This window comes from Pseudomonas kielensis, from assembly GCF_030505375.1.
GTDB classification, from domain to species: domain Bacteria; phylum Pseudomonadota; class Gammaproteobacteria; order Pseudomonadales; family Pseudomonadaceae; genus Aquipseudomonas; species Aquipseudomonas kielensis.
In genome coordinates this window covers 2,463,188-2,519,300 of record NZ_CP130043.1, presented here as the reverse complement: position 1 = coordinate 2,519,300, position 56,113 = coordinate 2,463,188, and the positions used below count along the sequence as shown (strand labels likewise).

The window sequence follows — 56,113 nt, the reverse complement described above, 5'->3', positions numbered from 1 at the left end:
CTGTGCATCAGCGTAGCCATTCAGCCCAGAAACAGCTGATAGGCCGGGTTGTCGCTTTCATCCCAATACGGGTAGCCGATTTCCGCCAGCGCCGCCGGCACCAGGTGGCGCTCGTCGTGGGGCACCTGCAAGCCGGCGACTACCCGGCCGTCGGCCGCGCCGTGGTTACGGTAGTGGAACATCGAGATGTTCCAGCGCCCGCCGAGCTTGCTGAGGAAGTTGAACAGCGCGCCGGGGCGCTCTGGAAATTCGAAACGCAGGATCACTTCGTCGACCACATGGGCCGCACGACCGCCGACCATGTGGCGAATGTGCAACTTGGCCAGTTCGTTGTCGGTCAGGTCGAGCACCGGGAAACCCTGCTCGCTCAGGCTGGCGATCAGCGCACTGCGTGGATCGTTTTCCGGATGGGTCTGCACACCGACAAAAATGTGCGCCTCGCTGCCGGTGTTGTAGCGATAGTTGAATTCGGTGATCTGGCGCTTGCCGATGGCTTCGCAGAACGCCTTGAAACTGCCCGGCTGCTCCGGAATGGTCACCGCGATAATGGCTTCGCGGCCCTCGCCCAACTCGGCGCGCTCGGCGACATGGCGCAGGCGATCGAAATTGACGTTGGCGCCGGAGTCGATGGCCACCAGGGTCTGCCCGGTGACGCCGCGCAACTCGACGTACTTCTTGATCCCGGCCACGCCCAGGGCGCCGGCCGGCTCGGTGATCGAGCGGGTGTCGTCGTAGATGTCCTTGATCGCCGCGCAGATTTCATCGGTGCTGACGGTAATCACTTCATCGACATAGTCTTTGCAGATATCGAAGGTGTGCTGGCCGATCTGGGCCACAGCCACACCGTCGGCAAAGATCCCCACGGTCGGCAACACCACTCGCTCGCCGGCAGCCATGGCCGCTTGCAGGCAATTGGAGTCATCCGGCTCGACGCCGATGATCTTGATGTCCGGACGCAGGTATTTGACGTAGGCCGCGATCCCGGCGATCAGGCCGCCACCGCCCACCGGCACGAAGATCGCGTCCAGCGGACCCGGATGCTGGCGCAGGATTTCCATGGCCACCGTGCCCTGCCCGGCAATGGTGTGCGGATCATCGTAGGGGTGAATGTAGACGTAGCCTTTTTCGTCGACCAGCTTCAGCGAATAGGCCAGGGCCTCCGGGAACGAATCCCCGTGCAGCACCACTTTGCCGCCACGCGAACGCACGCCTTCGACCTTGATCTCCGGGGTGGTCTTGGGCATCACGATAGTCGCCTTGACCCCCAGCACCTTGGCCGCCAGGGCCAGGCCCTGCGCGTGGTTGCCCGCCGAGGCAGTGACCACGCCGCGTGCGCGCTCTTCGTCGGTCAACTGAGTCAGCTTGTTGTAAGCGCCGCGTATCTTGAACGAGAACACCGGCTGCAAGTCTTCGCGCTTGAGCCAGATCGTGTTGCCCAGCCGCTCGGAGAGCTGGCGGGCAGTCTGCAAAGGGGTTTCCACGGCAACGTCATAAACGCGCGAGGTGAGGATCTTTTTGACGTACTGTTCAAGCATCGGAAAGCATCACTGAGCGGGTTGGGCGGGACCACGGAGTCTAACCCGGCTTTTGCCCGGGCGACCACACGAATACAGAGGTTTTAGCCGGCCATGGCGCTATAATGCCGGCCTTCTGTCCCCCTCATGGCACCTCGGAGCCCGCATGACCCAGGATCAACTCAAACAGGCAGTGGCGCAGGCCGCCGTCGATTTCATCCTTCCCAAACTCGACGACAAGAGCATCGTCGGGGTCGGCACCGGCTCCACCGCCAACTGCTTCATCGACGCCCTGGCCCTGCACAAGGGCGCCTTCGACGGCGCGGTCGCCAGCTCCGAAGCCACCGCCGCGCGCCTCAAGGGCCACGGGATCCCGGTGTATGAGCTCAATACGGTCAGCGACCTGGAGTTCTACGTCGACGGCGCCGACGAAAGTGACGAGCACCTGAACCTGATCAAGGGCGGCGGCGCCGCCCTGACCCGCGAGAAGATCGTCGCGGCCGTGGCCAAGACCTTCATCTGCATCGCCGACGCCAGCAAGCTGGTGCCGGTGCTGGGCAACTTCCCGCTGCCGGTCGAAGTGATCCCGATGGCCCGCAGCCACGTGGCTCGCGAGCTGGTCAAACTGGGCGGCGACCCGGTGTACCGTGAAGGCGTGTTGACCGACAACGGCAACATCATCCTCGACGTGTTCAACATGCAGATCACCAACCCGGTGGAGTTGGAGAAGCAGATCAACGCCATCGTCGGCGTGGTCACCAACGGCTTGTTCGCCGCCCGCCCGGCGGACCTGTTGCTGCTGGGCACCAGCGAAGGCGTGAAGACTCTCAAGGCCTGAGGCTGTAGCTGGTACCCGATTGCGGCACCCACTTGCACCTTGTGGCTTGCAGCTTGCCCGCGATGACGGTGTGTCTGGCACCATCGGTGTTGGCTGTGCCGGCCTCATCGCGAGCAAGCCGCAAGCGGGCGCTCGCTCCCACAGGTTTTGCATACACCCCGTGGGAGCAGGCTTGCGGCTACGGATTGGGCTTCTTGAAAACGTAGAACAGGTTCGGTTCGCTCACCAGGTACAAGGTCCCGTCGTCATCCATGGCGATCCCCTCCGCTTGCGGCACGGTCTTTTGCAGGCCCTGACGCCCCTTGCTCAACGACATGGTGCTTAACGGCCGCCCGTCGATATCCAGTTCCAGCACCAGGAAAGACTCGTCCGACAGCGCCAGCAAGTGGCCGCTGCGTTCGTCGTACTGCAGGCTCGACAGATCGCGCACAAACAGCCCGGCATCGCGCTTGGGGTTGTTGATCACGTGCACGGCGTAGGACTTTTCCGGGTTGTAATGGGGGAAACCCTTCACTTCATAGATCAGCATCGGGTCGCGCTCCTTGGCGACAAACAAGCGCTTGCCCTTGGAGTCGTAGGCCAGGCCCTCGAACCCCTTGTTGCGGGTCATGTGCACGCCCAGGGTCATCTGTTCGGCATCCGCGGCGTCGAGGAAGGTGGTGTCGTCTTCGAGATGAATCTTGATCAGCCGTTGCTGGCGCTCATCGCTGATCACGTACGTGTCGGCGCTGATGAACTCCACGGCTTCCGGGTCGCCAAAGCCGATCAGCGCGACCCGGCGCAGAATGCGCCCGTCGAGGGACATTTCGACCAGCTCTGAATTCTTGTTGGTGACGGTGAACAGGCTTTTGCGCACCGGATCATAGGTCAAGGCCGAGACGTCATCGTCCAGCCCTTCGATCGGCTTCGCCTCGATCACCACTCGATAGTCGTTGAGCGCCATCGAATGCTCACCGACCGGGTGCAACCAGGCTTGCAGGTTAAACCAGGTGCGCTCGTAGAGGCGGTAGTACTGGCCCAGCATGGCCAACGCCAGCAAGGCGGCGATCAACAGGATCAGGGCAAGGGGCTTGGGGCGGGCAAGTCGGCGCATGGGGCGAGCTCAAAAACCAATCGGGCGGATGAAATATCACGCGTTGATGAATTCAAGCTTAATGGAGTTGGGTTTGTAGCCACGCTCCATGGCATAGAGAGACCCTGTGGGAGCGAGCTTGCCCGCTCCCACAGGGTCAGTGCTGTGCCGTATCTTGATTCAGCGCACGCTGCTGGCGAAGCTGCCGGCACCCGGCAGTTCCAGGACCAGTTCATCCCCGACATTCAGCGGGCCGACACCCACCGGCGTACCGGTCAGGATCACGTCACCGGCCTGCAGCGAGAAGCAACCAGCCATGTGCTGGATCATCGGCACGATCGGGTTGAGCATGGCGCTGCTGTTGCCATCCTGGCGAACTTCGCCATTGATGGTCAGGCGAATGCCGATGTCGGTCAGGTCGGCAAAGGTGCTGCTGACCACGAACGGCGCCAGCACGCAGGCGCCGTCGAACGACTTGGCGATTTCCCACGGCAGCCCCTTGGCCTTGAGTTCGGCCTGCTTGTCGCGCAGGGTCAGGTCCAGGGCCGGGGCGAACCCGGAGATCGCATCCAGCACTTCTTCACGGCTTGGCTTGGTCGACAAGGGCTTGCCGATCAACACCGCGATCTCCGCCTCGTAATGCACCGAGCCGCGCTCGGTCGGAATCGTAAAACCACCTTCCAGCGGCACCACGCAACTGCCCGGCTTGATGAACAACAACGGCTCGGTCGGTACCGGGTTGTCCAGTTCCTTGGCGTGTTCGGCGTAGTTGCGCCCAATGCACACCACTTTCCCTACCGGGAAATGAATGCGGGTACCGTCGACATACTGGTGCTGATAGCTCATTACCGCCTCCTGCCTTAGGGATTCTTCAGGTGCCGCGCCTTCAAACAGCGAAGATTTTGCCCGGGTTCATGATGCCGTTCGGGTCGAACACCGCCTTCACGGCTTTCATGTATTCGATTTCCACCGGCGAACGGCTGTAGGTCAGGTAATCACGCTTGGTCATGCCCACGCCGTGTTCGGCCGAGATCGAGCCGTTGTACTTCTCGACGGTTTCAAACACCCACTTGTTGACCGTCGCACACTTGGCAAAGAACTCGTCCTTGCTCAGGTTTTCCGGCTTGAGGATGTTCAGGTGCAGGTTGCCGTCGCCGATGTGGCCGAACCAGACGATTTCGAAGTCGGGGTAGTGTTTGCCGACAATCGCGTCGATTTCCTTCAAGAACGCCGGGACTTTCGACACAGTGACCGAAATGTCGTTCTTGTACGGGGTCCAGTGGGAAATGGTCTCGGAGATGTACTCGCGCAGTTTCCACAGGTTTTGCAGTTGGGACTCGCTCTGGCTCATCACGCCATCAAGCACCCAGCCCTCTTCAACGCAGTGTTCGAAGGTTTCCAGGGCGTGGTTGGCCACTTCTTCAGTGGTCGCTTCGAATTCCAGCAGCGCGTAGAACGGGCATTCGGATTCGAACGGCGCTGGCACGTCGCCACGTGCAAGGACCTTGGCCAGGGCCTTGTCGGAGAAAAATTCGAAAGCGGTCAGGTCCAGCTTGCTCTGGAAGGCGTGCAGCACCGGCATGATCGAATCGAAATCGGCGGTGCCGAGGACCATCGCGGTGAGGTTTTTCGGCGCACGGTCCAGGCGCATGGTCGCTTCGACCACAAAACCCAGGGTGCCTTCGGCGCCGATGAACAGCTGGCGCATGTCGTAGCCGGTGGCGTTCTTGATCAGGTCGCGGTTCAACTCCAGCAGGTCGCCCTTGCCGGTGACGACTTTCATGCCCGCCACCCAGTTGCGGGTCATGCCGTAGCGAATGACCTTGATCCCGCCGGCATTGGTGCCGATATTGCCGCCAATCTGGCTGGAACCGGCCGAAGCGAAGTCCACCGGGTAGTACAGGCCCTTTTCTTCAGCCACGTTCTGCAGATGCTCGGTGACCACGCCCGGCTGGCACACCACTGTGCGATCCGTCAGGTTCACATCGAGAATCTGGTTCATGTAGTCGAACGAAACCACCACTTCGCCATTGGCGGCCACTGCAGCAGCCGACAGTCCGGTACGCCCGCCGGACGGCACCAGGGCGACCTTGTGCTGGTTGGCCCAGCGCACGATGGCCTGGACCTGCTCGGTGGTCTTGGGGAACACGATAGCCGTCGGGGCCGGGGCGAAATGCTTGGTCCAATCCTTACCGTAAGCATTCAGGGAGTCGGCGTCGGTCAACACCTTGCCAGGCTCAACCAGGGTCTTCAGCTCATCAATCAGGGCAGGATTGGTCATCGAAAGAACTCTCGAACAATTCATGGTCATCCTGAGAACGCTTCACGTCGCAGGAATGAGTGTTTAGCGGGGTGCGTATGCTAGCATACCGACCCCGCAGGGTAGTGCCCAAAGGCTGTTCTGCGGTGACGGCGTTCCTGCCGTTCGGGTCAGCTCTGGGCTGCTCCCCTCCCTCCCTGCCATTTTTCTCCGGGATACAGGTTTACGCAGATGAGCAAGACTTCTCTCGATAAGAGCAAGATCAAGTTCCTTCTTCTCGAAGGCGTCCACCAATCGGCTGTCGACGTTCTCAAGTCGGCTGGCTACACCAGCATCGAGTACCTCACAGGTTCTCTGCCGGAAGCCCAGTTGAAGGAAAAGATCGCTGATGCGCATTTCATCGGCATTCGCTCCCGCACTCAACTGACCGAAGAGATCTTCGATCACGCGAAGAAGCTGGTCGCCGTCGGCTGTTTCTGCATCGGCACCAACCAGGTGGATTTGAACGCAGCCCGCGAACGCGGCATCGCCGTGTTCAACGCGCCGTACTCCAACACCCGCTCCGTTGCCGAGCTGGTGTTGGCCGAAGCGATCCTGCTGCTGCGCGGCATCCCGGAGAAGAACGCCTCCTGCCACCGTGGCGGCTGGATCAAGAGCGCGGCCAACTCCTTCGAAATCCGGGGCAAGAAGCTGGGTATCGTCGGCTACGGCTCGATCGGCACTCAACTGTCGGTGCTGGCTGAAGGCCTGGGCATGCAAGTTTACTTCTACGACACCGTGACCAAGCTGCCACTGGGTAACGCCACCCAGGTCGGCAACCTGCACGAGCTGTTGGGCATGTCCGACATCGTCACCCTGCACGTTCCGGAAACCGCTGCGACCCAGTGGATGATCGGCGAGAAGGAAATCCGCGCCATCAAGAAGGGCGGCATCCTGATCAACGCCGCACGCGGCACCGTGGTTGAACTGGACCACCTGGCCGCTGCGATCAAGGACAAGCACCTGATTGGCGCTGCCATCGACGTATTCCCGGTGGAGCCACGCTCCAACGACGAAGAGTTCGAAAGCCCGCTGCGTGGCCTGGACAACGTGATCCTGACCCCGCACATCGGCGGCTCCACCGCTGAAGCGCAAGCCAACATCGGCCTGGAAGTGGCCGAGAAGCTGGTCAAGTACAGCGACAACGGTACGTCGGTGTCCTCGGTCAACTTCCCGGAAGTGGCCCTGCCGGCTCACCCTGGCAAGCACCGCCTGCTGCACATCCACGAGAACATCCCGGGTGTGATGAGCGAGATCAACAAGGTCTTCGCCGAAAACGGCATCAACATTTCCGGTCAGTTCCTGCAGACCAACGAGAAAGTCGGCTACGTCGTGATCGACGTCGACGCCGAGTACTCGGACCTGGCGCAAGAGAAGCTGCAACACATCAACGGCACCATTCGTTGCCGCGTGTTGTTCTAACGCTCAAGTGTCAATAAAAAGGGAGCCCCGCGGGGCTCCCTTTTTTATGCCTGGACGAATTACTTCACCGTCACAGTGATTTTTTCCGAAATGATCGGCGGCTCGAAGGCCATGTGGTTCTTGTCGCCCAACTCCAGCTGCAAGGTGTGCGTGCCAGGCGTCAGGGTCAGCTCGGTTTCGGTCTGGGCCTTGCCGAAATGCACGTGCTGGGCGTCAGCCGGGATCACCTGGCCCGCGGCGATCGGGCCGGTGTCGATCAGCAGGTGGTGATGGCCGGTGTTCTTGGTGGCATCGCCCGCCGGGGCCAACGCCACGCCTTCGATGCCGAACTTGACCTTGAAGGTCTTGTCCACGGTAGCGCCATTTTCCGGGGAGACAATAAACGCCTTGGCGCCAGCAGGGGCGGGGGTTGCAGCGCTGGCCATCATCGAAGCACCGAGCAGCAGGCTGGCCAAAACAGCACGTGACATAAAGGTTTTCATTCTTTTCTCCAGTTTTACGCTTAATCTTTATGAGTGTGACAACTTCGTGGCGATTCGTTGTCGAAGGACCTCAACACCATAGCAAAGCGCGCCGCAGCAGCGCGCCGCACATAACGAATTCAAGGAGTGACCATGCGCTTTTTGCCTGGCCTGATACTGTTGCTGCCCCTTGTGAGCCCATTGGCTCATGCTGAACTGATTGACGATGTAAACGACCGTGGCGAACTGCGCATTGCGCTGGAAGCCAACAGCCCGCCGTTCAACTTCAAGGATGACGGCCGGCTTACCGGCTTTGAAGTCGAGCTTGGCCAACTGCTGGCCAGTGAACTGGATGTACGCGCCGACTTCGTGGTGACCGACTCCACCGACCTGCTGCCAGGCGTCGAGAGTGGCAAATACGACATCGCCATCAATCACATAGCACTGACCCCGGAACTCAAGGATCGTTTCGATTTCAGCGAACCTTACAGCTATTCCAGCGCACAACTGATCGTGCGCCAGGAGGAACAACGTCCACTGAGCTCTCTGCTGGCCCTCAACGGCAAGGCCCTGGGCGTGGCGCAAGGCAGTCAGTTCGTCGACCAGGCCCGCAGCGTCGAAGGCATCAACCTGCACAGCTACCCCGACGCGCAGCAGCCCCTCAAGGACGTGGCCGACAAACAACTCGACGCCGCCATCAGCGATCGCCTGCTGATCCCCTATGCCATCCGCGACAGCCGCCTGCCGGTGAAAGAAGGCGCCAAGGTCGGTCCGACCCTGAGCCTGGCGATTCCGTTCCAGAAGGGCAACCCGGCCTTCCAGGCCAGCCTCGACCAGGCCCTGCAACGGATCAAGAAAGATGGACGCCTGATGGCGCTGTCGGAAAAGTGGTTCGGCATGGACGCGAGCCAGCCGCCAAAACCGTAGTCGTCGAGGGGCCCTTGTGGGAGCGAGCAGACGGAGCGCCGCCCGGCGCGCTCCCACAGCGGATCTGCACAGCCCGTCAGATAAGGCTAGCCAGTGCCGCCGCGGCTTCAGCCAGTTGCAGTTCGCTGAACACCTGCACCCCATGTCGGGTCAGCAGGGCTGCGGTGACGCCTTCGCCGCTGACCTTGACCCCGCTGAAGGTCCCGTCATACGTCAGCAGATTGCCGCAGGACGGGCTGTTCGCCTTGAGCACAGCGATCCGGATGGCGTGCTGCTGCACCAGCGCCAGGGCCTGCTGTGCACCTGACAGAAATTCGGCGCTGACATCCTCGCCCTCGGTGGTAATCACCCGGGCGTGACCGTCCAGTACCTGCGTCCCCTGCCCACCGGGAATCTCCGCTGCCGCCCGGGGCGTGGGCAGGCCGCCGGCCACTTCCGGACACAGGGCGACCACCCGCCCTTCGGCAATCCACTGCTGCAATTGATCGAACGGCCCGCTGGCACCACCGTCGTAACGTACGCGGTGGCCGAGCAGGCAACGGCTGACCAGGATTTTCTGCATCATCAGAACAACTCGTTACCGCGCCGACGAAACCAGCCCGTCAATGACAGGCGCTCGCGGGTCGCGGGTAGGACTTCGTGGGGCACTTCGCCCGACAGGAATACCACCAGGCAACCGCCGATGGGTACCACATCGTGCTCCACGTCTTCCGCAAGGTACATGCGCAACTGACCGCCATGCTCCGGCAGCCAGTCGTCGTTGAGGTAGATCACCGCCGAGACCATGCGCCGGTCGTCGTCGCGAAAGCGGTCGACATGCTTGAGGTAGAACGCCCCGGGCGGGTACAGCGCAAAATGGCTTTCGAAATCCTCAAGACCCAGGTACAGGCCCCGGTTCATGGCTTCGCGCAGGCTGTCCATCAAGCCAAGGTACAGGTCGCACGCCTCGACCTGGCCCGGCTCCAGCCACTGGATGTGATCGCCGCGAATGCCCTCGCGGATCTCTGAAAACGGCCCGCGCCCGACGGCCGCAGGTGCCAATTCACCCTCGGCCGCACGTTTACGGCACTCAGCCGCCAGTGCTCGGGTCAGAACCTGAGGCAGGAAAATCGGCTGTTGCGACCAGCCGCGCACAGCGAGATCGTCCACGATACGTAACAGCAGCGGGTCATCGGAGGGTATTTGCATGGCGCGCATAGTATTCCTGCGCCAGCAAATCCGACAGCACCACATAGCGGAGGATCGTCGGATAAGCTGATGAACATGATACGAATTCTCGACAACCTGTGTCTGGCCCCGGAGAATAGTCGCCTGCCGACAGGAGTCCTTATGCGCCGTTTGCTTTTTTCACTGTTGATGCTCTGCACTTTTCCCTCCTGGGCAGACGGCCACGACCAGTTGTACAAGGTCGCCGGCTGGCCCGACCAGCGCGCGCATTTTAGCGATGCCCTCAACGCCGCCCAGCAACGCTACCAAAGCAGCTTGCCGCCGGCGGTGTTCCAGGCGCTGGTCAATAACAGCAATCAGCGATTTGCGCCGCAGGCCATGGATCGCCGGGCCGAAGCGCAATTGCGCAAGAACCTCGCCGACCCCAAGCCGGCACTGGGGTTTTTCCAGTCGCCGCTGGGCCGCAAGATCATTGCCGCCGAACTGCTGGCGACCCGGCGCGACCAGTTGGCGAAGAACGCCAAGGGCCTGCCGAAAATCGAAGCCAGCGACACCCGTCAGTTGATCATTGGCCATCTGGCCCAGGCACTGCCGGCCCGTGAAGCCGGTGCCGAAGTCAGCCTGGCGATCGCCGGTGTGGCGGCGGACAGCCTGAGTCAGATGATTCCCGGCCTGCTCGGCGGTGGTCAGGCCCAGAGCATGTTGAACGGCCAGCGCCAGCGGCTGATGGAACAGATTGGCAGCGACCTGAACAACACCCTGCTGTATGTCTATCGCGACCTGTCGGACGCGGAACTGGAAGAGTTCGCCAACTTTGCCGAATCGGCCGAAGGCCAGGCGTACTACCAGGCAGCACTGGCCGCGATCCGCGCGGGCCTGGCCGTAGGCCAAAGCACTTCGAACCTGAATCAGTAACAGTCAGCGCTGCCAGGGGGTGTTACGGATTACGCCCCTTGATCCGCTTGGTCAAAAAGCCGAAATACTCCTGGCGCAATGCCTGGGTTTCATTGGCCAGATGATGCCGAGCCTCGGGCAGCTTCAACACCTGGGGCCGGTCGAACTTGCCCGCCAGCACTTCAAGGTTGTGCTGCCAATCCACCGTCATGTCCGCCTGGCCCTGAATGATCAGCGGTCGCCGGTCGCTGCGCGGGGCCGCTTCGATACGCTTGATCCAGCGGGCCAGCGCGCCCACCCAGGCGGTCGGCAGACGCAGCGGTTGCAACGGGTCGGCTTGCAGGAACGGCAGGAACGCCGGGTCGTTGGAGTTTTCACTGAAGCGCCGGGCGATGCCTTTGACGAAAGGCTTGAGCAGGTAGTAACTCAGGTGTGACCAGCCCCAGGCACGCGGCCGCACCAGCGGCGACAGCAGCACCACCTGGCCCTGCGCCGGGCTGTTTTGCCCCTGGTTGAGCACATGATCAATCACGATCGCCCCGCCGGTACTCTGGCCGCACAGGTGCCACGGCTGCGGCAAATCGATGGATTGCGCCTCGACGAACAGCCCCTGCAGGGTGTCCTGGTACTCGGCAAAATCGCGAATGCTCGCGCGCTCACCGCTGGACAGGCCGTGCCCCGGCAGGTCGCAGGCAATCACCGCAAACCCCTGGTCCAGCGCCCACTCGATCACATGCCGATAGAGCCCGGTGTGATCGTAGAAGCCGTGAAACAGAAAGAGCGTCGCCTTGGCCCGCTCGGGCCACCAGAACTGGCTGACCAGCTCATAACCATCGACCTCGAACCGCCCCAGCCCGGTACGCAGGGCACGACCCGCAAAGTCCAGGCCGTAGAACCGCTGATAGGCCCGGCCTTCCTCCGACAACGGCTGCGCGCAGGCCAGGGCTTGCAGGCTGGCGCGCAAATGATCGGCATTGAAGGTGGCAGGCATATCGGGATTCCAGCGCGAAACAGACTTTATGGGCCTGCGATATTCTTCTGTCGCGGCAAGCATGGCAAGCTACGCGACCTTCGAGGAAGCTTTCCCATGCGCCCGCACGCCCGCACGACATTGCTTGCCACCCTGCTCGCCCTGCTATGCGCCGGCGTCCTGTGGGCGGCGTATGACTGGTTCCAGGGACGCTACCTGCGAGCGTTCAGCTCGCACACGGCGGTGTTTTCCGGCGACCCCTTGCGCCTTCCGGAACACCTGGCCGGCCCCGGGGCGATTCGCGTGGTGCACTTCTGGGACCCGGCCTGCCCGTGCAACGTCGGCAATCAGCAGCACCTGGCCGAACTGCTCGAGCACTACGGGCCGCAAGGCGTGCAGTTCTACGCCGTGCAAAAGCCCGGCAGCCAGGGCCAACTGCCCAGCACCTTGAGCAACCTCAAACCCCTCGAACGCCTCCCAGGCTCCGAGCACGTCCCCGCCAGCCCCGCCGTGGCGATCTGGGACCGCGGCGGCAAACTGGCCTACTTCGGCCCCTACAGCGAAGGCCTGACCTGCAACTCCAGTAACAGCTTTATCGAGCCGATCCTCCAGGCCCTGAGCGACGACCGTCCGGTGAATGCCATCAATACCCTGGCGGTGGGCTGCTACTGTCCTTGGGCCAATGAAGCACCCTAGGGCATTCCGGACTTTTCAGGGTACTGGCTGCCCGGTGCATCAGCTCTGTGCTACATGTTGACCGCCCCGACAGGCGGTACCCTGACAAGAACAAGGAGTCACCATGAAACGCGCCCTGAGCTTACTGGCCCTGTTACTCGTGCTGCTGGCCGCCGCAGCCGGCTGGTATGTGTACAGCAAACAACCATCGCGTCAGGGCCAGGTGCAGTTGCAGCACCTGGAGGGTTCAGTGACCGTGCGCTACGACGAACGTGGCATTCCTCACGTGCGTGCCGGCAATGAGATCGACCTGTATCGCGCCCTCGGTTATGTCCAGGCCCAGGACCGGCTGTTCCAGATGGAAATCATGCGGCGCCTGTCCCGGGGTGAACTGGCCGAGGTGCTCGGGCCAAAACTGTTGGATACCGACAAACTGTTCCGCAGCCTGCGCATTCGCGAGCGCGCCGAGAGTTATGTGGCCGCACTGGATAAGGAGTCGGCGGCGTGGAAGGCCCTACAGGCCTATCTGGACGGGATCAACCAGTATCAGGACACACACGCTGCGCCCATTGAGTTCGACGTGCTGGGCATCGCCAAGCGGCCGTTCACCGCCCAGGACACCGTCAGTGTCGCCGGCTACATGGCCTACAGCTTTGCCGCGGCCTTTCGCACCGAGCCCCTGCTGACCTACGTGCGCGATCAGTTGGGCAATGACTACCTGAACATCTTCGACCTCGACTGGCAGCCCAAAGGCGTGCTGGCCCAGCAACACAGCAGCGCGCCGGTCCTGAGCAAAGCCGACTGGCAAGACCTCAACGCCATTGCCCGTCTCAGCCAGCAGGCGCTGGCCGAGCACGGCCTGCCGCAATTGGAGGGCAGCAATGCCTGGGTGGTTGCCGGCAGTCGCACCAAGAGCGGCAAGCCCTTGTTGGCCGGCGACCCGCACATTCGGTTCTCGACGCCTTCGGTGTGGTACGAGGCGCAACTGTCGGCCCCCGGCTTCGAACTCTACGGACACTATCAGGCGCTGGTGCCGTTTGCCTTCCTTGGCCACAACCTGGACTTCGGCTGGAGCCTGACGATGTTCCAGAACGACGACCTCGACCTGATCGCCGAGAAGGTCAACCCGGACAACGCCAACCAGGTCTGGTACCACGGCAAGTGGGTCGATCTGATCAACAGCGAGCACCAGATTGCCGTCAAGGGCCAGGCCCCCGTGACCCTGACACTGCGCCAATCGCCCCACGGCCCGATCATCAACGATGTCCTGGGCGCCAGCGCCGGCAAGACCCCCATCGCGATGTGGTGGGCGTTCCTCGATACCCAGAACCCGATCCTCGAAGGTTTTTACCAACTCAACCGCGCCGACACCCTGGCCAAGGCCCGGGCCGCATCCGCCAAGGTCCAGGCCCCGGGGTTGAACATCGTCTGGGCCAACGCCAAGGGGGATATCGGCTGGTGGGCGGCCGCGCAATTGCCCAAGCGTCCGGCGGGGGTCAAGCCGGGCTTCATCCTCGACGGCAGCAGCAATCAGGCGGACAAGGACGGCTTCTACCCCTTCAGCGCCAACCCGCAGGAAGAGAACCCGGCCCGCGGCTACATCGTCTCCGCCAACTTCCAGCCGCTGTCACCGACCGGCCTGGAGATTCCCGGTTACTACAACCTGGCCGACCGCGGTCAGCAGCTCAACCTGCAATTGAGCGACAAGAACTTCAAGTGGGACCTGGACAACACCCAGGCACTGCAACTGGGCACCACGACCGGGTACGGTCAACGCCTGCTGGCACCGCTGCTGCCGGTATTGCGCGAGGTGGTCAGCGACCCGCAGGAACGGCAATGGCTGGATCAACTGAGCGCCTGGAAAGGCGATTACCCGCTGGAATCCACCAGCGCCACGCTGTTCAACCAGTTCCTGTTCAACCTGGCCGATGGGGCCCTGCACGATGAGCTGGGCGACAGCTTTTTCGACACCCTGCTCTCGACCCGGGTGATCGATGCCGCCCTGCCCCGACTGGCTGCCAACCCCGACTCAGTGTGGTGGGACAACCGCGACACCCTGGGCAAGGAATCCCGCGCCGACGTGGTCAAGGCCGCGTGGCACGCCAGCATCGCCCACCTGAAAACCACCCTCGGCGCAGACGCCACGCAATGGCAGTGGGGCAAGGCCCACACCCTCACCCACGGCCATCCGCTGGGCACGCAAAAACCCTTGGAGCGCATTTTTAACGTCGGTCCGTTCGAAGCCCCGGGCAGTCACGAAGTGCCGAACAACCTGTCGGCGAAAATCGGCCCGGCACCCTGGCCCGTGACCTATGGCCCGTCGACCCGGCGCATCATCGACTTCGCCGACCCGGCCCACGGCCTGACCATCAACCCGATCGGCCAGAGCGGCGTGCCTTTCGATGCGCACTATCAAGACCAGGCCGAGGCGTACATCGAGGGTGTCTACCACCAGGCGCATTTCAGCGAGGAAGAAGTGAGCGCCAATACGCGCAGCACCTTGAAGTTGCTGCCGGCCCACTGACGGCAACGGCGACACAGGTCGCGGTGATTTGCGTTATTCGCGAGCGCACCGCAAGCGGGCGCTTGCGGTGACAGGGGGTAGCGTTGAGGGTTGACCGCAGGAATGCGGTCAACCCGTTCGACTTACGTCGCTCCCGGCGCCTGGGCCCGGCGTACGTCGGGCTGTTTCCAGGAGTCGGCAGCACTTTCCTCGATGGCCTGCTGGATCGCCCGCTTGCGGTTTTCTTCGGCGCGTCGGCTGAAGAACCAGACCATGAAGGTAACGATCGACACGGCCAACAGGATCAAGCTGGCCACGGCGTTGATCTCGGGTTTGACCCCCAGGCGCACCGCCGAGAACACTTCCATCGGCAGGGTGGTGGAGCCCGGGCCCGAGACGAAGCTGGCCAGTACCAGGTCATCCAGCGACAGGGCGAACGACATCATGCCGCCCGCTGCCAGCGAAGGCGCAATCATCGGGATAGTGATCAGGAAGAACACCTTCCACGGCCGCGCACCCAGGTCCATGGCCGCCTCTTCGATGGACAGGTCCAGCTCACGCAAGCGTGCCGATACCACCACCGCCACATAGGCGGCACAGAAGGTGGTGTGGGCGATCCAGATGGTGACGATGCCCCGCTCCTGCGGCCAGCCGATCATCTGCGCCATAGCCACGAACAGCAGCAACAGCGACAGACCGGTGATCACTTCCGGCATCACCAACGGCGCGGTGACCAGGCCGCCGAACAGCGTGCGGCCCTTGAAGTGGGTGATCCGGGTCAGCACGAACGCGGCCAGTGTGCCCAGGGCAACGGCTGCGACCGCGGTGTAGCAAGCGATTTCCAGCGAGCGCACCACCGAGCCCATCAGTTGGCTGTTGTCCAGCAGGCCGACGTACCACTTGATCGACCAGCCGCCCCACACCGTCACCAGTTTCGAGGCGTTGAACGAGTAGATCACCAGGATCAGCATCGGCAGGTAGATGAACAACAGACCCACTACCAGCATCAGGCTGGAGAAACGGAAGCGCTTCATTCTTTACCCTCCATTTCCTTGGCCTGACTGCGGTTGAACAGGATGATCGGCACAATCAGGATCGCCAGCATCACCACCGCCAGGGCGGAAGCCACCGGCCAGTCACGGTTGTTGAAGAACTCTTGCCACAGCACTTTACCGATCATCAGGGTTTCCGGACCGCCCAGCAGTTCCGGGATCACGAACTCACCCACCACCGGGATGAACACCAGCATGCAGCCGGCGATGATGCCGTTCTTGGACAGCGGGATGGTGATCTTCCAGAAGCTGTTGAAGGTGCTCGAACCCAGGTCGGACGCGGCCTCCAGCAGGCTGGTGTCGTGTTTGACCAGGTTGGCGTAGAGCGGCAGGATCATGAACGGCAGGTAGGAATAGACCACGCCGATGTACACCGCCAGGTTGGTGTTGAGGATCTGCAGCGGCTCATCGATGAAGCCCATGCTCATCAGGAAACCGTTGAGCAGGCCGTTGTTGCTGAGGATGCCCATCCACGCATACACGCGGATCAGGATTGCGGTCCAGGTCGGCATCATGATCAGCAGTACCAGTACGGTCTGCATTTCCTTGCGCGCACTGGCGATGGCGTAGGCCATCGGGTAGCCGATCAACAGGCACAAAATGGTGCTGATCAGCGCCATCTTCAACGAGCCGAGGTAAGCGGCAATGTACAGCTCGTCCTCGCTGAGCATCACGTAGTTGCCCAGGTTGAGCAGCAACTGCAGCTTCTGCTCGACGAAGCTGTAGATCTCGGTGTACGGCGGAATGGCCACGTCTGCTTCGGCGAAGCTGATCTTCAATACGATGAAGAACGGCAGCATGAAGAACAGGAACAGCCACAGGAAAGGAACGCCGATGACCAACTGGCGGCCACCGGGAATTATTCGACTGAGTCGACGCTTGAGTTTTCGCATGTTCATGAGCGCAGTACCACGCCGCTGTCGTCTTCCCACCAGACGTAGACCTGGTCACCCCAGGTCGGACGCTGGCCCCGGCGCTCGGCGTTGGCCACGAACGATTGCACCAGCTTGCCGCTCGGCAATTCGACGTAGAACACCGAGTGGCCGCCCAGGTAGGCAATGTCATGGACCTTGCCGCTCGACCAGTTGTGCTCGCAGGTCGGCATATCGGCGGTGACCAGCAGTTTTTCCGGGCGAATCGCGTAGGTCACCGACTTGTCTTGCACCGAGGTGCTGATGCCGTGGCCGACGTAGATGTTGCGGTCCAGGTCCTTGCAGGTGATCAGTGCATGGCCCTCGGCGTCGTCCACCACTTCACCTTCGAAGATGTTGACGTTGCCGATGAATTCGCAGACCAGGCGGCTGGTCGGGGTTTCGTAGATGTCGATCGGACTGCCGATCTGGGCAATCCAGCCCAGGTGCATGATCGCGATGCGCTCGGCCATGGTCATGGCCTCTTCCTGGTCGTGGGTCACCATGACGCAGGTCACCCCGACGCGCTCGATGATTTCCACCAGCTCCAGCTGCATCTGTGAACGCAGTTTTTTGTCGAGGGCGCCCATCGGTTCGTCGAGCAGCAACAGCTTCGGCCGCTTGGCCAGGGAGCGGGCCAGGGCGACACGCTGGCGCTGGCCACCGGAGAGCTGGTGCGGCTTGCGCTTGGCATACTGGCTCATCTGCACCAGCTTGAGCATCTCGGCCACCCGGGCGTCGACTTCAGCCGCCGGGATCTTGTCCTGCTTGAGGCCGAAGGCGATGTTCTGCGCCACGGTCATGTGCGGGAACAGCGCGTAGGACTGGAACATCATGTTGATCGGCCGCTCGTACGGCGGCATGTCGGTGATGTCCACGCCGTCGAGGAAAATCCGCCCCTCGGTCGGTCGCTCGAAACCGGCGAGCATACGCAACAAGGTCGATTTGCCCGAACCCGAACCGCCGAGCAAGGCGAAGATTTCGCCCTTCTTGATTTCCAGGGACACATCGTCCACGGCAATCGTCTCGTCGAACTTCTTCGTGACCCGGTCGATTTTGACCAGCACCTGTTTAGGTGTCTGATCGCCCTCGAGGGCTTTCTTATAGGCGCCGGAGGCAACTGCCATTTACGAAACTCCCAACAAAAAGAGTGCAGTTCGCCCAACACGGGCGAAACCTTGGATAGGTTGAGCCTTTGTCACTATTTACCCGACTTGACCTTGGTCCAGCTGCGGGTCATCAAACGTTGAATGTTCGGTGGTAGCTCGATCGACACGTAGGTCTTGTCGAGGACCGCCTGGGGTGGATACACCGACTCGTCTTCGCGGATCGACTGTTCCATCAACGTGTCCGACCCCGGGTTCGGGTTGGCGTAGCCCACGTAATCGCTGACCTGGGCGATCACCTCAGGCTTGAGCAGGTAGTTGATGAAGGCATGGGCCTCTTTGGCATTGGACGAATCCTTGGGAATCGCCAGCATGTCGAACCACAGGGCGCCGCCCTCTTTCGGGATCGAGTAGGCAATGTTCACGCCTTTGCCGGCTTCCGCTGCCCGGGCCTTGGCCTGGAACATATCGCCGGAGAACCCGATGGCCACGCAGATGTCGCCGTTGGCCAGGTCCGCGATGTATTTGGAGGAGTGGAAGTACGTCACGAAAGGCCGCACCGCGAGCAACTTGGCTTCGGCTTTCTTGTAATCGGCAGGGTTGGTGCTGTTGGCATCCAGGCCCATGTAGTTGAGGACGGTGGGCATCATTTCATCGGCGGAATCAAGGAACGCGACGCCGCAGCTCTGCAGTTTCTTGATGTTTTCCGGCTCGAACACCGCCGCCCAGGAATCGATCTTGTCGACCCCCAGTACCGCCTTGACCTTGTCGACGTTGTAACCAATGCCGTTGGTGCCCCACAGGTACGGCACGGCGTACAGGTTGCCCGGGTCGTTCTGTTCCAGGCGCTTGAGCAGCACCGGGTCGAGGTTGGCGTAGTTGGGCAGTTGCGACTTGTCGAGCTTCTGGAAGGCCCCAGCCTTGATCTGCTTGCCCAGGAAGTGGTTCGACGGCACGACCACGTCATAACCGGTGCGCCCGGCCAGCAACTTGCCTTCCAGGGTTTCGTTGGAATCAAACACGTCATACACCGGCTTGATGCCCGTGGCTTTTTCGAAATCCGCCAGGGTTGATTCGCCGATGTAGTCCGACCAGTTATAAATATGCACGGTGGAGGCGGCTTGCACACTGACCGCAAGTGTCAGGCCGGCGCCAACTAGCATGGCTTTACGAAACAAAGAAATAGGCAATTGGAGGTCCTCTGAAATAGTTGGGCCCAAGTTGCCCAGCGTTACATGACAGCCATGGCTGCCTGGCAACAAAACCGGCGCGCAACTTACCCTCGATAAACCGATCCAGCAAACTTTAAAAAGATCCTGGTAGGAGCGAGCTTGCTCGCGATGGTCGACAACGATAACGCGGGGTGCCTGGCACTGCGCGGCGTTGCGATTTTTTTCGCGAGCAGACCGCAAGCGGGCACCCGCTCCTACAAGGGTTCTACTTGTTATTTACCCGATTTGATCTTGGTCCAGCTGCGGGTCATGATCCGCTGGGTCGCGGCCGGCAAATCGGCAATCGCGTACAGCTTGGCCAGCACGTCCGCCGGTGGGTAAACACCCGGGTCACTGGTGATGTCTTTATCGACCAGAGGGGTTGCAGCGGCGTTACCGTTCGGGAAGCGTACGGCGTTGGTAATCTCGGCCATGATTTCCGGCTTCTGCAGGAAGGTCATGAACTTGTAGGCGCCTTCGACGTTCTCGGCATCTTTAGGGATGGCGACCATGTCGTAGAAGCTGCCCGCACCTTCTTTGGGAATGTTGTAGCTGACCTTGACCTTGTCACCGGCTTCACTGGCGCGGGTCTTGGCCTGGTAGATGTCGCCCGAGTAACCGATAGCCACGCAGATGTTGCCGTTGGCCAGGTCGGAGATGTACTTGGAGGAGTGGAAGTAGCCGATCGAAGGACGCACTTTCAGGAACAGCGCTTCAGCTTCGGCCAGTTGTTTTTTATCCTGGCTGTCGGTTGGATAGCCCAGGTAGTGCAGTGCCACCGGAATCATCTCGGTTGGCGAATCCAGGACGCTGATTCCGCATGCCTTGAGCTTGGCGGCGTTTTCCGGCTTGAAGATCAAGTCCCAGGAGTTGGTCGGTGCGTCGTCACCCAGTGCGGCCTTGACCTTCTCGGCGTTAAAACCGATACCGATCGAGCCCCACATGTAAGGGAAGGCGTGCTCGTTACCCGGGTCGCTGACCGAAACGGCCTTGAGCAGGTCGGTATTGAGGTTTTTCCAGTTCGGCAGCTTGGACTTGTCCAGCTTCTGGTAGACACCGGCCTTGATCTGCTTGGCCAGGAAGTTGTTCGACGGCACAACGATGTCGTAGCCGGACTTGCCGGCCAGCAACTTGGCTTCCAGGGTTTCGTTACTGTCGAAGACGTCGTAGACGACCTTGATGCCTGACTCCTCCTCGAACTTCTTGACGGTGTCCGGCGCGATGTAGTCGGACCAGTTGTAGACGTGCAGTACTTTGTCATCTGCCTGAACCGCGCCCGCCATCACGCCCATCAGGGACATGGCAAGAAGTGTCTTGCCTGCGAGCTTTTTACCGAGTGCCTTCATGCGTAATGCTCCAAATTTTTCTTTTTTGAACCACCTGTTCCGCGCCGAACCCTGGCGTCTGGAACTGTGGCTAGTCTGGCAACATCCATGGCGGTCTTTCAAGGAAAGGCCAAGCTTTCTGACCGCTCTGAGCGAAAGTTCATACAACTCCCGCTCAGAGCCTAGCACTTAGCCCTGCAATGCACTCAGGGTCAGGTCCAGACACTTGCGTGCCTTGGCCACCAACTCATCGATTTCTGCCGGTGTGATCACCAGCGGCGGAGCGATGATCATGGTGTCGCCCACTGCGCGCATGATCAGCCCGTTGTCGAAGCAGAACTGCCGGCAGATCATGCCCACACCCTTGCCTTCGTAACGTTTGCGCGTGGCCTTGTCCTGAACCAGTTCGATTGCCCCCAACAGCCCCACTCCGCGAACTTCGCCCACCAGAGGGTGATCGTTCAGTTCACGTAGACGCTTTTGCAAATACGGTGCCGTTTCTGTGTGGACGCGCTCAATAATTTTTTCGTCGCGCATGATGCGGATGTTTTCCAGGGCCACTGCCGCTGCCACCGGGTGACCGGAGTAGGTAAAGCCGTGGTTGAAATCGCCGCCCTCGTTGAGCACCTCGACCACGCTGTCGCGCACGATCAGGCCGCCCATCGGGATGTAGCCGGAGGTCAGGCCCTTGGCGATGGTCATCATGTCTGGCTTGAGGTCGTAGTAATCGCTGCCGAACCACTCACCGGTACGGCCGAAACCACAGATCACCTCGTCGGCGACGAACAGGATGTCGTACTTGGCGAGGATTTCCTTGATGCGCGGCCAGTAGCTTTCTGGCGGCACGATCACGCCGCCGGCACCCTGGATCGGCTCGGCGATAAAGGCGCCGACGTTGTCGACACCGATTTCGAGAATCTTTTCTTCCAACTGGTTGGCGGCCCAGACCCCGAACTCTTCCGGGGTCATGTCGCCACCTTCACCGAACCAGTAAGGCTGCGCAATGTGCACGATCCCCGGGATCGGCAAGTCGCCCTGTTCGTGCATATAGGTCATGCCGCCCAGGCTGGCGCCGGCCACGGTCGAACCGTGGTAGCCGTTTTTGCGGCTGATGATGACTTTCTTGTTCGGCTGGCCCTTGATCGCCCAGTAGTGGCGGACCATTCGCAGCATGGTGTCGTTGCCTTCGGAGCCGGAACCGGTGAAGAACACGTGGTTCATGCCTTGCGGGGCGATGTCGGCAATCGCCTTGGCCAGCTCCAGCACCGGAGGGTGGGCGGTCTGGAAGAACAGGTTGTAGTACGGCAGCTCGCGCATCTGTTTGCTGGCGGCGTCCGCCAGCTCATCGCGACCGTAGCCGATGGCCACACACCACAGGCCGGCCATGCCGTCGAGGATCTTGTTGCCTTCGCTGTCCCACAGGTAAACGCCCTTGGCGCTGGTGATGATGCGCGGGCCTTTTTCCTTGAGCTGCTTGAAGTCACTGAACGGCGCCAGGTGGTGCTCGTTGCTCAGGCTTTGCCATTCACGGGTTTGCGGGTTGTTGCTGCTCATAAAGCGCTCCTTCCTAGTGAGGTAAGAGTGCGGCTGGTGGGCCGCACCCGGCGTGTCAGACGGCGAATAGCAGGAATTCCCGTTCCCACGAACTGATCACGCGCTTGAAGTTTTCATGCTCGGCCCGCTTGACCGCGACGTAGCCAGTGATGAAGTTGTGACCCAGGTATTTCTCGATGGTCTTGCTGTTTTCCATGCGCTCCAGGGCGTCCTCGATGGTCAGCGGCAGACGCAGGTTGCGTCGCTCATAACCACGTCCAACCACCGGTGCGCTTGGGTTGAGGCCTTCAACCATGCCGATGTAGCCGCACAACAGGCTGGCGGCAATCGCCAGGTACGGGTTGGCATCGGCGCCCGGCAGGCGGTTTTCCACCCGACGGTTCTGTGGCCCCGCGTCCGGAACCCGCAGGCCCACGGTGCGGTTCTCTTCGCCCCACTCCACGTTGACCGGTGCCGAGGTGTCCGGCAGGAAGCGGCGGAACGAGTTGACGTTGGGGGCGAACAGCGGCAGCAGCTCAGGGATGAACTTCTGCAGGCCACCAATGTGATTGAGGAACAGTTGGCTCATGGTCCCGTCTTCATTGGAGAAGACGTTCTTGCCAGTCTCGATGTCGATGATGCTCTGGTGCAGGTGCATGGCGCTGCCCGGCTCGCCCGTCATCGGCTTGGCCATGAACGTCGCCGCCACGTCGTGCTTGAGCGCGGCTTCGCGCATGGTGCGCTTGAACACCAGGATCTGGTCGGCCAGGGACAGTGCGTCACCGTGACGGAAGTTGATTTCCATCTGCGCCGTGCCGTCCTCGTGGATCAGCGTGTCCAGGTCCAGCTCCTGCAGCTCGCACCAGTCGTAGACGTCTTCAAACAGCGGATCGAATTCGTTGGCCGCTTCAATGGAGAACGACTGGCGACCGATTTCCGGACGCCCGGAACGGCCGATCGGCGGTTGCAGCGGATAGTCCGGGTCGTCGCTGCGCTTGGTCAGGTAAAACTCCATCTCCGGCGCCACGATGGGCTGCCAGCCCTTGTCGGCATAGAGCTTGAGGACCTTCTTGAGCACGTTGCGCGGCGACAGCTCGATCGGGTTGCCCTGCTTGTCGTAGGTGTCGTGGATCACCTGGGCGGTCGGCTCGATGGCCCAGGGCACCAGGAACACAGCGTTCTGGTCGGGGCGGCAGATCATGTCGATGTCGGCCGGGTCGAGCAGCTCGTAATAGATGTCGTCTTCGACATAGTCGCCCGTCACTGTTTGCAGCAGCACACTCTCGGGCAGGCGCATGCCTTTTTCGGCAATGAACTTGTTGGTCGGCGAAATCTTGCCGCGGGTGATCCCGGTCAAGTCGGCGATCATGCATTCGACTTCTGTGATCTTGTGGTCTTTCAACCAATCGGTGAGCTGGTCGAGGTTGTTACTCATAAATGCCTCTGGGCTGAGTGTCCTGACGTCATTAAGAGTCAGGCGATATGTGACGCATCCGCGTCGCGTTGTCGTGTCTGGGCCATGGCCAGGCCATGTGGGCTAGAGCTTACCTGCCATTGGGGCCGGGTTTGCACACTTGCAGCAAAAGCCGTGCGTGCAGGAACCGCAACGACAGCGCGAATCAATGGGCAGGGAATGGCAACGCGTGCAGAATCATGAGCAGTTCCCGGTGTATTTGCAGGACCGCTATAGTGAACAGGATCTATAGTGAAAGAAGTGCCACGACTAAAGAGAAAGGCATCCGCAACGTCCAGAATATCGGACGGGGAACGCTGCTCCGGGAGCGCCGACAGGCCCTTGGCCACCGCGCGGACGGACGTGTCGCCACTGATGTGGCAAGCATGCAGACCGATCTGCCTGGAGCAGGTGGTCACGCCGATTGACGGCAGGCGAGACATGAAGCACCCCGGTATTATTGCTGTTATGGGTTTGATTCGAGCTTAGCCTTGTTCATTTTTTTACACAACACCCCCGTAAAAAATACAACACGGCCCGCTCAAGCCTGCGGGCGGCAACGAAGGGAAAGGGATTAAAACGCCCCAAAGTGCCTCAAAAATGCCCTGCGAGCGCTTTTTTAGGGCAAAAAAGGCCTCGCTTGACTTCGGCATGCCGTTCGGGTTGACTGGAATCTGAAAAGATCAATGATTGATATTTTTAACAACAAAGGTGTTGCATCATGTCGGTACCCCCGCGTGCCGTTCAGCTTAACGAAGCGAACGCGTTCCTTAAGGAACATCCTGAGGTTCTGTACGTTGACCTTCTGATTGCGGATATGAATGGTGTGGTGCGCGGCAAGCGCATCGAACGCACCAGTCTCCACAAGGTTTACGAGAAAGGCATCAACCTGCCGGCCTCTCTATTTGCTCTGGATATCAATGGTTCAACGGTGGAAAGCACCGGCCTGGGCCTGGACATCGGCGATGCTGACCGAATCTGCTATCCAATCCCCGACACCCTGTGCAATGAGCCTTGGCAAAAGCGCCCGACCGCGCAACTGCTGATGACCATGCACGAACTTGAAGGTGAACCTTTCTTCGCCGACCCGCGCGAAGTCCTGCGACAAGTCGTGACCAAGTTCGACGAACTGGGCCTGACCATCTGCGCCGCATTCGAGCTGGAGTTCTACCTGATCGACCAGGAGAACGTGAATGGCCGGCCACAACCGCCACGCTCGCCGATCTCCGGCAAACGCCCGCACTCGACACAGGTCTACCTGATCGACGACCTCGACGAATACGTCGACTGCCTCCAGGACATCCTGGAAGGTGCGAAGGAGCAAGGCATCCCGGCTGACGCCATCGTCAAGGAAAGTGCGCCGGCGCAGTTCGAAGTGAACCTGCACCACGTTGCCGACCCGATCAAGGCCTGCGACTACGCGGTACTGCTCAAGCGTCTGATCAAGAACATCGCCTACGACCATGAGATGGACACCACCTTCATGGCCAAGCCTTACCCAGGCCAGGCGGGGAATGGTCTGCACGTCCACATCTCGATCCTTGATAAAGACGGCAAGAATATTTTTGCCAGTGAGGATCCCGAGCAGAACGCCGCACTGCGTCACGCGATCGGCGGTGTGCTCGAGACCCTACCGGCGCAGATGGCTTTCCTCTGCCCGAACGTCAACTCCTACCGTCGTTTCGGCGCACAGTTCTACGTGCCGAACTCGCCGTGCTGGGGCCTGGACAACCGCACTGTGGCGATTCGCGTGCCGACCGGTTCCTCCGATGCCGTGCGCATCGAACACCGTGTGGCCGGCGCCGATGCCAACCCGTACCTGCTGATGGCTTCGGTCCTGGCAGGCGTGCACCACGGCCTGGTCAACAAGATCGAGCCTGGCGCACCGGTGGAAGGCAACAGCTACGAGCAGAACGAGCAGAGCCTGCCGAACAACCTGCGTGACGCCTTGCGCGAGTTGGACGACAGCGAAGTCATGGCCAAGTACATCGATCCGAAATACATCGATATCTTCGTGGCCTGTAAAGAGAGCGAGCTGGAGGAGTTCGAACACTCCATCTCCGACCTCGAGTACAACTGGTACCTGCACACCGTGTAAGCGGCTGCAGTAAAACAAACGCCGCCAGCCTTGCAGCTGGCGGCGTTTTTTTGTGCCCGTCATCCATGGCTTGGTCTTACAGCCACAATCCATGGATAAACCCTACAAAACCGTCAGACATGGATTACATCGATTACCTACACGCAAGTTCACACTTCAGGCCCCCGGAATTGACCGGTTTCCTACCTGACTGCTGAGAACAACAAGCATGACAAAACTGCTACCCGGCACAGCCATGACCCTGATCGCCGCCGGTTTGTGTACCACCGCCTGGGCCAACACCGCCGACACCGTGCAATGGGGCTACACCGCACCCTCAGGCCCGGAAAGCTGGAGCGAACTGAAGAGCGAATACAGGCTCTGCACCTCGGGCAAAGAACAGTCGCCCATCGATATTCATGACACGGTGCAGGCTGGAGTCGAGCCCCCAACCTTCACCTATCGCCCAAGCACAGCCACCGTGCTCAACAACGGTCATACGATCCAGGTATCGCCGCAGGAGCCAGGTGGTATCACCCTGGCCTCCGGTGCCTATTCGCTCGTGCAAATGCACTTCCATACACCCAGCGAGGAAAAAATCCAGGGCCGCTCCTATCCTCTGAATGCGCATCTGGTTCATCGCAACACCGCAGGTGAACTGGCCGTTGTGGCCCTGTTGTTTGAAGAGGGCGCACATAACCCGACGCTGGAGCCGATCCTGACAGCCATGCCAAAAAGCGCGGGTGGCACGGCGACCCTGGACACACTGAACATTGCCGATTTATTGCCCGCCACACACAACACCTATTCCTACCTGGGTTCTCTGACAACCCCGCCCTGTACTGAAGGCGTGCGCTGGCATGTGCTGACGACTGCGGTGCAAATCTCCCGGGTGCAACTGGAAGCTTTCCAGGCGCTGTATCCGATGAACGCACGTCCGGTCCAACCCTTGAACGGTCGGAGTGTGCAAGTCGACGGCTAAACTTCCCTGGCGGCCAGGCGGCGCAGTGGGCCCGTACAGACAAGGCGCGAGTCGCCTCGTACAATGCCCGCTGCCTTTGCAGGAGACTTCAATGACCCGGCCCGCCACTCTTCGTAAACCCCGTGCCCGCAGCCAGGCGCGAATCGATTCGATACTCGATGCCGCCCGTACACTGCTGGCTGCCGAGGGCGTAGCCAGTTTGTCGATCTACAGTGTCGCCGAGCGCGCGCAAATCCCACCCTCCTCCGTCTACCATTTCTTCGCCAGCGTCCCGAGCCTGCTCGAAGCACTGACGGCCGATGTCCACGCCGCGTTCCGCGCCTGCCTGCAAGCGCCTATCGACCATGACACCCTCACCGGCTGGCGAGACCTGTCGCGGCTGGTGGAGCAACGCATGCTGCAGATCTACAGCGAAGACGCCGCCGCCCGCCAGTTGATCCTGGCCCAGCACGGGCTCACCGAGGTCACCCAGGCCGACCGCCAGCACGACCTCGAACTGGGCGACCTGATGCACACCCTCTTCAACCAGCACTTTGAACTGCCGGCGCTGCCCAGCGACGTCGACGTGTTTGCCCTGGCCATGGAGCTGGGCGATCGGGTTTATGCGCGTTCGGTACAGCAGCATGGGCAGATCACCCCGCGTATGGCGGAGGAAGGGATGCGGGTGTTTGATGCGTACCTGGGGTTGTATCTGCCGCCCTATCTGCCTAAACGCAACCACCCGGCCTGAATCCGGACTCGCGATGGCGACCCACCCGCAACCCCAAAAAAACCCATAAAAAACCCCCGAAGGGCTCACACCCTTCGGGGTTGTTCGTCGTGCATGGCTTACAACTTGGCGATCGAGACCTCGGTGGACTTCACGAAGGCGATCACTTCGCTGCCAATCACCAGCTCCAGCTCCTTGACCGAGCGGGTGGTGATCACCGAGGTGACGATGCCGGAAGCGGTTTGCACGTCGATTTCCGACAGCACATCGCCTTCGACGATTTCCTTGATGGTGCCTTTGAACTGGTTGCGAACGTTGATGGCTTTGATAGTCATGAGGGTGATTCCTGTCGTGGGAAGAACGATGAGTTATTGAGCCCAGCGCAATTGCGTGGGCAAGGGTGAAACAGGTTCCGGCTCGGGCGGTACACCCGGCAGGGCCAACACGCGGTTGAGCACTTCGGTTTCCAGCGCTGCCAGCCGATGGGAACCGCGGACCCGAGGGCGCGGTAACTCGACGTGCAGGTCCAGGCCAATCTCGCCCTCTTCGATCAGCAGCACCCGGTCGGCAATCGCCACCGCTTCGCTGACATCGTGGGTCACCAGCAGCACGGTAAAACCATGCTGCTGCCACAGGCGCTCAATCAGTTGCTGCATTTCAATCCGGGTCAGGGCGTCCAGGGCGCCGAGCGGCTCGTCGAGCAGCAGCAGGCGCGGCTGGTGGATCAGTGCCCGGGCCAGGGCCACCCGTTGTTTCTGCCCGCCGGACAATGCCGCCGGCCATTCATCGGCGCGGTCGGCCAGGCCTACCGCTTCCAGGGCATCCAGGGCCTGCTGGCGCCAGTTGCCCTTGAGGCCGAGGCCCACGTTGTCGATGACCTTTTTCCAGGGCAGCAACCGCGCCTCCTGGAACATCAGCCGGGTGTCTTGCCGTGCTTCGCTGAGGGCTGCCGAGCCCGCCAGCAATTGCCCGTCGGTTGGCTGGTCGAGGCCGGCGAGCAAACGCAGCAAAGTGCTTTTGCCACAGCCACTGCGACCGACCACCGCGACGAACTGGCCGGCTGGAATATGCAGATCGATGTCGCGCAGCACTTGCCGCGCACCAAAGGTCTTTTGCAGCTTGCGCACGGCCAGGGGAATCCCACGCAGCAGGCGCGGCGGTTGTTGAGCCGTCATGCGCCACCTCCCTTGGCCACTTGATAGGCCGGGTGCCAGCGCAGCCACACCCGCTCCAGGCCTCGGGCCGCGAGGTCGGCCAACTTGCCGAGCACCGCATAGAGCACAATCGCCAGCACCACCACGTCGGTCTGCAGGAACTCCCGGGCGTTCATTGCCAGGTAGCCGATACCTGAGCTGGCCGAGATGGTTTCGGCCACGATCAGCGTCAACCACATGAAGCCCAGGGCAAAACGTACCCCCACCAGAATCGACGGCAGCGCACCCGGCAGGATCACCTGGCGGAACAGGCTGAAACCGCTCAAGCCATAACTGCGCGCCATTTCCACCAGGGCCGGGTCGACGTTACGAATACCGTGGTAGGTGTTGAGGTAGATCGGAAACAACGTGCCCAGGGCCACCAGGAAAATCTTTGCCGACTCGTCGATGCCAAACCACAGGATCACCAGCGGGATCAACGCCAGGTGCGGCACGTTGCGGATCATCTGCACCGAACTGTCGAGCAGGCACTCGCCCCACTTCGACAGGCCGGTGATGAAACCCAGCACCAGGCCGATGCCGCCGCCAATGACAAAACCGACGCCAGCACGCCAGCCGCTGATGGCCAGGTGTTTCCAGATTTCGCCGCTTTGCACCAGGCTCACGCCCGCTTCGATCACCGCGATCGGAGCCGGCAGAATCCGCGTCGACAACCACCCCGCCGACACCGACAACTGCCACACCGCCAGCAACAGCACCGGCAGGGCCCAGGGCGCGAGACTGTGGATAAGGGTTTGCTTCTTCATGGCGCGCCTCAGCTCTGGGACGCGGCTTTGGGAAGAATGTCGTTGGCCACCATTTCACCGAACGGGCTGACGTAGCCGCCCGTTTTCGGCAACTCAGGACGCTCTATGTCGAGGTGCGGGAACAGCAGTTCCGCTACCCGATACGACTCTTCCAGGTGTGGATAACCGGAGAAGATGAAGGTGTCGATGCCCAGGTCCGCGTACTCCTTGACCCGTGCCGCCACCGTCGGGCCATCGCCGACCAGCGCCGTTCCGGCACCGCCACGTACCAGGCCGACACCGGCCCACAGGTTCGGGCTGACTTCCAGATTGTCGCGGCTGCCCCCATGCAGCGCAGCCATGCGTTGCTGGCCCACCGAGTCAAAGCGCGCCAACGACGCCTGGGCCCGGGCGATAGTGTCGTCATCCAGATGGGAAATCAGACGGTCCGCGGCCCGCCAGGCTTCGTCATTGGTCTCGCGCACGATCACGTGCAGACGAATGCCGAAGCGTACGGTACGGCCCAGCTTGGCCGCCTTCTCCCGCACTTGCGCGATTTTCTCGGCGACCGCGGCCGGTGGCTCGCCCCAGGTCAACACCATTTCGACCTGCTCGGCGGCCAGGTCCTGCGCCGCTTCTGAAGAGCCACCGAAGTACAGCGGTGGACGCGGTTGCTGGATGGGTGGATAGAGCAACTTGGCGCCTTTGACGCTGATGTGTTGCCCGTCGTAATCAACGGTTTCGCCTTCCAGCACGCGGCGCCAGATCCGGGTGAACTCCACGGAGGCCTGATAACGCTCTTCGTGGCTGAGGAACAAGCCATCGCCCGCCAACTCTTCCGGGTCACCGCCGGTCACCAGGTTGAACAACGCCCGGCCACCGGACAACCGGTCCAGGGTCGCCGCCTGACGCGCCGCCACCGTCGGGGAAATGATCCCGGGGCGCAGGGCAACCAGGAACTTCAGGCGCTGGGTCACCGGGATCAGCGAGGCTGCCACCAGCCACGAGTCTTCGCAGGAGCGCCCGGTGGGGATCAACACCCCGCCGAACCCCAGGCGGTCCGCCGCCTGGGCGACTTGTTGCAGGTAGCCATGGTCCACGGCGCGCGCGCCTTCGGCAGTGCCAAGGTAATGGCCGTCGCCGTGGGTAGGCAGGAACCAGAAAATATTGAGGCTCATGGAGTGGTCTCCTTGGAAAGTCGAACTACTGGGTTTTGGCAATGGTCGCCGGCGGGGTCCAGATCACGTCTTTGATGCTCAAGGGTTTAGGGATCAACTTGAGCTGGTAGAAGCTGTCGGCGATCTTCTGCTGCGCCGCGACCACTTCCGGCGTCAGGAAGTGCGCGCCGTAGCCCTGGCGTTTCACCGAGGTCAGGGTGATGTCGGCGGGCAGGCCGAGCAGTGGCGCCACCTGTTTGGTCACATCCTCGGGGTTGGCCTGGGACCACTCACCGACAGCGCGGACTTCATCCACCAGGGTCTTGATCACGGCCGGGTGCTGCTCGGCGTAAGGCTTGGTGGCCAGGTAGAACTGATGGTTGTCGACGATGCCTTTGCCATCACGCAGGGTGCGGGCCTGCAGTTGCTGTTCGGCGGCGGCCTGGTACGGGTCCCAGATCACCCAGGCGTCGACGCTGCCGCGCTCGAACGCTGCGCGGGCATCGGCTGGGGGCAGGAATACGGTCTGAATGTCGCTGTATTTGAGGCCGGCGTCTTCCAGGGCGCGCACCAGCAGGTAGTGCACGTTGGAGCCCTTGTTGAGCACGACTTTCTTGCCCTTGAGATCCTGTACCGATTGGATTGCCGAGTCCTTCGGCACCAGGATCGCTTCACTGTGGGGAGCGGGTGGCTCGTAGGCGACATAGAGCAGATCGGCACCGGCGGCCTGGGCGAACACTGGCGGGGTTTCGCCGGTCACGCCGAAGTCGATGGAGCCGACGTTCAAACCTTCGAGCAGTTGCGGGCCACCGGGGAACTCAGTCCATTGCACGTCGACGCCTTGGGCGGCGAGGCTTTTCTCCAGGGTGCCCTTGGCTTTGAGCAGCACCAGGGTGCCGTATTTCTGATAGCCGATACGTAGGGTCTCGGCCTGGGCTTGAGTAATGGCGCCGAAGGACACAGCCGCAGCAAACAGAGCGACCAGACCGCGACGCAAAATGACAGGGCGCATGGCGCTCTCCTTTTTGCAGTGGGGTTGTGGCTGCACCTGCTTGCCCGTTAGCGGGCGAGTAAGGCCAGTACTTCAGATTTCGGGTGGGACTCAAATGCTCCAGCGAGCACTCAACAAACGTTCATTCAACAGGTGTGGATCAAGTGGCTTCGGGCGGCGGGCCATGGCGCTGAAAAACTGCTCCAGGGCTTCGTTCAAGCGTTGCTCCAGCTCCGGTGCCAACTTCGCCTGGGCACTGCCTTCGCCATAGGCGATCTGGTTATCTTCGGCAAAGATGCCGTGCAGCATTTCCTGGGCCTTGAGTGCCGACAGCACCGGCTTGAGCGCGTAATCCACCGCCAGCATGTGAGCAATACTGCCGCCCGTAGCCATCGGCAGTACCACCTTGTGGCTCAGGGCGCGTTCAGGCAGCAGGTCCAGGACGGTTTTCAGTGCGCCCGAAAAGGACGCCTTGTAGACCGGCGTGGCGATCAGCAGCCCATCGGCATTGGCAATCTGTTGCAGCAGGTCGATCACCTTCGGGCTGTCGAAGCGGGCATGCAGTAAATCTTCGGCCGGGAAGTCCCGTACCTGGTAACTCACCACTTCCACACCCTGTTGTTGCAACCAGCGCTGGGAGCGATCCAGCAGCACCCCGGAACGGGAGCGTTGGCTGGGACTTCCTCCGAGTGAGACGACCAGCATTACCTTGATTCCTTGCATGTAGTGGGCGATTCGCAACTTGCGATCTCGCGGTGATGGAGTGACCTTAACAGGTGATTCATATATCTATAAATCATATTTATTCATTTGTTTATACTCAAAATGAATATTAAAAACCGCCCGGGCGCAGGCAAAAAAAGGCCGTCGAAACGGCCTGAAAACCCCTGCTTTGTGATTCTGGTTCACGCGGATTGTTGCGGCGGTCAATCCGACCCCATCGCGGGCAAACCCGCTCCCACAGGATGTGCGCGATGCGTTGTGGGAGCGGGCCGGGCGGCGTTCCGCTTGCCCGCGATGGGGTGGTAAGGCGCGCCACAAAAGCTGGCGGATTACCGGTTCGGCTGCGGCGTCAGGCGCAGGTAGGGCTTCACCGCGCGGTAACCTTTGGGGAAGCGCTGGGCGATCTCTGCTTCGTCCTTGAGCGAGGGCACAATCACCACTTCGTCACCGTCCTGCCAGTTGGCCGGCGTGGCCACCTTGTAGTGGTCGGTGAGCTGCAGCGAGTCGATCACCCGCAGGATTTCGTTGAAGTTGCGCCCAGTACTGGCCGGATAGGTGATGGTCAGCCGCACCTTTTTGTTCGGGTCGATCACGAACAGCGAACGCACGGTCAGGGTGTCGTTGGCGTTCGGGTGGATCAGGTCGTAGAGGTCCGAGACCTTGCGGTCGGCGTCGGCCAGGATCGGGAAGTTGACCAGGGTGTCCTGGGTTTCGTTGATGTCTTCGATCCAGCGGTGATGCGAATCCACCGGGTCGACGGACAAGGCAATGGCCTTGACCCCGCGCTGGGCAAACTCGTCCTTGAGCTTGGCGGTAAACCCCAGCTCCGTGGTGCACACCGGCGTGAAGTCCGCCGGATGGGAAAACAGCACGCCCCAACTGTCGCCCAGCCACTCATGGAAACGAATGATGCCGGCGCTGGAATCCTGTTCGAAATCGGGGGCGATGTCGCCCAGTCTGAGGCTCATAGTGCTGCTCCTGATGAGTGCGGAATGAGCCTACTGTGCCTTGTCTTTTTCCCAGTTAAAAAGAATAAATATCGATTTATTTAGAACTTAAACGAATATTAAATATCTGTTCACTGGACGCCTGCGCCCGCAGCGCCCACGCTGGCGCCCAAGGTTCGAGAAGGCCTTGAGTTGCGGTAAAAGAGGGAAGCCGGCAGACACACGGGGGTGGGTCTACCGGTAAACAAAAGCCCCGCCAGGCGCAATGCCTGGCGGGGCTTTTTTTATCAGTCTGGCGAGCGCTGTTACAACAGCGGGATCGAGTAGCTGACGATCAGGCGGTTTTCATCCTGGTCGCGTTGACCCGGGATGTCGTTGCGCCACATGGCGTTTTTCCAGGTCAGACCCAGGTTCTTCAGCGGGCCCTGCGGAATCACGTAAGCGACGGTCAGGTCGCGTTCCCACTCGCTGGCGCCAGTGGCATTGACTTTGGTCTGTGGCTTGGTGGTGCCGACGTTACCCGAGGTGTCGATGTTGTCGCCACGCAGGTAAACGATGCCCGCGGTCAGGCCAGGCGCGCCCACTTGAGCGAAGTCGTAGGAGTAGCGAGCTTGCCAGGTACGTTCGCCAGCACGGGCAAACTTGGCAATCTGCATGTCGGTCGTCAGGTAAGCCGACGAGCCATCACCCTGGTTCAGCCAAGGGAAGTCGCTGTCGCCGTTGCTGACCTGGTAACCGCCACCGAAGGTGTGACCGGATACCGTGTACAGCAGCAGGCCGCTGAACAGGTTGTTGTCGACCTTGCCCTTGGTGATGCCGGTGCCGTAGTCACCGGTGGTGTAGTAGGCCGGATCGTGGCCGTTGGCACCGTCATCGCTGCTGTTGAAGTAACGGAAGTCCGACTTCAGCACGCCCGGGCCGATTGCCCAGTTGTGTACCAGGCCCAGGAAGTGTTGCTTGTAGAAATCGTCCAGGTTGCCGTAGTAGTACTGTGCGGTCAGGTCCTTGGTGATCTTGTAGTCACCGCCGCCGTAGATGAACTTGTTGCTGTCGCGACCGCTAGCGGTTGGGCTGTTGGCGCCAGCAATCGACAGTTCTTCGTTGTTGCTGGAGTTACGACCTTTGGCGTGCTCGATCTGGCCACCGACCAGGGTCAGGTCCTTGATCTCGTTGGTGGTGATCTGGCCGCCCTGGAAGGTTTGCGGCAGCAGGCGACCGTCGTTGGTCACGATCACCGGCAGTTTTGGCTGCAGGGTGCCGAGCTTCAGTTCGGTCTGGGAAATCTTGGCCTTGGCGGTCAGGCCCAGGCTGGAGAAGTTGTCCACGGCTTCACCGTTGGACTTGCTCGGGAACACAGTGCCGCCGTAGGAAGTTGCGGTGGCGCCGTTGGTGCCGCCGCCGGAGTCCAGCTTCACGCCCACCAGGCCGATGGCATCCAGGCCGAAGCCCACGGTGCCCTGGGTGTAACCCGAGGTGAAGCGCAGATCAAAACCTTGGCCCCATTCTTCCTGCTTGCTCTGTGCACCAGCGGCTTTGGCGTTGTTATCGCGGTTATCGGTGTTGATGTAGAAGTTACGCAGACCCAGGGTGGCCTTGCTGTCTTCGATAAAACCGGCGGCGCCTGCCTGCTGCGCGACAACCCCTACGGCCACTGCCAGGGCCAAGGTGGACTTGTTCATGTTTCACTCCTCTCGTTTCTAATTTTTGTGTTTCTTGGTCCAAGGTCTGATGCCCCGGATCCACAGATGCGCGATTAGCGCCAGAGCGTGACTGCCAAGTCAATCGTAACAAGGCGTGTCTACGACCAAGGTCTAACCGCATGATTCGGTCAGTTCAGGTTAATGAATTTTCCATAAACCCAAAAAGAATTATTTCGTCGTTTTTCATACGATTCGGGAATATAGCAAATCCACATTCGCCGAAGCGAACGCCAGTGGCTAATTACGAAACGGTATTTGTCGGAACGCCCTTAGATCTTTTGTTTGAAAAGACCTTCATCAATCGTCAATCACGATCAAAAACGCGACTCTATTGGGCGAAGCGCGCATCATCCAAGGGGATTGTTACAGTTTGTGTATCGGGTGAAATATTTTCTCACTCGGGCACACGGCAGCTGTCAGCCCCGGCCTTTGGCAACAAAAACCGGGGCATCAGCAGGAGAGGTCAGAGGGCTTTTTCGAAGATTTTCGAGTTGCGCTGGTAGTTGTACAGCGAAGCCCGCGCCGACGGCAGGCGTTCGACGCTGCTGGGTACAAAACCGCGCTCGCGGAACCAGTGCGCGGTACGCGTGGTGAGGACAAACAGCGTCTTGAGGCCTTGGGCGCGGGCCCGGTTTTCGATCCGTTCCAGCAGTTCATCGCCACGCCGCCCGTGCCGGTACTCCGGGTTCACGGCCAGGCACGCCAGCTCGCCAGCGTCCGAGTCGGCAATCTGATACAAGGCCGCACAGGCGATGATCATCCCTTCGCGCTCGACCACACTGAACTGCTCGATCTCGCGCTCCAACACTTCGCGCGAGCGCCGCACCAGGATCCCCTGCTCTTCCAGCGGGCTGATCAAATCCAGCAAACCACCGACGTCTTCGATGGCCGCCTCGCGCAGCAATTCGAACTGCTCCTGGGCCACCAGCGTACCGCCACCATCGCGGGTGAACAGCTCAGTGAGCAGCGCGCCATCTTCGGCATAACTGACGATATGGCTGCGACCGACACCCGCGCTGCAGGCTTGCGCCGCAGCGTCCAGCAATTCGGCCTGGTAGTTGGCCCCCAGGCGCAACAGGTGAGCCGGCACCTGTTGCGGGCGCAGCTCACGGACCAGGCGGCCGTTTTCGTCGATCAGACCCGTTTCGGCGCCGAACAGCAGCAGTTTGTCGGCCCCCAGGTCAATCGCGGCGCGGGTGGCGACGTCTTCGCAGGCCAGGTTGAAGATTTCCCCGGTGGGCGAGTAGCCCAACGGAGACAACAGCACGATGGAGCGTTCATCCAGCAGGCGGTTGATGCCCTTGCGATCGACCCGGCGCACTTCGCCGGTGTGGTGATAGTCGACCCCCTCGAGCACCCCGATCGGCCGTGCCGTCACCAGGTTGCCGCTGGCTACCCGCAGGCGCGAGCCCTGCATCGGCGAGGACGCCATGTCCATCGACAGGCGCGCCTCGATGGCGATGCGCAACTGGCCCACGGCATCGATCACACACTCAAGGGTGGCGGCATCGGTGATGCGCATCCCGTGATGGTAATGCGGGGTCAGGCCGCGCGCGGCGAGGCGGGTTTCGATTTGCGGGCGCGAACCGTGCACCAGCACCAGGCGTACCCCGAGGCTGTGCAGCAGCACCAGGTCGTGGACGATGTTGCCGAAGTTCGCATGCTCGACGCCGTCGCCGGGCAGCATGACGACAAAGGTGCAATCGCGGTGAGCGTTGATGTAAGGGGAAGCGTGACGAAGCCAGTTGACGTATTCGGGCATAACACCTGCACCTGTAATAAATAGCAGCCGAAAAAAGGACGAAACAAAACGCACAGCGGGCTGGTGGTTATCGTCGGAACAGGCTTGGCGACACGCGCGCTCTCCTCATGAATACGGGGGGTTGGCCCCGGGATTTACGCCGGGGTCAGGCAGTAATGTTCGATCAGTTGCCGTAATAGATGCACGGTCGGCGTCAAACGTGACATTTCCAGGTATTCCCCCGGCTGGTGGGCGCAGGCGATATCGCCAGGGCCGAGCACCAGGGTTTCGCAACCCAGGCGCTGAAGATAAGGCGCTTCGGTGCCGAACGCCACTGCTTCGGCGCTATGCCCGGTGAGTCTTTCGGCCACCTGCACCAGTTCCGAATCCTGCGCCTGCTCGAACGGCGGCACCTCGGGGAACAGCGGCGCATAGTCGATCTTCACCTGATGGCGCTCGGCGACCGGCCCGAGCTTCTGGCGAATCGCCTCACGCAGGGCGTTCGGGTCCATGCCGGGCAAGGGCCGCAGGTCGAACTCCAGGGAACACTGGCCACAGATGCGATTGGGGTTGTCGCCGCCGTGGATGCAGCCAAAGTTGAGGGTCGGTTGCGGCACGCTGAACTGCGGGTTGCGGAACTCGCGTTGCCACAGCAGGCGCAGGCCGCGCAGCTCGCCCATCGCGTCGTGCATGGCTTCCAGGGCGCTGTGACCCAGGCGTGGGTCGGAGGAGTGACCGCTCTGCCCGAGGATGTCGATGCGCTCCATCATCACCCCCTTGTGCAGGCGGATCGGCTTGAGCCCCGTCGGCTCACCGATCACCGCCGCCCGGCCCAACGGCTTGCCGGCCGCCGCCAGGGCGCGGGCACCGGACATCGAGCTTTCTTCGTCGCAGGTGGCCAGAATCATCAGCGGTTGCTTGAACGGCTGGTCGAGCAACGGCAGCACGGCTTCGATGGCCAGGGCAAAAAAGCCCTTCATGTCGCAGCTGCCCAGGCCGACCCAACGGCCATCGACTTCGGTGAGCTTGAGCGGGTCGGTCTGCCACAGCGCACCGTCGAAGGGCACCGTATCGCTGTGCCCGGCCAATACCAGGCCGCCAGGGCCGGTGCCGAAGGTGGCCAGCAGGTTGAATTTTCCGGGGCTGACCTGCTGGATGTCACAGGCAAAACCCAGGTCGCCGAGCCAGGTGGCCAGCAAGTCAATGACCGGCCGATTGCTCTGATCCAGGTGAGCTTGAGTGCAACTGACCGACGGTGCGGCGATCAGCGCAGCGAACTGGTCTTTCATGGATGGCAAAGGCATCGCTGACTCCAACTCCCGGATTGAAGTCCATCATAGAACCATCCGGTCACCGGAATAAACCGTCGCGGCGCGCAGGTTTAGTGAGTGCTGTACACTGCACGGCCTTGGCAGCCACACATTTCCCCGGCTGCGCTCCCGATCCTGGATTTTCCGGCCATGCAGAAAGAAACCGAAATCAAACTCCGCGTCAGCCGCGAAACCCTCGCCGCCCTGCGCGAGCACCCGTTACTGAAAAAACGCAACAAAAGTGGCTGGGAACGCCGTGAGTTGATGAATCAGTACTTCGACACCCCAGAGCGTGACCTGGCCCGCGCCAAGGTTGCCCTGCGCCTGCGCCGCGACGGCGAAGAAGTGATTCAGACCCTCAAGACCCGTGGCCAGAGCGTTGCCGGTCTGTCCGAACGCAACGAGTACGACTGGAAGCTGGCCAAAGCCAAGCTCGACGTGAAAAAACTCGACGGCGAATGCTGGCCGCAAGAGCTGGCAGAACTGGACAAAAAAACCCTCAAGCCAATCTTCACCACCGACTTCGTCCGCGAGCGCGCCGAAATCGCCTGGGGTCGCGGCAAGGCCAAGGTGGTCATCGAAGCCGCCCTGGACCTCGGCCACGTGGTAGTCGGCAAGCAGAAAGAAGAAATCTGCGAACTGGAGCTGGAACTGCGCGAAGGCGAGCCGGCGGCATTGCTGGAACTGGCCGCCGAGCTGGCCGCCACCCTGGCACTGATGCCGTGCGACATCAGCAAGGCTGAACGTGGCTATCGCCTGTTCGACGCCCACAGCTATTCGCTGAGCCTGCCAGCCCCGCAACTGAGCTTCGAACTGCCTCTGGACGACGCCTTTGCCGCGCTGGGCTGGTACCTGCTGGGCAGCAGCCAGCGCCTGGCCGAGCAGTATCGCTTCAATGGTCACTGGCGCCTGCTGCAAGACTGGGTCGAGAGCCTCGCCGAGCTGCGCGCCCTGATCGGCAGCCTGGGCCAGGCCGCCCCGCGTCAGTCGACCCACGACCTGCGCGTGGCCCTGGATGCCTTGCTCGAAGACTGGCGCCCGCTGGTGCAGTTCGGCCAGGACGACGAAGACGTGCGCAAAGCCGCACCGGAGCAGTTCCTCGAAGAGCTCGAAGATCCGCGCTGGGGCCAGTTCTCGCTGAACGCCTCGCGCTGGTTGCTGGCCCGCACTTGGACTGCCGAGCGCAACACCCGCGGCAATCGCCAGGGCGCCGCGCAACTGGGCAACTGGTTGCCACGCCTGCTGGGTGAAGAAGCCACTTCGCTGCAATTGCAACGCTACCAGCAACAGCCCGAAGACCTCGCCGAGCAACTGCCGCGCATCGAGCGCATCCAGGCCTGGCTGCACCATGCCCGCGCGGTGCTGGACATCCCGGAAATGGATCGCCTGTACGGTGAACTGAACAAACTGGCGCAATTGGCCAACGAGCCCATCACCGACGAAGCGCTGGACGCACGCAAGCAGCAGGCGATCGCGGTCTATCAGAACCGGGCGTGGAAAATGCTGTTGCGCATGTAACACCGTCAGTGCGAGCCGGCCGCAAGCGGGCGGCTCGCACTGAGGCCCGCCCATTCACCAACAATCTTTACCCCCGCAACACCGGCAGACTCGTCGTCGACTTGATCTCGGACAACGCCACGATCGAGTTCACTTCCTGGATCCCCGGCACCATCGACAGCTTCTCGAAGAAGAAGCGCTCATAGGCTTCAATGTCGGCGGTGACGATGCGCAGTAGAAAATCCACCGCGCCCATCAGCACATAACACTCCAGCACCTCAGGAAAACCGCGAATCGCCTCGGTGAATTCGGTGAAATTGGAACGCCCGTGGGCGTTGAGTTTGACCTCGGCGAAGATCTGCGTGTTGAGGCCGATTTTCTTGCGGTCGAGCAGTGTCACCTGCCCGCGAATCACCCCCTCCTCCTTCATCCGCTGGATCCTGCGCCAGCACGGTGACTGGGATAAACCGACCTGCTCGGCAATTTGCGCGCTGGACAGCGAGGCGTCCTCTTGCAGTAGCGCGAGAATGCGGCGGTCATAGACGTCCAGCTCGCTGTGCATAAATAAACCCCTATATAGGCCATCGATGAATTGCCTGATTCGATATCAAGCCAATATCCCTCATCATAGATAAGAAATACCTGGCCTCGAATGTAAAAATTCCTCCATTGATCTGGAGACCTGCCATGCCCCCGCTCGAAGCCGTCAGCACCCCCTCTAGCCGCGCCGATGCCTGGCATGCCGGCAACGCCCACTGCTGCGTGCGCTACCAGGTGCTCGCCGAAGCCGAACCGGACCTGTTGTGCCGGGCGCTGAACCTGTTTGCCCTGCAGTTACTGATGCCACAAGCCGTGCACATGACCCGCGAGGACGATTTGTTGTCACTCGATATCGTGATCGATGGCCTGAGCTGGCACCGCGCCGAGGTGCTCGCAGAAAAACTACGTAACTTGATCAGCGTCTGCTCGGTCCAGTTGCAACTTGCTGATTCACAACGGCTTGCGCCAGCGCAGGCGGCGGGCTGAGGCTCCCGGCAAAACCTCGCAACGCTTGATCGGGCCAGGCTCGAACGGGTGGCACGGACGGGAACTAGGCTTGGCATTCTGAGCTGCCGACACAGCGATCGACAGCGCCGAATGCAGGGTCATTGCCCAAGGAGTCCGGATGTCCGCTCAACTCGCCCACCAGGATCGCTGGCTGGATTTCAATCAATTGCTGCGCGACCTGACGGCTCAAGGCGTCATCGGCCAGGCCGCGGCCGAACAGGCGCTGAGCGCACGCCGCAGCGCCGCCAACCAGCAGATGCACCCCCTGGAACTGCTCGCCAGCCAGCACCTGGCCGACGCCCTGCACGGCGGTCAACCGCTGGACCTCGAACGCCTGACTCAATGGCTGGCGCATCAGGCCGGCCAGCCCTATGTGCGCATCGACCCGTTGAAAATCCACGTCGCGCGCATCACCCCAGTGATGTCCTATGCCTTTGCCCAACGCCACGCAATTCTCGCGCTGGCAATCGACCGCGAGGCGGTCACCGTGGCCAGCGCGCAGCCCTACGTGCGCAGCTGGGAAGCCGACCTGAGCCATGTCCTGCAATTGCCCATCAGGCGCGTGGTGGCCAATCCGCTGGAGATTCGCCGCTTTTGCGTGGAGTTCTATCGCCTGGCCAAATCGGTCATCGGCGCCAGCCATGGGGATCAGCCGCTCCCCCCGCAGGGCAACTTCGAGCAACTGCTCAACCTCGGCGCCAGTCAGCAGGAACCCGACGCCAATGACGCGCACATCGTCAATATCGTCGACTGGTTGTTCCAGTACGCCTTCCAGCAGCGCGCCAGCGATATCCACATCGAACCCCGGCGCGAACAAGGCACGGTGCGCTTTCGCATCGACGGCGTGTTGCACAACGTCTACCAGTTTCCGCCGCAGGTCACCCTGGCGATGGTCAGTCGCCTGAAAAACCTGGGACGGATGAACGTCGCCGAAAAACGCAAACCCCAGGACGGCCGGGTCAAGACCAGGACGCCAGAAGGCGGTGAAGTGGAATTGCGGCTGTCGACGCTGCCCACCGCCTTCGGTGAAAAACTGGTGATGCGCATCTTCGACCCCCAGGTGCTGCTCCAGGACTTCGATCAACTGGGCTTTGGCGCCGACGACCTGCGCCGCTGGCAGGACATGACCCGCCAGCCCAATGGCATCATCCTGGTCACCGGGCCCACGGGCTCGGGCAAGACCACCACGCTCTACACCACCCTCAAACAACTCGCGACACCCGAGATCAACCTCTGCACCATCGAGGACCCGATCGAGATGCTCGAGCCGACGTTCAATCAGATGCAGGTCCAGCACAACATTGACCTGAGCTTTGCCAGCGGTGTGCGCGCCCTGATGCGCCAGGACCCGGACATCATCATGATCGGCGAAATACGCGACCTGGAAACCGCCGAGATGGCCATCCAGGCAGCGCTCACCGGTCACCTGGTGCTGTCGACCCTGCACACCACCGATGCGCCAAGCGCCATCAGCCGCCTGCTGGAACTGGGCATCGCGCCCTACCTGATCAAGGCCACCGTGCTCGGCGTCATGGCCCAGCGCCTGGTGCGCATCCTGTGCCCGCACTGCAAGGCGCCGCTGGCCCTGGACGCCGACACCTGGCACAGCCTGAACCAGCCCCGGCACGTGCCAGCACCGCAACAGGCGCGTCGCGCCATCGGTTGCCTGGAGTGCCGCGACAGCGGCTATCGGGGCCGCGCCGGGGTCTATGAAATCATGCCGCTGAGCGCCAGCCTCAAGGCCCTGATCAGTACCGACTGCGATCTGCAGGCTATCCGCCGCCAGGCCACTCGGGACGGCATGCGCAGCCTGCGCCTGGCGGGTGCGGACAAGGTCGCGCAAGGATTGACCACCGTCGAAGAAGTGTTGCGAGTCACGCCACAAGCTGAACCAAAGTAAAGCATGTCCGCTGCAAGGCCACGCCGCTACACTCAGGCCTGCACCTTCATTGATTGAATAGGGACTTTTCATGCAAACCGGTAGCGTACTTTTACTTTTCCTCGGCCTGGTGGTCGCCATTCTGTTCATGGGCTTCAAGGTGGTGCCCCAGGGCTACCAGTGGACCGTGGAGCGTTTTGGCCGCTACACCAACACCCTCAAGCCCGGCCTGAACATCATCATTCCAGTGATGGACCGCATCGGCCGCAAGATCAACGTGATGGAAAGCGTGCTGGATATTCCGCCGCAGGAAGTCATCACCGCCGACAACGCCACGGTGCAGATCGACGCCGTGTGCTTCTTCCAGGTGGTCAACACCGCACAGGCGGCCTACGAGGTGAACAACCTCGAACACGCTATCCGCAACCTGCTGCAAACCAACATCCGCACCGTGCTCGGCTCGATGGAACTGGACGCCATGCTCAGCCAGCGTGATGGGATCAACGAAAAACTGCTGCGCACGGTGGACGAAGCCACCGCCCCCTGGGGCATCAAGATCACCCGGATCGAGATCAAGGACATCAGCCCACCCGCCGACCTGATGGCGGCCATGTCCGGGCAGATGAAAGCCGAGCGGATCAAGCGTGCGCAGATCCTCGAGGCCGAAGGCCTGCGGGCCTCGGCGATTCTCACCGCCGAGGGCAAGAAGCAGGCGCAGATCCTCGAAGCCGAAGGCAGCCGGCAGGCGGCATTCCTCGAATCCGAGGCGCGCGAGCGGCAAGCCGAAGCAGAAGCCCAGGCCACCAAGGTGGTGTCCGAGGCGATCGCCAATGGCAACGTGCAGGCGGTGAACTACTTCGTCGCGCAAAAATACATCGACGCCCTGGGCAAACTGGCTTCGGCCAACAACAGCAAAGTGATCCTGATGCCTCTGGAAGCCAGCCAGGTGATCGGCGCAGTCGGCGGTATCGGCGAGATCGTCAAGGCCACATTCGATTCCAAGAAAGCCTGAGGCGCCAGCTATGTGGGCATTCCTGCAACACCTGTCGTTCTGGGATTGGCTGGCACTGGGCACCGTGCTGCTGATCCTGGAAGTGTTCGGCGCCGGGGGTTACCTGCTGTGGATCGGCCTGGCGGCCGCCGCCGTCGGGGTACTGACTTTCGTCCTGCCCGGCCTGTCATGGGAGCTGCAACTGCTGTTGTTCGGCATGCTGTCGATCCTCACCGCGCTGTACTGGTGGTATCGCCAGCGCAGCGCGGTACGGGCCAGCGACCAGCCCAACCTCAACCTGCGTGGCCAGGAGCTGATCGGCAAGGTCTTTGTGGTGCACCAGGCGATTGTCGACGGCCGCGGCAAGGTCAAGGTCGCTGACGGTGTCTGGATGGCCAGGGGGCCGGATACCCCGCAAGGGGCCAAAGTGCGGGTGGTGGGCCTGGAAGGGGTGGTGATCCTGGTTGAACCGGTTGATTAGCGGTCACGGAACTCAGGGGCAGTTTTCCGATCCAACCCGCCAGTCAATCTGAACCCACTGGAGTCACCTTACATGCGTGTCAAACTGGCCGCCGCTACCCTTGCCCTGCTCTCCCTGTCTGCCGGGTCCGCTATGGCCGATACTTTCTGGCGCAATGTCATCTCCTCGGGGGCGACCACCGCCTCCACCTACCTGACCTCCAAGGACCACAAGATGGTGCTTGCCGCCCAGGACGACGCCGGGAGCTTCGTGGCCAGTGACGGCAACATTCGTGGCCCGTTCCTCGAGTCGGCGCTGCAAAAAGTCCGTGCCGAAAACCCAGGTCTGCAGGCCACCGACATGGAATTGGCCAACGCGATCCTGGCCAGCAACACCCTCGCGCAACAGTAACGGATTGCCGAGACCCAAATGCCGCTCCTACGAGCGGCATTTTTTTGCCTGGGAATCAGCCGTTATCGATACTCATCCAGCGGCACACAGGCACAGAACAGATTGCGGTCGCCATAGACGTTGTCGACCCGATTCACCGTCGGCCAGTACTTGTGCGCCCGGGTGTGAGCATCCGGGGTCACCGCCTGCTCGATGCTGTAGGGCCGCTCCCAGACCCCGGTAATGTCCGCCAGGGTATGGGGCGAGCGCTTCAGCGGGTTGTCGTCGGCCGGCCAGTTGCCGTTCTGCACTTCGGTTATTTCCGCACGGATACTCAACATCGCGCCGATAAAACGGTCCAGCTCGGCCTTGGACTCGCTTTCGGTGGGCTCGACCATCAAGGTCCCCGCCACCGGGAACGACATGGTCGGCGCGTGGAAGCCGTAGTCCATGAGGCGCTTGGCCACATCCTCTTCGCTGATCCCGGTCTGGGCCTTGAGCGGTCGTAGATCGAGGATGCACTCGTGGGCCACCCGCCCGTTACGCCCACTGAACAGCACCGGGAAGGCACCAGACAGGTGTTCGGCCAGGTAATTGGCCGACAGGATCGCCACCTCGCTGGCATCGGCCAGTTGCGGGCCCATCATCGCGATGTACATCCAACTGATCGGCAGGATGCTCGCACTGCCCCAGGGCGCGGCGCTGACCGCTGTGTTCTTGGGGTCCGGCCCATCCAGCGGCACCACCGGATGATTGGCCACGAACGGCGCCAGGTGCGCGCGCACGCCAATCGGCCCCATCCCCGGCCCGCCTCCGCCGTGGGGAATGCAAAAGGTCTTGTGCAGATTCATGTGGGACACATCGGCACCGATATCGGCCGGCCGCGCCAGCCCGACCTGGGCGTTGAGGTTGGCGCCATCCATGTACACCTGGCCGCCGTGGCTGTGGATAACTTCGCAGATCGCGCTGATGCCCTCCTCGTACACCCCATGGGTCGAGGGGTAGGTGGCCATCAGGCAGGCCAGCTTGTCGGCGGCCGCTGAGGCTTTGTTCTTCAAGTCTTCCAGGTCGACGTTGCCGGCGGCGTCACACTCGACAATCACCACCTGCATCCCGGCCATCTGCGCTGACGCCGGGTTGGTGCCATGGGCCGATGCCGGGATCAGGCAGATATCGCGCGCGCCCTGCTGACGGCTTTCGTGATACTTGCGGATCGCCAACAACCCGGCATATTCGCCCTGGGCGCCGGAGTTGGGTTGCATGCAGATCGCGTCGAAACCGGTGATCGCGCACAACCAGCGCTCCAGCTCGCTGATCATCAACCCGTAGCCCACCGCCTGCTCTTTCGGGGCAAAGGGGTGCAGGTTGGCGAAACCTGGCCAGGTGATCGGGATCATCTCACTGGTGGCGTTGAGTTTCATGGTGCAGGAGCCCAGCGGGATCATCGACTGGTTGAGCGCCAGGTCCTTGTTCTCCAGTTGCTTGAGGTAGCGCAGCATTTCGGTTTCGCTGTGGTGCGCGTTGAACACCGGATGGCGCAAGTAACCGCTGGTGCGCAACAACCCTGCCGGGATGCCCGAGGCCAGGGCCTGTGCATCCAGTTCGGCCACCTGCAGCCCATGGTCGGCACCGAGGAACACGTCGAACAGTTTGGCCACCGTGCTTTCGTCGCAGCTTTCGTCCAGGCTCAGGCCGACCTGGCCGCGGCCGAGGATCCGCAGGTTGATCTGCGCGGCCTTGGCCGACTCGATGATTGCCGTCTGGCTGCCGCCGACTTCCAGGGTCAGGGTGTCGAAAAACTGCTGGTTGAGCCGGGTAATGCCATTGCGCTCAAGGCCGGCGGCGAGGATGCACGTCAGGCGGTGTACCCGTTGCGCAATGCGCTTGAGGCCCTGCGGGCCGTGGTAGACCGCATAGAAACTGGCAATGTTGGCCAGCAACACCTGGGCGGTGCAGATGTTCGAGTTGGCCTTCTCGCGGCGGATATGTTGTTCGCGGGTTTGCAGGGCCATGCGCAGGGCAACATTGCCCCGGGCGTCTTTCGAGACACCGATGATGCGCCCGGGAATCGCCCGTTTGTATTCGTCACGGCTGGCGAAAAACGCCGCATGCGGGCCGCCATAGCCCATGGGTACGCCAAAGCGCTGGGACGAACCGAACACCACGTCGGCGCCCATTTCACCGGGCGGGGTCAGCAACAACAGGCTCAGCAGGTCGGCAGCCACGCAGGCCAGGGCCTGTTGGGCGTGCAGGTGGTCGATCAGGGGCCGCAGGTCACGAATCTCGCCGTGGGTGTCGGGGTACTGCAGCAGCGCGCCAAACACCTGGTGTTGGGACAAGTTATCCACAGCGTCGACAATCAGCTCGAAGCCAAACCCCTGGGCCCGGGTCTGCACCACGGAAATAGTCTGCGGATGGCAGTTTTCGTCGACGAAGAACAGATTGCTTTTCGACTTGGCCACACGCTTGGCCAGGGCCATGGCTTCCGCCGCCGCCGTGGCTTCATCGAGCAGCGAAGCGTTGGCCAGCTCCAGGCCTGTCAGGTCGATGGTCAATTGCTGGAAGTTGAGCAGGGCCTCGAGCCGGCCCTGGGCGATTTCCGGCTGGTACGGGGTATAGGCGGTATACCAACCGGGGTTTTCCAGCACATTGCGCAGGATTACGGCGGGCGTCAGGGTGCCGTGGTAGCCCATGCCGATCAGGCTGGTCCAGACCTCATTCTGTTCGGCATAACCGCGCAGTTTGGCCAGGGCGCCCTGCTCGTCCAGGGCCGGCGGCAGGTCCAGCGGCCGATTCAGGCGAATGCCCGGCGGTACTGTCTGCTCGATCAACTCGACCCGGCTGCCAAGCCCGAGGCTGTCGAGCATGGCCTGCTGTTCGGCGGCGTCCGGCCCCAGGTGGCGGCGCAGGAAAGCATTGGGATCGCGTAACTGGCTCAAGCTGGGCAACTGGGACATGACGGGCTCTCTCTTGAATGGCGCTCAGCGTCTGTTCAACTCGGTTCTGGCAGCATAGCTGCCCTGTGCGCACGGTATGGTGTCTTCGGCCAATCGGAGCCATTCTGTGCAGCGCATCACCCACGTCCGCCACTCGGGTCACCAGATCGCCATGAGCCAACAGCCTTTTCTGCCGTTTTCCAAACCCGTCATCGATGAAGCCACCATTGCCGCCGTCGGCGATGTCCTGCGCTCCGGCTGGATCACCAGCGGGCCCAAGGTCCAGGCCTTCGAAGCCCAGTTGTCCGAGTATTTCGGCGGACGGCCGGTACGGACGTTCAACTCGGGCACCTGCACCATGGAGATCGCCTTACGCATCGCTGGAATCGGCGCCGGTGATGAAGTGATCACCACACCCATCTCATGGGTGGCCACGGCCAACGTGATTCTCGAGGTCGGCGCCACCCCGGTGTTCGCCGACATCGACCCGATCACCCGCAACATCGACCTGGACCGGCTCGAAGCCGCCATCACCCCACGCACCAAGGCAATTATCCCGGTGTACCTGGCCGGCCTGCCGCTGGACATGGACCGCCTGTACGGTATCGCGCGCAAACATGGCCTGCGCATCGTCGAGGATGCCGCCCAGGCACTGGGCTCCAGCTGGAAGGGGCAGCGCATCGGGGCGACGGGGGACTTCGTGTCGTTCAGTTTCCAGGCAAACAAGAACGTCACCTGCTCGGAGGGCGGCTGCCTGGTGCTGAACAACGCGCAAGAGGCGCGGCTGGCCGAGAAGTACCGCCTGCAGGGCGTGACCCGCAGCGGTTTTGATGGCCTGGACGTGGACGTGCTGGGTGGCAAGTTCAACATGACCGACATCGCCGCCGCCATCGGCCTGGGCCAGTTTGCCGGGATCGAGGCGATCACCGCCCATCGCCGTCTGCTGGCCCAACATTACTTCGAATGTTTTGGCCGTGACTTCGAGGCCCGATACGGTGCACAGCTACCGCCGGCCGATTTCACCCAGAGCAACTGGCACCTGTTCCAACTGGTGCTGCCCGAACGCGCGGACGGCAAGCCGGCACGGGCCACGTTCATGGAAAAGATGCAGGCACTGGGGGTTGGCGTCGGCTATCACTACCCGCCGATTCACCTGCTGAGTCTGTACCGCGAGCGCGGTTTCAAGGAGGGGATGTTCCCGGTGGCCGAGCGCGTTGGCCGGCTGATCGTGTCGCTGCCGATGTTCTCGAGCATGAGCACCGACGATGTCGAGCGGGTGGTTGCGGCGGTAAAAGCAGTTCTACAAAAATGACCCACTGTAGGAGCGGGTGCCCGCTCCTACAGTGGTATTGGGTGCATGCCCCCCCACAGGCGAGCGCGATTATTCGCCGATTGCCGCCTTGTAGCCCGCCGCGTCGAGCAGCGTGTCGAGGTCGGCGCTGTTGCTTGGCTTGAGCTTGAAGATCCAAGCACCGTACGGGTCGGAGTTGAGCAGCTCGGGGCTGGCGCTCAGCTCTTCGTTGATCGCGATCACTTCGCCGGCAACCGGGGAGTAGATGTCCGAGGCAGCCTTGACCGACTCCACCACGCCCGCCTGATCGCCAGCGCCGAACACATTGCCGACTTCGGTCAGCTCAACGAATACCACATCACCCAAGGCTTCCTGAGCATGATCACTGATGCCCACGGTCACGCTGCCATCGGCTTCCAGACGGGCCCACTCGTGACTTTCGGCAAAACGCAGGTCGGCAGGGATATCGCTCATGTTCTGTGTCCTCAAGAAGAAATGTCAGCGGTATTGGCCCGCCGGAAATAGTTAGATCAAGGTTTTGCCATGACGCACGAAGGTCGGTTTTACCACCCGGACCGGGTACCACTTGCCACGGATTTCCACTTCGGCGCGGTCGGCGGTAGCCATCGGTACCCGCGCCAGGGCGATCGATTTGCTAAGCGTAGGAGAGAAACTACCACTGGTGATCTCTCCTTCGCCAACATCGGCGATACGAACCACCTGGTGCGCCCGTAAAACCCCACGTTCTTCAAGTACCAGGCCGACCAGTTTGTGCTGTACGCCAGCGGCAAGCTCGGCCTCCAACGCGGCCCGGCCGATGAACTGACGAGTGGCCGGTGCCCAGGCGATGCTCCAGGCCATGTTCGAGGCCAGCGGCGAAACATCCTGGTGGATGTCCTGGCCATAGAGGTTCATGCCCGCCTCAAGGCGCAGGGTGTCGCGCGCGCCAAGGCCGATGGGGGAAATGCCGGCCCCCACCAGATCGTTGAAGAAGCCAGGCGCCTGACTGGCGGGCATGGCAATCTCCAGGCCGTCTTCACCGGTGTAGCCGGTACGGGCGATGAACCAGTCACCGTCGTATTGGCCTTCGAAGGGCTTGAGTTGCTGGATCAGGGCTCCGCGCGCCTGCGTTACCAGTTCGGCAATCTTCTGCCGGGCGTGCGGGCCCTGGATGGCCAGCATCGCCAGTTCGCTGCGCTCATGCAGTTGCACTTGGTAGTCGCCGACTTGCGCCTGCATCCAGGCCAGGTCCTGGTCCCGGGTGGCGGCGTTCACCACCAGGCGGTAACAGTCTTCCAGGCGATAGACGATCATGTCGTCGACCACCCCGCCCCGCTCGTTGAGCATGGTGCTGTACAGGGCACGGCCGCAGTTGTGCAGGCGCTCGACATCATTGGCCAGTAAGTACTGGAGCCAGGCCTTGGCCTGGGGGCCGCTGACATCGATCACGGTCATATGGGACACATCAAAAACCCCACAGTCGCGGCGCACCTGGTGGTGTTCCTCGACCTGTGAGCCGTAATGCAGTGGCATATCCCAACCGCCAAAATCGACCATCTTCGCGCCGAGGGCGAGATGAAGGTCATACAGAGGCGTACGCTGTCCCATGGGTTTCTCCTTCCGGGCGTGGCGAAGGTGCGGACAGGCGCTTTCTGGTTGAAAGCCTTGAAATAGAAGGCTTTCAGTCAATTTCAGGAGCCTGGTCTGAAGGACGATCCACACCGAATGCCGCGCATTGTAGCCGCATGATGTAGGACTGGCACCTAACCGATTCGCTGAGCCGAGCGCCGGATCAAACCAATCACCGGTAACAGGCCCACCAGAATCAGGGTCAAGGCGGGCAGCGAGGCCCGTGCCCATTCGCCTTCACTGGTCATTTCGAAGATCCGCACGGCCAGCGTGTCCCAGCCAAACGGGCGCATCAGCAAAGTCGCCGGCATTTCCTTGAGCACATCGACGAACACCAGCAGCGCCGCACTCAGGGTGCCGGGCAGCAGCAGCGGCAGATACACTTTGAAAAACAGTCGTGGCCCACTGACCCCCAGACTGCGGGCGGCTTCCGGCAACGAGGGGCGAATCCGCGCCAGGCTGTTTTCCAGAGGCCCGTAGGCCACCGCGATGAACCGCACCAGGTACGCCAGCAGCAAGGCTGACAGGCTGCCCAGCAACAGCGGTTTGCCGGCGCCACCCAGCCAGCTCGACAGGGGCACCACCAGTTCGCGATCCAGGTAACTGAACGCCAGCATGATGGACACCGCCAGCACCGAACCGGGCAAGGCATAGCCGATATTGGCCACGCTGATCCCGGAGCGGATCGCCCGGGTCGGCGCCAGGCGGCGGGCGAACGCCAGCAGCAGCGCGACGCTGACGGTGATCAGCGCGGCCATGGCGCCCAGGTACAGGGTGTGCAGGATCAGCCCGGCATAGCGCTCATCCAGATCGAAGCGCCCGCGCTGCCAGAACCACGCCAGCAGTTGCAGCAAGGGAATGACAAACGCACAGGCGAACACCAGCACACACCAACTGCTGGCCGCCAGCGCCTTGACGCCGTGCAGGTGATAGAGCGCCTTGCCCCGTGGCCGCTCGTTGCTCGCCCGACTGGCGCCCCGCGCACGGCGATCGCCGTACAACAGGAGCATCACCACCAGCAGCAACAGGCTGGCCAGTTGGGCCGCGCTGGACAGGCTGAAGAAGCCGTACCAGGTCTTGTAGATCGCGGTGGTGAAGGTGTCGAAGTTGAACACCGAGACCGCGCCGAAGTCCGCCAGGGTCTCCATCAACGCCAGGGCGACACCGGCACCGATCGCCGGCCGCGCCATGGGCAGGGCCACTCGCCAGAAGGCTTGCCAGGGGGATTGGCCGAGCACCCGCGCTGCTTCCATCAAGCCCTTGCCCTGGGCCAGGAACGCCGTGCGGGCCAGCAGGTAGACGTAGGGATAGAACACCAGCACCAGCACCAGGATCACCCCGCCGGTGGAGCGCACCCGCGGCAGGCGCAGGCCACTGCCGAACCATTCACGCAGCAGGGTCTGCACCGGGCCGGAGAAGTCCAGCAGGCCGACAAACACGAAGGCCAGGACGTAGGCCGGAATGGCAAAGGGCAGCATCAACGCCCAGTCCAGCCAGCGCCGACCGGGGAACTCGCAAAGGCTGGTGAGCCAGGCCAGGCTCACGCCCAGCAACGTGACGCCAACACCGACCCCCAGGATCAGGGTCAGGGTGTTGCCCAGCAGGCGCGGCATCTGGGTGTCCCACAGGTGCGACCAGATCTGCAGGTCGACGCTCTGCCACGACAGCAACAGAACACTCAGTGGCAGCAATACCAGGGCGGCGACAGTGAAAACCAGCGGGTACCAGCGGCGTTGTGCGGGATGGGCCAAGGGAGGTCTCGAAAAAGGCGGGGCCGGGGGTGCGAAGGCTAACAGCTTTGTTTTGCGCAGAGGAGATTGCCCCCTAGGTCCGACACAAAACCTGTAGGAGAGAGCCGGGCGGCGCTCCGTATGCTCGCGATGACTGTGTGCCATTCAACATCGATGTTGACTAGGACACCGCCATCGCGAGCAAGCTCGCTCCCACAAGGGGCCAACGCTCACAATTGGCCGAGTGTTGGCCCTCTTGACTCAGTTCCAGCCAGCGCGGTCCATCAGGCGAATGGCTTCGGCCTGACGCAGGCCAGCCACTTCGACTGGCAGGGTGTCCGGGATGAACTTGCCCCAGGCCTCGACTTCAGCCGACGGCTTGACGCTCGGGTTGGCTGGGAACTCCTGGTTGACGTCGGCGAAGATCTTCTGGGCTTCGGCGGTGGTCATCCACTCCACCAGGGCCTTGGCGGCTTCCGGGTGCGGTGCATGTTTGGTCAGGCCAATGCCCGACAGGTTGACGTGCACGCCACGGTCGGCCTGGTTCGGCCAGAACAGTTTGACCGGCAGTTCCGGCTTCTGCTTGTGCAGGCGGCCATAGTAGTAGGTGTTGACGATGCCGACATCGCACTGGCCGGCGGCGATGGCTTCAAGCACGGCGGTGTCATCGGAGAACACATCGGTGGCGAGGTTGTTGACCCAGCCCTTGATGATTTCCTCGGTCTTGGCAGCGCCGTGGGTTTCGATCAGGGTCGCGGTCAACGACTGGTTATAGACCTTCTTCGCCGTGCGCAGGCACAGGCGGCCTTCCCACTTCTTGTCGGCCAGGGCTTCGTAGGTGGTCATTTCCTCAGGCTTGACCCGCTCGGTGGAGTAGGCCAGCGTCCGTGCGCGCAGGCTCAGGCCAGTCCAGGCGTGGGACGCGGCGCGGTATTGCAGGGGAATGTTGGTGTCGATCACCTTCGAGGTGAACGGCTGCAGGATACCCATCTGCTCGGCCTGCCAGAGGTTGCCGGCGTCGACGGTCAACAGCAGGTCGGCGGTGGCGTTCTCACCTTCGGCCTTGATGCGCTGCATCAGCGGCGCTTCCTTGTCGGTGATGAACTTCACTTTGACACCGGTTTTCTCGGTGTAGGCATCGAAGACCGGCTTGATCAGCTCATCGATACGCGAGGAGTAGACCACGACTTCATCGGCGGCCTGCGCCGTGGTGCCAATCAGGGTCAGGGCGATGGCGGTCAGTAGACGCTTCGGTGCCAACATGGGAGCGGTCTCTCGATATCAGAAAGGAAGACAAATGATAAGGAGTCACATTTGCCTTCTCAACCGATCCCTCAGTGGAGGAGTTACCAGATGTTGCATGGCCGCGAAGGCGCCAGCCCCACCCCCTTGCTTCAAGGCTTGGCCAACTCCGGCAGATCACCGCTCAAGCCCAGCGCCTGACGCACGAACAGCGCCTTGGCCTCGGGCATCTGGTCGACCAGCTTCAAACCAGTATTGCGCAACCAGCGCACGGGCAACGGATCGGCCTGGAACAAGCGCTCAAAGCCTTCCATCGCCGCCATCAACGCCAGGTTGTGGGGCATGCGCCGGCGTTCGTAGCGGCTCAGCACCTTCACATCCGCCAACCGTTCGCCCCGTGCCGCGGCTTGCAGCAGCACTTCGGCCAGCACCGCGGCATCGAGGAAACCGAGGTTCACCCCCTGCCCGGCCAACGGGTGAATGGTGTGCGCGGCGTCACCGATCAGCGCCAGGCCTTCGGCGACGTAACGCTTGGCGTGGCGCTGGCGCAGAGGCACACAAAGACGCGGGTCGGCGCTGAGCACCTGGCCCAGGCGCCCTTCGAAAGCGCGTTCCAGCTCGGCACAGAAAGCCTGCTCGTCCAGCGCCATCAGGCGCTCGGCTTCGCTGGGAGTGGTCGACCAGACGATCGAGCACCAATCCTGCTGGCCGTCGCGCGCAAGGGGCAGGAACGCCAACGGGCCGTGATCGGTAAAACGCTGCCAGGCCGTCATCTGGTGTGGCCGGGAGACTGCGCACGCTGGTGACGATGGCGTGGTGCAGATAATCCCATTCCCGGGTCGCCACCCCGGTCAAGCGCCGCACGGCCGAGTTGGCGCCATCGGCGGCGATCACCAAGGGGGCGCGCAAGGTCCGGCCGTCGGCCAGGGTCAGCAGCCAGTCGTCGCCGGAGCGTCGCATCTGTTCCAGACGCGCATTGGCCAGCAGGCCCAGGTCGCAATCGTGCAGGCGATCGAGCAGCGCATCCTGCACCACCCGATTCTCGACGATATGCCCCAGGACCTCAGCGTGCACGCTGGCGGCGGAGAAATGAATCTGCCCAGTGCCGCTGCCGTCCCACACCTGCATGTCGCAGTAGGGGCTGCTGCGGCGGCGCTGTACACCGTCCCACACGCCCAGGCGCTCGAGGATGCGCTGGCTGGCGGCCGACAAGGCACTGACGCGCGGCTCGAAGGCCGATTGCCCATCGAAGGGTTTGACACTCATCGGGCTGCCATCGAGCAGCAGGACTTCCAGGCCACTGTTCTGGAGGGCCAGCGCCAAGGCACTGCCGACCATTCCGGCCCCGACAATCAGCAGATCTGCGCGCATTTCCATGCTTTAAGCCTGTCTCGCTTGCGGCTTGAGCCGCACGTAAAGGGTTTTTTCGACCCGGGCGACCAAGGTGCCAGCGCCGTCGTGAATATCGACCCGCATCTGCGGCAGGTATTTCTCGCCATTGGCCGTCTGCTCGCGGATCTCGTCGAGCAAGCCCTGGTCGATGCTGAAACGGGCGAACACCGGGCCTTTGCCAGGCGAGATGAAATCGATGTCGGCGGACTTGTCCCAGACAATGTAATTGCGCCCCAGGTTCTCCATCAGCATCAACATGAAAAACGGGTCGACCATCGAGTACAGGCTGCCCCCAAACTGGGTGCCCACGTAATTGCGGTTGTACCAGTGCAACCCCATGCACACCTGCACCTGGCGAAAGTCATCGCTGATATGGCGTACCCGTACGCCCGCGCCGAGGTACGGCGGGTAGAACCCCATGAACCAACGCAGCAACCGCGCCTTGCCCAGCCGCCGGGTCAACCACTTAACCATCGGCCCGGGTTCCCAGCCCCATGGCCTGGCGAGCGAACCAGCGCTTGGCCGGCGGCAGCAGATCGAGCCCCAGCAAGCCGAGGTTGCGGCCCAGGGATACCAATGGCTGAGTGCTGCCAAACAAGCGGGTGACCTGGTCGGAGAAACCTACGGTGAGGCTCTGGTCCAGGCGCTGGCGCTCGCGATAGGCCTGCAAGGTGGCGAAGTCGCCGGCCGGCTGGTCACTGGCAAGCAAGGCTTCGGCCAGGGCCTGGGCGTCGCGCAGCGACAGGTTGAAGCCCTGCCCGGCAATCGGATGCAGGCTATGGGCGGCGTTACCGAGCACCGCCAGGTGCGGGCGTACCTGCTCCTCGGCCTCGATCAGCGACAACGGATACAGGTGCCGCGCCCCCACTTGCTTGAGCGTGCCCAGGCGATAGCCGAACACGCCCTGCAATTCACTGAGGAAGCTGCGTTCATCCAGCTGCGCCAGGCGTTGCGCGTCCATGCCCAGGCGGGTCCAGACCAGTGCACAGCGATTTTCCGGCAGCGGCAACAGGGCCATCGGGCCGTCATCGGTGAACCGTTCGAACGCCATGCCATTGTGGGATTCGCTGGGCGTGATGTTGGCGATCAGCGCGCTCTGGTGGTAGGGACGCTTCTTGACGCCGATCCCCAACTGCTCTCGCAACCCCGAGCGGCCGCCGTCGGCCAGCACCGCGAGGTCGCACTCAAGGCTGGTTTCATCGTTAAGGGTCAGGCGATAGCCGTCCACCAGGGGTTCCATGCGCGTGACCTCGGCCGGGCAGCGCCAGGTGATCACGTCCTTGTCCAGGCCCTGCCACAGGCATTGGCCGAGCCAGGCGTTTTCCACCACGTAACCGAGTGCCGGAACGCCCTCTTCCATGGCGGACAGGCGGGCGGTGGAAAAGCGTCCGCGGTCGGAGACGTGAATCTGCTTGATCGGCTCGGCCCGCCGGGAGATCTCCTGCCACAGGCCCAGGCGCTGGTAAATCTGCCGGGCACCGAAGGACAACGCCGAGGAACGCGCGTCGTAGCTGGGCTGGTAGCTGTCGCCGGGGGCGAAGGGTTCGATCAGCACAATCTTCCAGCCACGGGCCTTGGCCCCGGCCTGCAGGGCCAACGCCAGGCTGGCGCCCACCAGCCCGCCACCGATGATCGCCAGGTTGACCCGGCTCATGCTGCCTGGGCTCGTGCCGCGGCCATCAAGGCCTCGATTTCGGCGACTGTCTTGGGTACGCCACGGGTCAGGATTTCACAGCCTTGCTTGGTTACCACCACGTCATCCTCGATGCGCACGCCAATGCCGCGCCATTTCTTCGCCACCTGCAGATTGTCCGGAGCAATGTAGATGCCCGGCTCGACGGTCAAGGCCATGCCGACTTCCAGCACCCGCCATTCACCGCCCACCTTGTACTCACCCACGTCATGCACATCCATGCCCAGCCAATGGCCGGCGCGGTGCATGTAGAACGCCTTGTAGGCTTCGCTGGCGATCAACTCGTCAACGTCGCCCTGCAACAGGCCCAAGTGCACCAGGCCGGCG

The 56,113-nt window shown here is 61.9% G+C and carries 50 protein-coding genes and 2 pseudogenes (1 of these 52 only partly in view); 16 read left to right on the top strand and 36 right to left on the bottom strand.

Features of this window, described 5'->3' with window-relative positions; translation table 11 throughout:
* Nucleotides 1-20 precede the first annotated feature (20 nt).
* Nucleotides 21-1,535 (bottom strand): threonine ammonia-lyase, biosynthetic, encoded by a 1,515-nt coding sequence (gene ilvA, locus Q1W70_RS11655; RefSeq protein ID WP_166592730.1) that lies wholly within the window; start codon nucleotides 1,533-1,535, stop codon nucleotides 21-23.
* Nucleotides 1,536-1,680: 145 nt separating this feature from the next.
* Between ilvA and rpiA the strand changes: the two genes are divergently transcribed.
* Nucleotides 1,681-2,352: a ribose-5-phosphate isomerase RpiA gene (gene rpiA, locus Q1W70_RS11650; RefSeq protein ID WP_166592729.1), complete on the top strand. Its 672-nt coding sequence runs from the start codon at nucleotides 1,681-1,683 to the stop codon at nucleotides 2,350-2,352.
* Between the two features lie 178 nt (nucleotides 2,353-2,530).
* On the opposite strand, the gene Q1W70_RS11645 is transcribed toward rpiA, so the two are convergent.
* The 3 genes from Q1W70_RS11645 to Q1W70_RS11635 form a co-directional block, all read right to left on the bottom strand.
* Nucleotides 2,531-3,445: an SdiA-regulated domain-containing protein gene (locus Q1W70_RS11645; RefSeq protein ID WP_166592728.1), complete on the bottom strand. Its 915-nt coding sequence runs from the start codon at nucleotides 3,443-3,445 to the stop codon at nucleotides 2,531-2,533.
* Between the two features lie 159 nt (nucleotides 3,446-3,604).
* A complete protein-coding gene (locus tag Q1W70_RS11640) occupies nucleotides 3,605-4,270 on the bottom strand; it encodes a fumarylacetoacetate hydrolase family protein (protein ID WP_182342787.1) in 666 nt (221 codons plus the stop codon).
* Between the two features lie 40 nt (nucleotides 4,271-4,310).
* Nucleotides 4,311-5,705 (bottom strand): FAD-binding oxidoreductase, encoded by a 1,395-nt coding sequence (locus Q1W70_RS11635; protein WP_166592726.1) that lies wholly within the window; start codon nucleotides 5,703-5,705, stop codon nucleotides 4,311-4,313.
* A gap of 210 nt (nucleotides 5,706-5,915) precedes the next feature.
* Here Q1W70_RS11635 and serA point away from each other — a divergent pair, with 210 nt between their 5' ends.
* Nucleotides 5,916-7,145, top strand: a complete 1,230-nt coding sequence (gene serA / locus Q1W70_RS11630) for a phosphoglycerate dehydrogenase (protein WP_095164654.1) — start codon at nucleotides 5,916-5,918, stop codon at nucleotides 7,143-7,145.
* A 59-nt stretch (nucleotides 7,146-7,204) separates the two neighbouring features.
* Here the strand turns inward: serA and Q1W70_RS11625 are convergent, their stop codons facing one another.
* Nucleotides 7,205-7,627, bottom strand: coding sequence for a DUF4399 domain-containing protein (locus Q1W70_RS11625; RefSeq protein WP_166589175.1), 423 nt, complete (start codon nucleotides 7,625-7,627; stop codon nucleotides 7,205-7,207).
* 132 nt (nucleotides 7,628-7,759) lie between these two features.
* Here Q1W70_RS11625 and Q1W70_RS11620 point away from each other — a divergent pair, with 132 nt between their 5' ends.
* Nucleotides 7,760-8,533, top strand: coding sequence for a transporter substrate-binding domain-containing protein (locus Q1W70_RS11620; RefSeq protein ID WP_166589176.1), 774 nt, complete (start codon nucleotides 7,760-7,762; stop codon nucleotides 8,531-8,533).
* A gap of 76 nt (nucleotides 8,534-8,609) precedes the next feature.
* Here the strand turns inward: Q1W70_RS11620 and Q1W70_RS11615 are convergent, their stop codons facing one another.
* Both Q1W70_RS11615 and Q1W70_RS11610 read right to left on the bottom strand, forming a co-directional pair.
* Nucleotides 8,610-9,095, bottom strand: coding sequence for a 2-thiouracil desulfurase family protein (locus Q1W70_RS11615; protein WP_166589334.1), 486 nt, complete (start codon nucleotides 9,093-9,095; stop codon nucleotides 8,610-8,612).
* 2 nt (nucleotides 9,096-9,097) lie between these two features.
* A complete protein-coding gene (locus tag Q1W70_RS11610; RefSeq protein WP_166589177.1) occupies nucleotides 9,098-9,730 on the bottom strand; it encodes a 2OG-Fe(II) oxygenase in 633 nt (210 codons plus the stop codon).
* Nucleotides 9,731-9,862: 132 nt separating this feature from the next.
* Between Q1W70_RS11610 and Q1W70_RS11605 the strand changes: the two genes are divergently transcribed.
* A complete protein-coding gene (locus Q1W70_RS11605; protein WP_182342791.1) occupies nucleotides 9,863-10,615 on the top strand; it encodes a DUF2059 domain-containing protein in 753 nt (250 codons plus the stop codon).
* Nucleotides 10,616-10,637: 22 nt separating this feature from the next.
* On the opposite strand, the gene bipL is transcribed toward Q1W70_RS11605, so the two are convergent.
* Complete coding sequence (gene bipL / locus Q1W70_RS11600) at nucleotides 10,638-11,585, bottom strand: phospholipase BipL (RefSeq protein WP_166589179.1); 948 nt, start codon at nucleotides 11,583-11,585, stop codon at nucleotides 10,638-10,640.
* A gap of 96 nt (nucleotides 11,586-11,681) precedes the next feature.
* Between bipL and Q1W70_RS11595 the strand changes: the two genes are divergently transcribed.
* Together Q1W70_RS11595 and Q1W70_RS11590 are read left to right on the top strand one after the other, a co-directional pair.
* Nucleotides 11,682-12,260, top strand: a complete 579-nt coding sequence (locus Q1W70_RS11595; protein ID WP_166589180.1) for a DUF6436 domain-containing protein — start codon at nucleotides 11,682-11,684, stop codon at nucleotides 12,258-12,260.
* A gap of 103 nt (nucleotides 12,261-12,363) precedes the next feature.
* Nucleotides 12,364-14,763, top strand: coding sequence for a penicillin acylase family protein (locus Q1W70_RS11590; protein WP_302098835.1), 2,400 nt, complete (start codon nucleotides 12,364-12,366; stop codon nucleotides 14,761-14,763).
* 122 nt (nucleotides 14,764-14,885) lie between these two features.
* On the opposite strand, the gene Q1W70_RS11585 is transcribed toward Q1W70_RS11590, so the two are convergent.
* From Q1W70_RS11585 to Q1W70_RS27290, 8 genes and pseudogenes are all read right to left on the bottom strand, one after another.
* Nucleotides 14,886-15,776, bottom strand: a complete 891-nt coding sequence (locus Q1W70_RS11585; RefSeq protein ID WP_166589182.1) for an ABC transporter permease subunit — start codon at nucleotides 15,774-15,776, stop codon at nucleotides 14,886-14,888.
* Nucleotides 15,773-16,654: an ABC transporter permease subunit gene (locus Q1W70_RS11580; RefSeq protein ID WP_182344829.1), complete on the bottom strand. Its 882-nt coding sequence runs from the start codon at nucleotides 16,652-16,654 to the stop codon at nucleotides 15,773-15,775. Before Q1W70_RS11580 ends, Q1W70_RS11585 begins: the two co-directional genes overlap by 4 nt.
* A 35-nt stretch (nucleotides 16,655-16,689) precedes the next feature.
* A complete protein-coding gene (locus Q1W70_RS11575; protein WP_095164689.1) occupies nucleotides 16,690-17,832 on the bottom strand; it encodes an ABC transporter ATP-binding protein in 1,143 nt (380 codons plus the stop codon).
* A gap of 74 nt (nucleotides 17,833-17,906) precedes the next feature.
* Complete coding sequence (locus Q1W70_RS11570; protein WP_166589184.1) at nucleotides 17,907-19,001, bottom strand: polyamine ABC transporter substrate-binding protein; 1,095 nt, start codon at nucleotides 18,999-19,001, stop codon at nucleotides 17,907-17,909.
* A 254-nt stretch (nucleotides 19,002-19,255) separates the two neighbouring features.
* Nucleotides 19,256-20,368 (bottom strand): polyamine ABC transporter substrate-binding protein, encoded by a 1,113-nt coding sequence (locus Q1W70_RS11565; RefSeq protein ID WP_182342795.1) that lies wholly within the window; start codon nucleotides 20,366-20,368, stop codon nucleotides 19,256-19,258.
* A 168-nt stretch (nucleotides 20,369-20,536) separates the two neighbouring features.
* A complete protein-coding gene (locus Q1W70_RS11560; protein WP_166589186.1) occupies nucleotides 20,537-21,901 on the bottom strand; it encodes an aspartate aminotransferase family protein in 1,365 nt (454 codons plus the stop codon).
* Between the two features lie 55 nt (nucleotides 21,902-21,956).
* A complete protein-coding gene (locus tag Q1W70_RS11555) occupies nucleotides 21,957-23,315 on the bottom strand; it encodes a glutamine synthetase family protein (protein WP_095164694.1) in 1,359 nt (452 codons plus the stop codon).
* Nucleotides 23,316-23,485: 170 nt separating this feature from the next.
* Nucleotides 23,486-23,776, bottom strand: a pseudogene (locus Q1W70_RS27290) (gamma-glutamyl-gamma-aminobutyrate hydrolase family protein); the annotation flags it as partial.
* A gap of 278 nt (nucleotides 23,777-24,054) precedes the next feature.
* Here Q1W70_RS27290 and Q1W70_RS11550 point away from each other — a divergent pair.
* From Q1W70_RS11550 to Q1W70_RS11540, 3 genes are all read left to right on the top strand, one after another.
* Complete coding sequence (locus Q1W70_RS11550) at nucleotides 24,055-25,431, top strand: glutamine synthetase family protein (protein ID WP_071552890.1); 1,377 nt, start codon at nucleotides 24,055-24,057, stop codon at nucleotides 25,429-25,431.
* 235 nt (nucleotides 25,432-25,666) lie between these two features.
* Nucleotides 25,667-26,392: a carbonic anhydrase gene (locus Q1W70_RS11545; protein WP_302098834.1), complete on the top strand. Its 726-nt coding sequence runs from the start codon at nucleotides 25,667-25,669 to the stop codon at nucleotides 26,390-26,392.
* A gap of 91 nt (nucleotides 26,393-26,483) precedes the next feature.
* On the top strand, nucleotides 26,484-27,122 hold the full coding sequence (locus Q1W70_RS11540; RefSeq protein ID WP_166589188.1) for a TetR/AcrR family transcriptional regulator: 639 nt from the start codon (nucleotides 26,484-26,486) through the stop codon (nucleotides 27,120-27,122).
* A gap of 98 nt (nucleotides 27,123-27,220) precedes the next feature.
* Here Q1W70_RS11540 and Q1W70_RS11535 read toward each other — a convergent pair whose 3' ends face one another.
* From Q1W70_RS11535 to argE, 10 genes are all read right to left on the bottom strand, one after another.
* Nucleotides 27,221-27,436 (bottom strand): TOBE domain-containing protein, encoded by a 216-nt coding sequence (locus Q1W70_RS11535; RefSeq protein WP_003213899.1) that lies wholly within the window; start codon nucleotides 27,434-27,436, stop codon nucleotides 27,221-27,223.
* 33 nt (nucleotides 27,437-27,469) lie between these two features.
* A complete protein-coding gene (ssuB, locus tag Q1W70_RS11530) occupies nucleotides 27,470-28,276 on the bottom strand; it encodes an aliphatic sulfonates ABC transporter ATP-binding protein (protein WP_166589189.1) in 807 nt (268 codons plus the stop codon).
* Complete coding sequence (gene ssuC, locus Q1W70_RS11525) at nucleotides 28,273-29,061, bottom strand: aliphatic sulfonate ABC transporter permease SsuC (RefSeq protein ID WP_166589190.1); 789 nt, start codon at nucleotides 29,059-29,061, stop codon at nucleotides 28,273-28,275. Before ssuC ends, ssuB begins: the two co-directional genes overlap by 4 nt.
* 8 nt (nucleotides 29,062-29,069) lie before the next feature.
* On the bottom strand, nucleotides 29,070-30,218 hold the full coding sequence (gene ssuD / locus Q1W70_RS11520) for an FMNH2-dependent alkanesulfonate monooxygenase (protein WP_182342799.1): 1,149 nt from the start codon (nucleotides 30,216-30,218) through the stop codon (nucleotides 29,070-29,072).
* Nucleotides 30,219-30,243: 25 nt separating this feature from the next.
* On the bottom strand, nucleotides 30,244-31,209 hold the full coding sequence (locus Q1W70_RS11515; protein WP_302098833.1) for a sulfonate ABC transporter substrate-binding protein: 966 nt from the start codon (nucleotides 31,207-31,209) through the stop codon (nucleotides 30,244-30,246).
* A gap of 90 nt (nucleotides 31,210-31,299) precedes the next feature.
* Complete coding sequence (gene ssuE / locus Q1W70_RS11510) at nucleotides 31,300-31,893, bottom strand: NADPH-dependent FMN reductase (protein ID WP_095164700.1); 594 nt, start codon at nucleotides 31,891-31,893, stop codon at nucleotides 31,300-31,302.
* A 347-nt stretch (nucleotides 31,894-32,240) separates the two neighbouring features.
* Nucleotides 32,241-32,879 (bottom strand): peroxiredoxin, encoded by a 639-nt coding sequence (locus tag Q1W70_RS11505; protein WP_302098832.1) that lies wholly within the window; start codon nucleotides 32,877-32,879, stop codon nucleotides 32,241-32,243.
* A 284-nt stretch (nucleotides 32,880-33,163) separates the two neighbouring features.
* A complete protein-coding gene (locus tag Q1W70_RS11500) occupies nucleotides 33,164-34,537 on the bottom strand; it encodes an OprD family porin (RefSeq protein ID WP_166589194.1) in 1,374 nt (457 codons plus the stop codon).
* A gap of 484 nt (nucleotides 34,538-35,021) precedes the next feature.
* On the bottom strand, nucleotides 35,022-36,320 hold the full coding sequence (gene argA / locus Q1W70_RS11495; RefSeq protein ID WP_166589195.1) for an amino-acid N-acetyltransferase: 1,299 nt from the start codon (nucleotides 36,318-36,320) through the stop codon (nucleotides 35,022-35,024).
* A gap of 134 nt (nucleotides 36,321-36,454) precedes the next feature.
* Nucleotides 36,455-37,603 carry an acetylornithine deacetylase gene (gene argE, locus Q1W70_RS11490; RefSeq protein WP_182342803.1) on the bottom strand — a complete coding sequence of 383 codons (1,149 nt, stop codon included), beginning with the start codon at nucleotides 37,601-37,603 and terminating at the stop codon, nucleotides 36,455-36,457.
* Between the two features lie 156 nt (nucleotides 37,604-37,759).
* Between argE and Q1W70_RS11485 the strand changes: the two genes are divergently transcribed.
* On the top strand, nucleotides 37,760-39,127 hold the full coding sequence (locus tag Q1W70_RS11485) for a CYTH domain-containing protein (RefSeq protein ID WP_166589197.1): 1,368 nt from the start codon (nucleotides 37,760-37,762) through the stop codon (nucleotides 39,125-39,127).
* 67 nt (nucleotides 39,128-39,194) lie between these two features.
* Here the strand turns inward: Q1W70_RS11485 and Q1W70_RS11480 are convergent, their stop codons facing one another.
* A complete protein-coding gene (locus tag Q1W70_RS11480; RefSeq protein ID WP_166589198.1) occupies nucleotides 39,195-39,668 on the bottom strand; it encodes an Lrp/AsnC family transcriptional regulator in 474 nt (157 codons plus the stop codon).
* Nucleotides 39,669-39,793: 125 nt separating this feature from the next.
* Between Q1W70_RS11480 and Q1W70_RS11475 the strand changes: the two genes are divergently transcribed.
* The 5 genes from Q1W70_RS11475 to Q1W70_RS11455 all read left to right on the top strand — a co-directional run bounded on the left by Q1W70_RS11475 (nucleotide 39,794) and on the right by Q1W70_RS11455 (nucleotide 43,894).
* On the top strand, nucleotides 39,794-40,132 hold the full coding sequence (locus Q1W70_RS11475) for an ACT-like domain-containing protein (protein WP_166589199.1): 339 nt from the start codon (nucleotides 39,794-39,796) through the stop codon (nucleotides 40,130-40,132).
* Between the two features lie 139 nt (nucleotides 40,133-40,271).
* Nucleotides 40,272-42,053: a type IV pilus assembly ATPase TfpB gene (gene tfpB / locus Q1W70_RS11470; protein WP_302098831.1), complete on the top strand. Its 1,782-nt coding sequence runs from the start codon at nucleotides 40,272-40,274 to the stop codon at nucleotides 42,051-42,053.
* A 70-nt stretch (nucleotides 42,054-42,123) separates the two neighbouring features.
* On the top strand, nucleotides 42,124-43,044 hold the full coding sequence (locus Q1W70_RS11465) for an SPFH domain-containing protein (protein WP_159998499.1): 921 nt from the start codon (nucleotides 42,124-42,126) through the stop codon (nucleotides 43,042-43,044).
* 10 nt (nucleotides 43,045-43,054) lie between these two features.
* On the top strand, nucleotides 43,055-43,504 hold the full coding sequence (locus Q1W70_RS11460) for an NfeD family protein (RefSeq protein WP_166589201.1): 450 nt from the start codon (nucleotides 43,055-43,057) through the stop codon (nucleotides 43,502-43,504).
* A gap of 72 nt (nucleotides 43,505-43,576) precedes the next feature.
* The gene (locus tag Q1W70_RS11455) at nucleotides 43,577-43,894 is read left to right on the top strand and encodes a DUF2388 domain-containing protein (RefSeq protein ID WP_166589202.1); all 318 of its coding nucleotides are present in this window, start codon (nucleotides 43,577-43,579) and stop codon (nucleotides 43,892-43,894) included.
* A gap of 62 nt (nucleotides 43,895-43,956) precedes the next feature.
* Here the strand turns inward: Q1W70_RS11455 and gcvP are convergent, their stop codons facing one another.
* Complete coding sequence (gene gcvP, locus Q1W70_RS11450) at nucleotides 43,957-46,830, bottom strand: aminomethyl-transferring glycine dehydrogenase (protein WP_182342807.1); 2,874 nt, start codon at nucleotides 46,828-46,830, stop codon at nucleotides 43,957-43,959.
* 151 nt (nucleotides 46,831-46,981) lie between these two features.
* Between gcvP and Q1W70_RS11445 the strand changes: the two genes are divergently transcribed.
* Nucleotides 46,982-48,121, top strand: a complete 1,140-nt coding sequence (locus tag Q1W70_RS11445; protein ID WP_302098889.1) for a DegT/DnrJ/EryC1/StrS family aminotransferase — start codon at nucleotides 46,982-46,984, stop codon at nucleotides 48,119-48,121.
* A 69-nt stretch (nucleotides 48,122-48,190) separates the two neighbouring features.
* On the opposite strand, the gene gcvH is transcribed toward Q1W70_RS11445, so the two are convergent.
* From gcvH to pepP, 8 genes and pseudogenes are all read right to left on the bottom strand, one after another.
* A complete protein-coding gene (gene gcvH / locus Q1W70_RS11440; protein WP_182342808.1) occupies nucleotides 48,191-48,574 on the bottom strand; it encodes a glycine cleavage system protein GcvH in 384 nt (127 codons plus the stop codon).
* Between the two features lie 51 nt (nucleotides 48,575-48,625).
* On the bottom strand, nucleotides 48,626-49,708 hold the full coding sequence (gene gcvT / locus Q1W70_RS11435) for a glycine cleavage system aminomethyltransferase GcvT (RefSeq protein ID WP_159998509.1): 1,083 nt from the start codon (nucleotides 49,706-49,708) through the stop codon (nucleotides 48,626-48,628).
* A gap of 155 nt (nucleotides 49,709-49,863) precedes the next feature.
* Entirely contained in the window at nucleotides 49,864-51,480 is a 1,617-nt protein-coding gene (locus Q1W70_RS11430) for an ABC transporter permease (RefSeq protein ID WP_302098830.1), read from the bottom strand.
* Between the two features lie 240 nt (nucleotides 51,481-51,720).
* Nucleotides 51,721-52,722 (bottom strand): extracellular solute-binding protein, encoded by a 1,002-nt coding sequence (locus Q1W70_RS11425; RefSeq protein WP_166589206.1) that lies wholly within the window; start codon nucleotides 52,720-52,722, stop codon nucleotides 51,721-51,723.
* 131 nt (nucleotides 52,723-52,853) lie between these two features.
* Nucleotides 52,854-54,072, bottom strand: a pseudogene (locus Q1W70_RS11420) (2-octaprenyl-3-methyl-6-methoxy-1,4-benzoquinol hydroxylase).
* A gap of 9 nt (nucleotides 54,073-54,081) precedes the next feature.
* Entirely contained in the window at nucleotides 54,082-54,567 is a 486-nt protein-coding gene (locus Q1W70_RS11415; RefSeq protein ID WP_166589207.1) for a DUF4442 domain-containing protein, read from the bottom strand.
* Nucleotides 54,560-55,747 carry a 2-octaprenyl-6-methoxyphenyl hydroxylase gene (ubiH, locus tag Q1W70_RS11410; RefSeq protein ID WP_182342810.1) on the bottom strand — a complete coding sequence of 396 codons (1,188 nt, stop codon included), beginning with the start codon at nucleotides 55,745-55,747 and terminating at the stop codon, nucleotides 54,560-54,562. Before ubiH ends, Q1W70_RS11415 begins: the two co-directional genes overlap by 8 nt.
* On the bottom strand, nucleotides 55,744-56,113 hold the end of the coding sequence (pepP, locus tag Q1W70_RS11405) for a Xaa-Pro aminopeptidase (protein ID WP_166589209.1). 965 nt of this gene lie beyond the right edge of the window; 370 of the gene's 1,335 nt are visible here — the last part of the coding sequence; its start codon lies beyond the right edge, outside the window — the gene reads right to left on this strand; it ends in the stop codon at nucleotides 55,744-55,746. The genes ubiH and pepP overlap by 4 nt, the downstream gene beginning before the upstream one ends.

What these genes read in the sequence shown, in the direction of transcription:
- Q1W70_RS11555 (WP_095164694.1), bottom strand. Translation starts at nt 23,315, where the DNA reads ATGAGTAACAACCTCGACCAGCTCACCGATTGGTTGAAAGACCACAAG.
- Q1W70_RS11620 (WP_166589176.1), top strand. Translation starts at nt 7,760, where the DNA reads ATGCGCTTTTTGCCTGGCCTGATACTGTTGCTGCCCCTTGTGAGCCCA.
- Q1W70_RS11455 (WP_166589202.1), top strand. Translation starts at nt 43,577, where the DNA reads ATGCGTGTCAAACTGGCCGCCGCTACCCTTGCCCTGCTCTCCCTGTCT.
- gcvT (WP_159998509.1), bottom strand. Translation starts at nt 49,708, where the DNA reads ATGGGACAGCGTACGCCTCTGTATGACCTTCATCTCGCCCTCGGCGCG.
- serA (WP_095164654.1), top strand. Translation starts at nt 5,916, where the DNA reads ATGAGCAAGACTTCTCTCGATAAGAGCAAGATCAAGTTCCTTCTTCTC.
- ilvA (WP_166592730.1), bottom strand. Translation starts at nt 1,535, where the DNA reads ATGCTTGAACAGTACGTCAAAAAGATCCTCACCTCGCGCGTTTATGAC.
- Q1W70_RS11515 (WP_302098833.1), bottom strand. Translation starts at nt 31,209, where the DNA reads ATGCGCCCTGTCATTTTGCGTCGCGGTCTGGTCGCTCTGTTTGCTGCG.
- ubiH (WP_182342810.1), bottom strand. Translation starts at nt 55,747, where the DNA reads ATGAGCCGGGTCAACCTGGCGATCATCGGTGGCGGGCTGGTGGGCGCC.
- Q1W70_RS11535 (WP_003213899.1), bottom strand. Translation starts at nt 27,436, where the DNA reads ATGACTATCAAAGCCATCAACGTTCGCAACCAGTTCAAAGGCACCATC.
- Q1W70_RS11505 (WP_302098832.1), bottom strand. Translation starts at nt 32,879, where the DNA reads ATGAGCCTCAGACTGGGCGACATCGCCCCCGATTTCGAACAGGATTCC.
- Q1W70_RS11500 (WP_166589194.1), bottom strand. Translation starts at nt 34,537, where the DNA reads ATGAACAAGTCCACCTTGGCCCTGGCAGTGGCCGTAGGGGTTGTCGCG.
- ssuB (WP_166589189.1), bottom strand. Translation starts at nt 28,276, where the DNA reads ATGACGGCTCAACAACCGCCGCGCCTGCTGCGTGGGATTCCCCTGGCC.
- tfpB (WP_302098831.1), top strand. Translation starts at nt 40,272, where the DNA reads ATGTCCGCTCAACTCGCCCACCAGGATCGCTGGCTGGATTTCAATCAA.
- argE (WP_182342803.1), bottom strand. Translation starts at nt 37,603, where the DNA reads ATGCCTTTGCCATCCATGAAAGACCAGTTCGCTGCGCTGATCGCCGCA.
- Q1W70_RS11560 (WP_166589186.1), bottom strand. Translation starts at nt 21,901, where the DNA reads ATGAGCAGCAACAACCCGCAAACCCGTGAATGGCAAAGCCTGAGCAAC.
- bipL (WP_166589179.1), bottom strand. Translation starts at nt 11,585, where the DNA reads ATGCCTGCCACCTTCAATGCCGATCATTTGCGCGCCAGCCTGCAAGCC.
- gcvH (WP_182342808.1), bottom strand. Translation starts at nt 48,574, where the DNA reads ATGAGCGATATCCCTGCCGACCTGCGTTTTGCCGAAAGTCACGAGTGG.
- argA (WP_166589195.1), bottom strand. Translation starts at nt 36,320, where the DNA reads ATGCCCGAATACGTCAACTGGCTTCGTCACGCTTCCCCTTACATCAAC.
- Q1W70_RS11465 (WP_159998499.1), top strand. Translation starts at nt 42,124, where the DNA reads ATGCAAACCGGTAGCGTACTTTTACTTTTCCTCGGCCTGGTGGTCGCC.
- Q1W70_RS11595 (WP_166589180.1), top strand. Translation starts at nt 11,682, where the DNA reads ATGCGCCCGCACGCCCGCACGACATTGCTTGCCACCCTGCTCGCCCTG.
- Q1W70_RS11540 (WP_166589188.1), top strand. Translation starts at nt 26,484, where the DNA reads ATGACCCGGCCCGCCACTCTTCGTAAACCCCGTGCCCGCAGCCAGGCG.
- Q1W70_RS11550 (WP_071552890.1), top strand. Translation starts at nt 24,055, where the DNA reads ATGTCGGTACCCCCGCGTGCCGTTCAGCTTAACGAAGCGAACGCGTTC.
- Q1W70_RS11605 (WP_182342791.1), top strand. Translation starts at nt 9,863, where the DNA reads ATGCGCCGTTTGCTTTTTTCACTGTTGATGCTCTGCACTTTTCCCTCC.
- ssuE (WP_095164700.1), bottom strand. Translation starts at nt 31,893, where the DNA reads ATGCTGGTCGTCTCACTCGGAGGAAGTCCCAGCCAACGCTCCCGTTCC.
- Q1W70_RS11625 (WP_166589175.1), bottom strand. Translation starts at nt 7,627, where the DNA reads ATGAAAACCTTTATGTCACGTGCTGTTTTGGCCAGCCTGCTGCTCGGT.
- Q1W70_RS11615 (WP_166589334.1), bottom strand. Translation starts at nt 9,095, where the DNA reads ATGCAGAAAATCCTGGTCAGCCGTTGCCTGCTCGGCCACCGCGTACGT.
- gcvP (WP_182342807.1), bottom strand. Translation starts at nt 46,830, where the DNA reads ATGTCCCAGTTGCCCAGCTTGAGCCAGTTACGCGATCCCAATGCTTTC.
- Q1W70_RS11640 (WP_182342787.1), bottom strand. Translation starts at nt 4,270, where the DNA reads ATGAGCTATCAGCACCAGTATGTCGACGGTACCCGCATTCATTTCCCG.
- Q1W70_RS11590 (WP_302098835.1), top strand. Translation starts at nt 12,364, where the DNA reads ATGAAACGCGCCCTGAGCTTACTGGCCCTGTTACTCGTGCTGCTGGCC.
- Q1W70_RS11460 (WP_166589201.1), top strand. Translation starts at nt 43,055, where the DNA reads ATGTGGGCATTCCTGCAACACCTGTCGTTCTGGGATTGGCTGGCACTG.
- Q1W70_RS11585 (WP_166589182.1), bottom strand. Translation starts at nt 15,776, where the DNA reads ATGAAGCGCTTCCGTTTCTCCAGCCTGATGCTGGTAGTGGGTCTGTTG.
- Q1W70_RS11415 (WP_166589207.1), bottom strand. Translation starts at nt 54,567, where the DNA reads ATGGTTAAGTGGTTGACCCGGCGGCTGGGCAAGGCGCGGTTGCTGCGT.
- Q1W70_RS11635 (WP_166592726.1), bottom strand. Translation starts at nt 5,705, where the DNA reads ATGACCAATCCTGCCCTGATTGATGAGCTGAAGACCCTGGTTGAGCCT.
- Q1W70_RS11485 (WP_166589197.1), top strand. Translation starts at nt 37,760, where the DNA reads ATGCAGAAAGAAACCGAAATCAAACTCCGCGTCAGCCGCGAAACCCTC.
- Q1W70_RS11480 (WP_166589198.1), bottom strand. Translation starts at nt 39,668, where the DNA reads ATGCACAGCGAGCTGGACGTCTATGACCGCCGCATTCTCGCGCTACTG.
- Q1W70_RS11445 (WP_302098889.1), top strand. Translation starts at nt 46,982, where the DNA reads ATGAGCCAACAGCCTTTTCTGCCGTTTTCCAAACCCGTCATCGATGAA.
- Q1W70_RS11545 (WP_302098834.1), top strand. Translation starts at nt 25,667, where the DNA reads ATGACCCTGATCGCCGCCGGTTTGTGTACCACCGCCTGGGCCAACACC.
- rpiA (WP_166592729.1), top strand. Translation starts at nt 1,681, where the DNA reads ATGACCCAGGATCAACTCAAACAGGCAGTGGCGCAGGCCGCCGTCGAT.
- Q1W70_RS11425 (WP_166589206.1), bottom strand. Translation starts at nt 52,722, where the DNA reads ATGTTGGCACCGAAGCGTCTACTGACCGCCATCGCCCTGACCCTGATT.
- Q1W70_RS11475 (WP_166589199.1), top strand. Translation starts at nt 39,794, where the DNA reads ATGCCCCCGCTCGAAGCCGTCAGCACCCCCTCTAGCCGCGCCGATGCC.
- Q1W70_RS11610 (WP_166589177.1), bottom strand. Translation starts at nt 9,730, where the DNA reads ATGCGCGCCATGCAAATACCCTCCGATGACCCGCTGCTGTTACGTATC.
- Q1W70_RS11565 (WP_182342795.1), bottom strand. Translation starts at nt 20,368, where the DNA reads ATGAAGGCACTCGGTAAAAAGCTCGCAGGCAAGACACTTCTTGCCATG.
- ssuD (WP_182342799.1), bottom strand. Translation starts at nt 30,218, where the DNA reads ATGAGCCTCAATATTTTCTGGTTCCTGCCTACCCACGGCGACGGCCAT.
- ssuC (WP_166589190.1), bottom strand. Translation starts at nt 29,061, where the DNA reads ATGAAGAAGCAAACCCTTATCCACAGTCTCGCGCCCTGGGCCCTGCCG.
- Q1W70_RS11575 (WP_095164689.1), bottom strand. Translation starts at nt 17,832, where the DNA reads ATGGCAGTTGCCTCCGGCGCCTATAAGAAAGCCCTCGAGGGCGATCAG.
- Q1W70_RS11645 (WP_166592728.1), bottom strand. Translation starts at nt 3,445, where the DNA reads ATGCGCCGACTTGCCCGCCCCAAGCCCCTTGCCCTGATCCTGTTGATC.